Source organism: Pseudomonas sp. AU11447, assembly GCF_001672555.2.
In the GTDB taxonomy this organism is placed as follows: domain Bacteria; phylum Pseudomonadota; class Gammaproteobacteria; order Pseudomonadales; family Pseudomonadaceae; genus Pseudomonas; species Pseudomonas nitroreducens.
Window position 1 is genome coordinate 57,672 of the sequence record NZ_LZDG02000042.1, and the last position, 42,980, is coordinate 100,651.

Below are 42,980 nucleotides of genomic sequence, written 5' to 3' on the forward strand. Positions count from 1 at the left end.
CACGCCGGCTCGGCCTGTGCGACGAACGGATCGAGCTGCACCTGGCTGGCGGGCTGCTGCACATCCGCATCGACGATGACTTCCAGGTGACCATGCGCGGCGCCGTGCAGCGGGTCGCCGGTATCAACCTGGACCCGGAAGCCTTCGCCGACTTCGGCTGAACTGCCGCTTTTCCCGTCGTGACCGGCATGGATCAATGCCGGCCCGCGAGCCCTCGCCCACACTGCGGCATAACGTCCGCCGAACCGCTCAATCGACGGGTAACCGCGCATTTCCCGGATGCAGGCGGCATAATCCGCCCCCTTCCGCATCCGGCCACGGGTGCGTTCCCCTCATTCACGCAGCGAAAGAAGTCATGACTCTTCCAGCTCCCACTCTCCTGCAGCGACTCAAGGGCACCAGCCTGGTCATGCGGATTTTCATCGGCATGCTGCTGGGCATCGCGCTGGCCTTGGTCTGGCCAGAAGCGGCACGGGCGGTCAGCCTGCTCGGCAACCTGTTCATCTCGGCACTCAAGGCCGTTGCCCCGGTACTGGTCCTGGTGCTGGTGATGTCCTCCATCGCCAACCACAAGCAAGGCCAGCGCACCCACATCCGTCCCATCCTGCTGCTGTACCTCCTGGGCACCTTCTCGGCGGCCCTGGTCGCAGTGGCGGCCAGCTTCGCGTTTCCCTCCACCCTGGTCCTCAAGGCCGTCGCCAGTGCCGACGCAGCCCCGCCCGGCGGTATCGGCGAGGTACTCAACACCCTGCTGTTCAGCATTGCCACCAACCCGGTAAAAGCACTGCTGGAGGCCAACTTCATCGGCATCCTCGGCTGGGCCGTCGGCCTGGGCGTTGCCCTGCGCTACGCCCGTCCGGCAACCCGTGAAATGGTCGAGGACCTGGCCAATGGCGTGACCCTGATCGTGCGCGTAGTCATCGCCTTTGCTCCGCTGGGCATCTTCGGCCTGGTCGCCAGCACGCTGGCGGAGTCGGGCTTCGATGCGCTGCTGGGCTACCTGCGCCTGCTGGCCGTGCTGCTGGGTTGCATGCTGTTCGTCGCCCTGGTGGTCAACCCGCTGATCGTCTTCGCCAAGATCCGCCGCAACCCCTACCCGCTCGTCCTGATGTGCCTGCGCGAGAGCGGCATTACCGCCTTCTTCACCCGCAGCTCGGCAGCCAACATCCCGGTCAACCTGCAACTCTGCCAACGCCTGGGCCTGCACGAGGACACCTACTCGGTATCGATCCCGCTGGGCGCCACCATCAACATGGCCGGCGCCGCCATCACCATCAGCGTGTTGAGCCTTGCGGCCGCCAACACCCTCGGCATCGCCATCGACCTGCCCAGCGCCCTGCTGCTCTGCGTCGTCGCTTCCCTGTGCGCCTGCGGCGCCTCCGGCGTGGCCGGCGGCTCGCTGCTGCTGATCCCGCTGGCCTGCGGCCTGTTCGGCATCTCCAGCGAAGTCGCCATGCAGGTGGTGGCGGTCGGCTTCGTCATCAGCATCCTCCAGGATTCGGCCGAGACCGCGCTGAACTCCTCCACCGACGTGCTGTTCACCGCGGCGGCCTGCCTGGCCGAAGGCGATGTGGACGAGCAGCAGGCGACCGAGCGCGCCTGATCCTCCCGGGCGGGGCGGCACCAGCCGTCCCGCCGCATCTCGGCTAAGGTGACTGAACCCGTTCTGCGGATTCATCCATGGCCGACACCCAAAGCTTTCGCCAGCGCCTCTACATCATCATCTTCGAGTCCGACACAGCAGCCGGGCGGCGCTTCGACAGCGCGCTGCTGATCGTCATCCTGGCCAGCCTGCTGGTGGTGATCCTCGACAGCGTCGACGAGATCAACCATGCCTACGGCGGCCTGCTCAGCGACATCGAATGGGTGATCAACGGGCTGTTCCTGATCGAATACCTGGCGCGCCTGTACTGCTCGCCCAAGCCCCTGCGCTATGCCCTGAGCTTCTACGGGCTGGTCGACCTGCTGGCAGTGCTGCCAGGAGCGATCGCCATCTTCTACCCCGACGCCCAGTACCTGCTGGTAATCCGCATCGTGCGGGTCCTGCGCATCTTTCGCATCCTCAAACTGCGCCAGTACCTGCGCCAGGCGGACTTCCTGCTCACCGCGCTGCGCGGCAGCCGGCAGAAAATCACCGTGTTCTTCCTCTCGGTAATGAGCCTGGTGACGGTGTTCGGCTCACTGATGTACGTGGTCGAAGGTCCCGAGCACGGCTTCACCAGCATTCCGCGAGGGATCTACTGGGCCATCGTCACCCTGACCACCGTGGGCTTCGGCGATATCACTCCGAAGACGCCGCTGGGCCAAGCCATCGCCAGCCTGGTAATGCTCACCGGCTACTCGATCATCGCCGTGCCCACCGGCATCTTCAGCGCCGAGCTGCACAACGCCATGCGTCAGGAACGCCCGCCAGGGCAACTGGACAAGCCCTGCCCGGCCTGCGCCAAGGCCCACCACGAGGCCGAGGCAGCGTTCTGCTCGCGCTGCGGCAACGCGCTGTTCCCACGGGCAGATGGCACCGCCAGGGGCTGACCCTGGCAACCGTTCGTCGCCCATCGCGGCATGAATTCACCCAGGCTCAACCCGTTGCCTGCGCCCCCTTCGTCACAAGCGCCATGGACGGACGCCATGGTGGCGTTCCGCAGTGTCGGTCGCCTTCCAGGCCCCGAGGTGAGCACATGCCCCTTCGACTCCACCCACTGATCCTCGCCATGGCCGGTGCACTGGCCAGCACCTCGCTGCTGGCCGCGCCGCAGGTGGCCGACAGCCGCATCAGCGCGGTGACCGTCTACACCGATCGCGCCATCGTCACCCGCACCGCCACCCTGCAACTGCCCGCCGGCCAGCACGAGATCGCCCTGGAGCAGTTGCCCCTGCGCATCGACGACAACAGCCTGCAGGCCTCGCTCAGCGCCAGCGCCGCCGCGACCCTGCTCGACGTCAGCAGCGCGCCACAGGTATCGCCGCCTTCGCAGGACAATCGCCTGCAACAGCTGGACGCGCAGTTGCGCGACATCGAGCGGCAGGAGCGTGAAATCAGCGACCGCGGCAGCGTGCTGGAAAACCAGAAGCAGTTCCTCGCCGACATCCAGGCCAGCAGCACCAAGCCGGGCAAGAACCAGGCACTGCCGAGCATCGACGAACTGAAGAACCTGCTGCAGATGAGCGAAGGCAACCTGGGCCGCATCCTCGACGAGCAGCGCAAGCTCGACCAGCAGGGCGAGGAACTGCAGCAACGCAAGCAGGAACTGGAGAACCAGCGCAGCCACCTGGCAGGCGACGGCACCCACTACAAGCGGGCCATCCTGCGCGTGGCGCTGGAGAAGCCGGCACAAGTCCAGTTGCAGCTCAGCTACACGCTCTACGATGCCTCCTGGCGCCCGGCCTACGACGCCCGCCTGCGCGACGGCGAAGACAAGATCGAGATGACCTACCAGGGCATAGTCCGGCAGAGCAGCGGCGAGGACTGGACGGACGTCGACCTCACCCTGTCCACCGCTCGCCCCAACCTGGGCAGCAGCGTGCCGGCGCTGTCGCCATGGTTCGTCGACACCTTCGATCCACGCACGGTAATGGCCGCGCGCCCCGCTCCAGCACCGGCCGCGCCCATGATGGCGATGGAAGCGAAGAAAGCCCAGCGCTTCGCCGCCGACGAGATGGCCGTGGCCGGCTCGCTGGAAGAGATGCCCGTCGCGGTCGCCGAAGTCAGCGGTGCCACCACCAGCGCTTCCTTCCATATCCCGACCCGCGCCACGCTCAACAGCGATGGCAGCTCGCAGAAGGTTTCCATCGCCCAGTTCAAACTGCCGGCAACCTTCCGCTACCTGGCCACACCGTCGCTGCGCGAAGCCGCGTACCTGCAGGCCGATACCCGCAATGCCAGCGACTACCCGCTGTTGCCCGGGACCCTCAACACCTACCTGGGCAATACCTTCGTCGCCAGCGGCCAGTTGCGCGCGGTGATGCCGGGCGAGACCTTCGAGCTGGCCCTGGGCGGCGACGAGGCGATGTCGATCAAGCGCAAGCTGGTCAACCGCTACACCGACTACACCGGCCTCACCGGCGGCCGCAAGCGCGTCACCTACGAGTTCCGCATCGACGCGCAGAACAACCACAAGACCGAGCAGCGCCTGCAGTTCAAGGACCAGCTGCCGGTCTCGCGCAACGAGCAGATCAAGGTCGCCCTGCTGGAGCCCGAAGGCCAGGAGGCCAGGCGCGAAGACGATGGCAAGCTGCTGTGGGACTGGCAGCTGAAACCGGGCGAGAAACGCAGTACCACCCTCAAGTTCAGCGTCGAGTATCCCAAGGAGCTGGAAGTCAGCGGGCTGGAATGACGACTGCCGGAGCAGCCCTTGCCCGGTCGGCCTGCTAGGCTGCCGGGCAACTTTCCTCTGCGTGGCATGCGCAACAGCGCGGCGCGGGAAACGGCTCGCCGCATAAGCAAATAGCCTTTAAGTATTTAATTGCCATATAACCTGTCGGCATAATCGACGCCCAACAACACTGCCAAAAGGAACTGCTCGTGAAACGTCTGTTCAGCGCCTCGCTGCTGGCCGCCGGCCTTGCCCTGGCCTCCGCCGCCCAGGCCGCCCAGCCCCTGCTCAACGTCTCCTACGACGTGATGCGTGACTTCTACAAGGACTACAACGCCGCCTTCCAGAAACACTGGCAGGCCGAAAAAGGCGAGAAGATCACCATCCAGATGTCCCACGGCGGTTCCAGCAAACAGGCCCGCGCCGTGATCGACGGCCTGCCGGCCGACGTCATCACCATGAACCAGGCCACCGACATCGACGCCCTGGCCGACAATGGCGGCCTGGTGCCGAAGGACTGGGCGACCCGCCTGCCGAACAACAGCGCGCCTTTCACCTCCGCCACTGTGTTCATCGTGCGCAAGGGCAACCCGAAGGGCCTGAAGGACTGGGACGACCTGGTGAAGCCGGGTATCCAGGTCGTGGTGCCGAACCCGAAGACCTCGGGCAACGGCCGCTACACCTACCTCTCCGCCTGGGGCTACGCGCAGAAGCACGGCGCCGATGAAGCCAAGGCCAAGGAATTCGTCGCCCAGCTGTTCAAGAACGTCCCGGTGCTGGACACCGGCGGCCGCGCTGCGACCACCACCTTCATGCAGAACCAGATCGGCGACGTACTGGTGACCTTCGAAAACGAAGCCGAGATGATCGCCCGCGAGTTCGGCCGTGGCGGCTTCGAAGTGGTCTACCCGAGCGTCTCCGCCGAAGCCGAGCCGCCGGTGGTGGTGGTCGACAAGGTGGTCGACAAGAAAGGCACCCGTGCCGAAGCCGAGGCCTACCTGAAGTACCTGTGGTCCGACGAAGGCCAGACCATCGCGGCGAACAACTACCTGCGCCCGCGCAACCCGGAAGTGCTGGCCAAGTTCTCCGACCGCTTCCCGAAGGTGGATTTCTTCTCCGTGGTGAAGACCTTCGGCGACTGGCGCACCGTGCAGAAGACCCACTTCGCCGACGGCGGCGTGTTCGACCAGATCTATACCCCGAACTGATTCGCCGGTACGAGAAAGACAAAAGCCGGAGCTGCCCAGCAGCTCCGGCTTTTTTCATGGCACGGCATCAACTTGTAGGAGCGAGCTTGCTCGCGAAGCCGCCCAACACCAGAGCGGCCGGAAAGCTCGTTCGCGAGCAAGAACCAGGCGTCCCCCTCGCTCCTGCAGGGAGCGCCCAGCCACCGAGCACCGCTGGTTAGCGCTCCCCCTTCCAACCGACCTCGCGCAATGCCGCCAGCAGACGCTCCCCGCTCAAGGCCGGCACCAGTACGCCGTCATCGGTGCGCATGTCCTTGCCGGCCAGCAGCACATTGACGATGGCCTCCTCCACCGCCTCCGCCGCGGCGGCGAACAGTGGCGAGATATGGTCGTTGTTGACCATCTCCAGCGCCGTGGCGAACGGCAGGTTCTTGCGCCCGTAGTCCGCCGGCGGCAGGTCGCGGTTGCCGGTGGCGAAGGCAAGGAAGATGTCGCCGCTGGAATCGTCGGTCCCGCCACCAGTCCGGGCGATCCCCAGCGAGGCGCGTTGCGCCAGGCGCTGGCACTGGTGCGGCAGCAACGGCGAATCGGTGGCCAGGATCACCACGATGGAGCCCATGCCCGGCGTGCCCTGTTCGGCAAAAGGCGACGGCAGGTCGCCCAGGTGGCGGCCGACCGGGTAGCCGTCCACCCGCAGCTCACGGCGCTGGCCATGGTTGGCCTGCACCAGTGCGCCCACGGTCCAGCCACCCTGCTCTGCCGGCAGCTTGCGCGAGGCCGTGCCGATACCACCCTTGAACTCGTGGCAGATCATCCCCGTGCCGCCACCCACCGGACCTTCCCGCACCGGGCCGGACTCGGCCGCGGCCAACGCCTCGCACACCTGCTCGGCGCCCACATGCTGGCCCCAGATGTCGTTGAGCAGCCCATCGTAGGTTTCCATCACCACCGGCATGCACCAGTAGATGGACGGGTCGGCCAACTCGGCATGCTCGGCGGCGATCAGCGCATCGCGCACCACGCCCACGCTGTGGGTATTGGTGATGGCGATGGGCGTGGTCAGCAGGCCCGCCTCGCGAATCCACTCCAGCCCCGTGGCGTCGCCATTGCCGTTGAGCACATGGCAGCCGGCAAAACAGGGTTGCTGGCGTGCCGCCCCCTCGCGCGGCTGGACCACCGTGACCCCGGTGCGTACGGCGCGACCATCGCGCTCGCCGATCAGGGTGCTGTGGCCGACGCGGATGCCGGGAACGTCGGTGATGGCGTTGAACTCGCCGGGCGTGCCCAGGCCGAGGGTGATGCCGAGTTGACGAGCGCGCATGCTGTCTCCTTGGTTGTCGAGCAGGGTTTCAGAGCTTCTGGAAAGCCGGGCTGAGCTTGCCGTAGGTGCTGTAGAGAATCACCGACACGGCCAGTATCCCGACAATGATCATGATGTCCCGCGAGGAAGCGTCCATCAGCAGGTTGAGCAACAGGTAGCCGGCGCCGACCACGGCCAGCATCGCCGGCAACGGCCACAGCGGCATGCGGTACGGGTGCTCGCGGTCGCGGCGCAGCACGCGGCTGAACAGCGCGCAGAGCGCCACCACCAGGTAGACCATCACCAGCAGCAGCACGGTGAAGGAGGTCAGCTCCTCCAGGTTCGAGCTGAAGCTCAGCGCCGCCGAGGGCACGCCAAGGAACAGCGTGGCGATCCACGGCGACTCCCAGCGCGGATGGATGCGGGTGAAGGCGCGGTTCATCAGCGGCGTCCACAGCTCGTCACGGCCGCTGCTGAAGATCACCCGGCCGACCTGGATGACGATGGCGACGATGGCGTTGAACACCGAGAGGAAGATGCCGGCGCTGACCAGCCGCGACAGCGTTTCGTTGCCGTGGGCGGTGAGCAGGTAACCCACCGGGTCGGGACTGGCGATCATGTCCTGCAGCGAAGGCGCGCCCAGCAGCAGCGCGGTCAGCGGGACGATCTCGATCGCCACCACCAGCACCAGCGACCAGATCACCGCGCGGTGCACATTGCGCCCGCCGCACTTCATGTCTTCGGCCAGCAGCACCGCGCCGCCAAAGCCGTTGTAGGAGAACAGCGCGGTACCCACGGCGCCAATCACCAGCGCCCAGGGCGCGGCGGCCAGTATCCCGCCGTCGATGTGCTGCGGCTGCACCAGTACGCTCACCGGCTGGCTGACATGGCCGAAGCCGAGCACCACGATCACCAGCAGCGCCGCTACTTCGCAGAGCAGGAACACGCCGGTGATCCAGGCGTTCACGCGGATATTCAGGATGCCCAGCACGTAGCTGGCGGCGACTATCACCAGGGCCACGGTCTGGGTGTCGAAGTTCGTCCCCAGGGCGTTGTTGAGGTAGGTCGCCGCGCCCGTCGCCAGTACCGGCGGGATGAACAGCAGCGAGACGAGCACGGTAAGGAAGGTGGCGTAGCCGGCGAGCCCGCCGAACACGCGCTTGGCGTAGACATACTCGCCGCCGGCGGAACTGTGGGCCCGGCCCAGCTCGGCATAACACCAGGCGAACATCAGGGCCAGGAACCCGGCGAAGACGAACGCCAGGAAGGCCCCGCTGCCGGCCTGCTGGATGGCGAAGGGAGCGATGACGAAAACGGAGCTGGCGGGGGTGACCGCCGAGACGGTGATGGCGACTACGTCGAGCACGCCCAGGCTGGGCTTGAGCGCGCTCGCTGGCGCAGGGGAAGCGCTCATATCGTTGTTTCCTCGTGTTGTTATTGGTGGCTGAGGCAGGAACGAAGACCTTGATGCGCCCTCTGAGCGGGGCGCTGCGTGGGGTGCAGTCTGGGCATGGCGAGGGGGCCGGCCAATCACCATTTGGGGTTACGCCCCCTTGACGGCGACGGGTTAAAAGGAGGAAACCGTGGGCCGACTCTTCCGCCCCTCTCAGAGAATCCCCTCGGATGCACAACCTGTTCCGCGAAGTCGGCATGCACGCCAACCTCGGCCGCGCCATCGAGCAGATCGGCCAGCCGCGCTTCTGGAAGCAACTGGTCCTGCTGCTGCACCAGTGGTTGCCGTTCGATAACGCCCTGGCGATGTTCTACCCGGCCAGCGGCACTCCGGTGGCGCTGGAGGAATACGATGCCGAGCCCACCGCCGGCCCGGCCGCCATGGCCATCTACCTGGACGGCCTCTACCAGCTCGACCCGTTCTACCAGGCCTGCCGCGAGGGCGTGCCCAACGGGTTGTACCGGCTGGAGGAAATCGCCCCGGACCAGTTCCGCCAGAGCGAGTACTTCCTCAGCTACTTCCACGACAACGTGCTGGAGGACGAGGTGCAGTTCATCCTGCAGCTGCCCGGCCAGGGCGCGCTGTCGCTGTCATTGGGTATGCGCCGGCTGTTCGATGGCGAGCAGACCGGCCTGCTGGCGATGCTCTGCCCCTGGGTGCTGGCCTTGATGCAGCAGCACTGGCAGCAACGCAGCCAGCGCCTGCTGCCGGGCGCCAGTGACGGCGTGGCAGTGCAGGTACGTGACGCCCTGAGCCACTTCGGCGCCGGCGTGCTGTCCGAGCGCGAGCTGGAGATCGCGCGGCTGATCCTCAGGGGTTACTCCTCCAAGGCCATGGCCGAGCGCCTGGCGATCTCCCCGGAGACCATCAAGGTCCACCGCCGCCACCTCTACAACAAGCTCGACATTTCCTCGCAGCCGGAGCTGTTCTCACTGTTCCTGCAGTCGCTGGGGCACGATCCGCAGAACCCCTGAGCGAACCTTGAACACCAGCCGCCATCCGCGCGGCTGATGCCGCACCATTCGCGCGCGCCGGGACACACCGCTGGCGCTGCACGGACACTACCGCGTGCCCGCCAGGCTTCTAGACTGGATCGGTGCCATCCAGACACGCCACGACAATCACAAGAGAGCACAGCCTGATGAACGCACGCGCCAACTTCACCCACATGGAAGACGGCACCGCCGAGGACTGGGCGATCATCGCCAAGGACTTCGGCCAGTACGCCGCGCTTCTGCCCGACCGGATCATGACCCACCTGCGCCTGCTCGACGGCGACTTCGGCGGCTTCCCGGTAGACCGCCTGACCCACTCGCTGCAGACCGCCACCCTGGCCCACCGCGACGGTCGCGACGAGGAGTACGTGGTCTGCGCCCTGCTCCACGACATCGGCGACACCCTCGGCTCGTTCAACCACGCCGACATCGCCGCGGCCATCCTCAAGCCCTTCGTCAGCGAAGAAAACCTGTGGATGATCGAGAAGCACGCGATCTTCCAGGGCTATTACTTCTTCCATCACCTGGGCCTGGACCGGCACCTGCGCGAGCAGTTCAAGGACCACCCGCAGTTCGAGCGGACCATCGAATTCTGCGCGCGGTACGACGCCGCCGCCTTCGATCCGGACGCTGAGGTACTGCCCCTGGAGTACTTCGAACCCATGCTGCGCCGGGTCTTCGCCCAGCCGCGCCGCTCGATCTACCAGAAGCCCGACGGCAGCATGGCCTGAGGGTCCCGAAGCGACCGGCGGTCCGCGACGAGCAGTCGCTAGCCGCCGCTGGCTCCGGGGTAGCGCATGGAATAAGATTCCCAAAATTCAGACGCGTAATTGGCCACAAGCCCACACGCATTAGGGAAGTTTCCTGCGCATGAAGCCTAACGTTCTCGAGCGATCCAGTAGTCCGCTCCCCCCCACCCCTCTGCGCGAATACCATTCCCGCGTGCTGGCCTATATCGCCATCGCCGCGACCATCACCGCCGGCACCTTCGCCAAGTACTTCGGCTACGAGATCCTCTGGATGATCCCGTACGCCCTGCTCTACCCGCACCTGGCCCAGCAGGTCAGCCGCCGCTTCAAGCGCGACAACCCACAGCGTACCCGCCTGGTGCTGCTGTTCATCGACGCCCTGCACGCCGGTATCGCCACCACGCTGCTGGGTTTCTCCGAGGTACCCAGCCTGATGCTGGTGCTGATCCTTTCCTTCTCGGCGCTGATCATCGGCGGCCTGCGCTCGCTGGGGCTGGCGCTGCTGGTGGGGCTGAGTGCCTCGGTGCTGTCTGCCGCGCTGATCACTCCGGGCTACAAGGGCGCGACCCCCGCCATCGTTTCGCTGGTCAGCGTGCTGTTCTCGACCCTGTACATCTGCATCACCGCCTTCTTCGTGCACCAGCAGGGCCTGCGCCTGGCCCAGGCCCGCTCGGACATCACCCTGGAGCAGGAAAAGGCCGCGCGCCTGGCCAGCAACCTGGCCAAATACCTGTCGCCGCAGGTCTGGGAATCGATCTTCAGCGGCAAGCGCACGGTGCGCCTGGAAACCCAGCGCAAGAAGCTCACGGTGTTCTTCTCCGACATCAAGGGCTTCACCGAGCTGTCCGAGGAACTGGAAGCCGAAGCCCTCACCGACATGCTCAACAACTACCTCAACGAGATGTCGAAGATTGCCCTGAAGTACGGCGGCACCATCGACAAGTTCGTCGGCGACTGCGTGATGGTGTTCTTCGGCGACCCGGCCACCCAGGGTGCGAAGAAAGACGCCGTGGCCGCCGTGTCCATGGCGGTGGCCATGCGCAAGCACATGAAGGTCATGCGCCAGCAGTGGCGCGCCCAGGGCATCACCAAGCCGCTGGAAGTGCGCATGGGCCTGAACACTGGCTACTGCACCGTAGGCAACTTCGGCGCCGACACGCGCATGGACTACACCATCATCGGCCGCGAAGTGAACCTCGCCAGCCGCCTGGAAAGCGCGGCCGAAGCCGGCGAGATCCTCATCAGCCACGAGACCTACTCGCTGGTGAAGGACGTGCTGATGTGCCGCGACAAGGGGCAGATCGCCGTGAAGGGCTTCAGCAAGCCGGTGCAGATCTACCAGGTTGTCGACTTCCGCCGCGACCTGGGCTCCAACCCCAGCTTCGTCGAGCATGAGGTGCCAGGCTTCTCCATGTACCTGGACACCAACAACGTGCAGAACTACGACAAGGAACGGGTCATCCAGGCGCTGCAGCAGGCGGCGGAGAAGCTCAAGGACAAGATCATTCTCTGATTCCTTTCCGCTTCTTCAACGCATGCTTCTGCGTGCGCCTTTCTCGTTGATGCACACCCTCCCCGCTGGCGGCCGGCCAATCGCGGGCGGAGTCCGTTCCCATGCGCGCCGGGCGCTCCCTGGAATGTTGCAAGGCTGACGACGCCCCGTCCTGGCTGCACACGCCCGCAGCCACTGTAGGAGCGCCCCCACCAACCACCCGCCCATAAAAAAGCCCGCTCAATCGAGCGGGCTGGAAAGGCTCCGGTGCTTCACGTTCACCGGGCCGAATTGCTCTTTGAAAAGCGCGTCAGGACGGCTGCAGCTCCGCGGAGTTGCCCGGGCCAGCAGCCAGCTCGGCAGACAGGGTCTTCTCATCCAGCTGCTTGCACCACTTGGCAACCACGATGGTGGCCACGCCATTGCCGACCAGGTTGGTCAGCGCGCGGGCTTCGGACATGAAGCGGTCGATACCCAGGATCAGCGCCAGGCCCGCGACCGGCAGGTGGCCGACGGCGGACAGAGTGGCAGCCAGCACGATGAAGCCCGAACCGGTGACACCGGCGGCGCCCTTGGAGGCGATCAGCAGCACGACCAGCAGGGTCAGCTGGTGGGTGATGTCCATCGGGGTATCGGTGGCCTGGGCGATGAACACGGCGGCCATGGTCAGGTAGATCGAGGTGCCGTCGAGGTTGAACGAGTAGCCGGTCGGGATCACCAGGCCGACGACGCTCTTGTCGGCGCCCAGTTTCTCCATCTTGGCGATCATGCGCGGCAGGGCCGATTCGGAGGACGAGGTGCCCAGTACGATCAGCAGTTCTTCGCGGATGTAGGAGATGAAGCGCAGGATGCTGAAACCGTGGGCGCGGGCGATGCCGCCCAGCACGATCAGCACGAACAGCAGGCAGGTGATGTAGAAGCACAGCATCAGCTGGCCCAGTTGCACCAGCGAGCCGAGGCCGTAGGCACCGATGGTGAAGGCCATGGCACCGAAGGCACCGATGGGCGCGACCTTCATGATCACGTTGATGATGTTGAACATCACGTGGGTGATGCGATCGATGAACTCGAACACCGGCTTGCCGTAGTCACCCAGGCGGTGCAGCGCGTAGCCGAACAGCACGGAGAAGAACAGCACCTGGAGGATGTCACCGTTGGCGAAGGCGCCGACCACGGTGCTCGGGATGACGTTCATGAAGAAGTCGATGGTGCTCTGCTTCTCGCCCGAAGCGATGAAGCCGGTCAGCGCCGCGTTCTTGTTCATTTCGGCGGTCAGCGTGGCGACGTCGGCGTGCATGCCGGCGCCCGGCTGGACGACGTTGACCACGACCAGGCCGATGATCAGCGCGATGGTCGAAACGATTTCGAAGTACAGCAGCGCCATGCCACCCGTCTTCCCCACTGCCTTCATGCTCTGCATGCCGGCAATACCGGTAACCACGGTGCAGAAGATGATCGGCGCGATGGCCATCTTGATCAGTTTGACGAAGCCATCGCCCAGCGGCTTCATCAGTTTGGCGGTGTCGGGGTAGAAGTGGCCGAGTGCGATACCGATGGCGATGGCGATCAGTACCTGCACATACAGGCTTTTGTAGAAGGGTTGCTTGGTCATGGCAGCTCTGTCCTCTGGGCCTGCGCTCCAGGGGAGGCGCAAGACCGAACGCGTTATCTCCCTGCAATGGGAGAATTTGTTTTCAGGGCATGCCAGACGGCAGGCCTTGCTCGCCTATCGCAAGTGCTGTGCCAGACCTTTAAAAAATATGTAACCCCTTTAAATTCAACGACTTCCGTAAAACGTCAGGGCACGGAAGGCGCCGAATCTGGCGGAAACCCGCCTCCTCGCTGGCGGGTTTCCCGCCCTCTGGCGGGTATCCGCCACGGCCTTCGTACCGTAGATTGTAGAACTCCGATCAGGTTCGATCGGGTTTGCCGCACTGTTCTTTCGGACATGCGGACAGAACAACAAGGACCGCTCATGCGTGAACGCACCATTGCCAGCCATTTCGTCCGCGCCGCCGTCCAAGGCGCCCAGCGCAAGGGGCTCGACGTCCAGGCGCTGCTGCGCGACGCCGGCATCGTCCCGGCCATCCTCGAGGAACCTCGCGCACGGATCGATCCCGAGCAGTTCAGCCGCCTGATGCAGATCCTCTGGGAAGCGCTGGACGACGAATACATGGGCTTCGGCAGCCTGCCGAGCAAGCGCGGCACCTTCGCCATGATGTGCAACGCGATCATCCACTGCCGCACGCTGGAGAAGGCGCTGGGCCGCGGTTCGCTGTTCTACGGGTTGTTTCCCGAGGCGCCGCGGATCGAGCTGGTGCGCGACGGTGACCGCGCCCGGCTGACCCTGGACGAGACCCACCTGCGCGACCCGGACCACTTCCTCACCGAGAGCCTGCTGCTGATCTGGCACCGCCTGGCCAGTTGGCTGATCGGCCAGCGCATCCGCCTGGAGGAAGCCACCTTCAGCTACCCGCCGCCCGAGCACCAGGCCGAGTACGACCTGCTGTTCCCCTGCCCTCGCCGCTTCGCCGCCGGCAGCACCAGCCTGCTGTTGCAGGCACGCTACCTGGACATGCCGCTGCTGCAGGACGAGCGCACGCTCAAGCACTTCCTCAAGGATTCACCCGCCGACCTGCTGGCCCGCCCTGACGGCGGCGACAGCCTGACCAGCCAGATCCGCCGCCTGCTCGGCCGCGACTGCCGTCGCTGGCCGGACCTGGAGCAGGTCGCCGCACAACTGCACATGAGCCCGCAGACCCTGCGCCGCCATCTGCGGGAAGAAGGGCCGAACTTCCAGGAATTGAAGGACCAGCTGCGCCGCGACCTGGCGATCTACTACCTGGGCCGCGACGAGCACTCCATCCAGGACATCGCCGACCAGCTCGGCTTCTCCGAGCCATCGGCGTTCCACCGGGCATTCAAGAAATGGACGGGGCTGACGCCGGGGGCGTATCGGGCGCAACACTCCGAATGAACAGGTAATGCCATGAGCACGACGCCCGTCGCCACACCTCTTGCCGATGCCGAGGAAAAAGCCATCCAGCTCAGGCAAGCAAACTAGACCGCAGGGCGCATAACCCGGAACGGGTTATGCGCCAATTGCCTCGCGGCGGATAACGCTGGCGCGTTATCCGCCCTACGACCTAAAACGAGGCTCCGGTACGTGGGCGTTCGCGAGCAAGCTCGCTCCTACGAAGAGCGGGCCCTGCATAGCGGTCTTCGGCAGCACAGGTCGACCGGCTTTTCTGTAGGAGCGAGCTTGCTCGCGAACTTGATCCCCGCCGACTCTCGATCAACCCGGCAGGCGAATGCGGAAGCAAGCGCCGCCCAGCGCGGAATCCTCCAGCGCCAGCTCGCCGTCGTAGCTGTCGATGATGTCCTTGACCACTGCCGTGCCGATACCCTGGCCGGGGTGCTGGGTATCCAGGCGCTCGCCGCGCTTGAGGATGCGCTCACGCTGGCTGGCGGGAACACCGGGGCCGTCGTCCTCGATGATCAGTTCGAACATCCGGCCCTCCTTGCGCGCGCTGACCTTCACCGTGGTCAGGCACAGGCGATAGGCGTTCTCCAGCAGGTTGCCGAGCATCTCCAGCAGCGCGCCTTTTTCCAGTGGCAGGGAAAAGCCCGGCGGGATATCCCGCGCAAGTTTCACCCGCTTGTCGCGGTAGACCTTCTCCAGCGCGCCGCCGATGGTGTCCAGCAGCGGATCGAGGGCCGCGCGGTGGCGAATCAGGCCGCTCTTGCGCAGGGTCGCGCGCTGCAACTGGTAGCCGATCTGCTGGCTCATGCGCTCGATCTGGGTCTGCAGCACCTGCATCTGCTCGCGGTTCTGCGGCTGGTCGGCGAGGGTTTCGCTGACGCCCTGCAGCACCGCCAGCGGAGTCTTCAGGCTGTGGGCGAGGTCGCCCAGGGAATTGCGATAGCGCTCGCGCTGGGCGCGCTCGCTTTCCAGCAGGCGGTTGACCGAGTCAGTCAGGCGCAGCATCTCGGCTGGATGGTCATCGCTCAGGCGTTCGCGATCACCGGCCTCGATCTGGTCCAGCTCCGAGCGCAGCCCGCGCATGGAGCGAAAGCCCCAGCCCAGGCCGAGCCAGAGCAGGCCCAGCAGCAACAGAAGCGCGCCGCCGAGCCAAAGGTAGAGCTGGTCGCGGAAGCCACTGACCAGTTCGCGGAATTCGCTCTCCGGCTGCATGGTGACGATGCTGTACGCAGCACGCTTGCCGCCGAGCAGGTCAATCTCCACGTCGTAGACGAAGAACTCCTGGCCAGAGGCATCGCGGATGCGGGTGAACTCGTCGATCATGCCATCGTACTTGGGTGAGTAGTCGACGCTTTCGTCCTGGGCCGAGGTGGAGCGCCACACCAGCTTGCCGGACTGGTCATAGATGAAGCCCAGCAACTTGGATTCGGGAAGGTTGAAGTCCTCCACCGGCAGGTGGTCGGGCATGCTCAGGACTTCGCCTTCGATACGCGCCGAGGACACCAGGGTCGCCACGTCCGCCGCCAGGCGTTGCTGGATGGCATTCTCCAGGGCAATGCTGAATGCCCGCTGGAGTGCCGGCAGCAACGCGGCCATGAACAGCACGGCGAGAATCGCCGCACCGATCATCAGGCGCAGGCGCAGCGAGCGGATCATTTACACAGCTCGTTGAAGATGTAGCCCTGGCCGCGCACGGTATCGATCGGTTTGAAGCCCGCTGCGCTCTCCAGCTTGCGGCGCAGGCGCCCGACCAGTACCTCGATGACGTTCGGGTCGCGCTCGTCGTCGTCCGGGTAGAGCTGCTCGATCAGGCGCTCCTTGGCAACCACCTGCTGATGATGGCGCATGAGGTATTCGAGGATGCGGTACTCGAAGGCAGTCAGCTGCAGCGACTCACCGTTGACCAGCGCCTGCTTGCGGTTGATGTCCAGCAGCAGCGGGCCGGCCTCGATGCTCGACTGGGCGAAGCCGCTGGAGCGGCGCAGCAATGCGTTCAGGCGGGCCTCCAGTTCTTCGAACTGGAAGGGCTTGACCACGTAGTCGTCGGCGCCGGCGGCCAGGCCTTCGACCTTGTCCTGCCAGTTGCCGCGAGCGGTGAGGATGAGAATGGGGAAGGTCTTGCCCTGGCTGCGGAATTCGCGGATCAGGTCCAGGCCGCTCATGCCCGGCAACCCGAGGTCGATCATCGCCAGGTCGTGATGGTATTCGGCGGCGCGGTACAGCGCCTCTTCGGCATTGGCGACGGCATCGACCACGTGGCCTTGCTCGCCAAGCCGGGTGTACAGGTGATGGCGCAACAGCGCCTCGTCTTCCACCACCAGCAGTTTCATGCGCGTGCTCCCTGAGTCAGGCAACCGGGCCACGCGGGGCCCGGTTGCGGTACCGGTCAGAACTTGTAGTTGGCGCCCAGGTAGAACTGGGAGCTGCTGTGCAGGTCAAGGGATCCCACCTTGCTGCCACCGTGCGGGCTCATCTCGGTACTCGCGTTGGTACGCAGGTAACGGTAGCCGCCTTCTACGGATGCGTTCTTGCCGAGTTCCTGGAGGATACCGGCTTGGGCGCCGATGGCGTAACCCACATCGCTGTCGCGGCTGTAGCCCTTGGAGTCCTGCTCCAGCTTGACCAGGCCGGCGGTGCCGCCGCCGAACAGCTTGGTGCCCTGGTCGCCCAGCGGCAGGAAGGCGTCGTAGCTGCCGAGCAGGTTCTGCTGGCGCAGCTTCAGGCCGTTCTCGGTATCGGAGACGTTTTCGTAGGTGACGTAGTAGCGGCCCTGCTCCATCTGCTGGCCGGCGCGCACGCCCCAGGTGCCGCTGTTGTTGATCACGCTGTCGAACTTCGGGTTGCCGAGGTTGCGGTTCAGCGCATCGGATTTCTGGATGTTGTTGCTGGTTTCGCCCCAGGTCATGCCGACGAAGGTGTCGGCGGCGTTGGCGGCAGTAGCGGCGACACTGGCACCGAGGATGGCGCTGGCGAGGGCGATTTTCTTCAGAGTTTTCATGGGGATTCTCCCGTCAGAGGTCAGTAGTGTGTTGACGGGGAGAAGGTTACGAGGAGGGCTCTGAACGAAACCTGTCAGGGCGCTGAACCATCGCTGAACGAAAGCGCTGTATGAAAAAAGAATAACGCTCGTAGGCTTTTGCCCACACACAGCGCAGGGACTAGGCTCATTCCCAGTCGTTGGCGGGAGGCTGACCAAATGACTGAAGAGACCGGACCCGGCACGGATAAAGGCAAGGAAACCCGGCTGTTCCTGTTCCTCGTGATCTGCCTGTTCCCTCTGCTCTCCATCGCCATCGTCGGTGGCTATGGCTTTATCGTGTGGATGTACCAACTAGTGGTGGGGCCCCCCGGCCCGCCGTCCTAGGGGCGCCATGATGCTCGCCCGACGCGCCTTGCTGCGGCGCCTGGGCGGTGCGCCAGAAGTACGTCGCCCGCCATGGACAGCCACAGCCACAGCCACAGCCAGCGAATTTCTCGAAGGCTGCACACGCTGCAATGCCTGCGTCGACGCTTGCCCCGAGCAAGTGTTGCGCATCGGCGACGGCGGCTATCCGCAGCTGGACTTCACCAACGCCGGCTGCAGCCTGTGCGGTGCCTGCGCGCGCGCCTGCGAAGCCGAGGTGTTCGACCTGAACCGCGAGGCGTTTCCCTGGCGCGCGCAGATCGACGACCACTGCCTGGCCCGCGCCGGCATCCACTGCCGCAGCTGCGACGATGCCTGCGAACCACGCGCCATCCGCTTCCGCCCACAACTCGGCGGCCCCTCCCTGCCTACCCTCGACCCGACCCTGTGCATCGGCTGCGGCGCCTGCGTCTCGCCCTGCCCCGGCAACGCCATCCACCTGAACCGTGAGGCCCACCATGCCTGAGACCCAGATGCCCGAGAGCATCCAGATCGCCAGCCTGATCGTGCACACGCGCCCCGAGCTGCTCGAGGCGGTGAAGGCCAACCTGCTGCGCCTGCCGAACCTGGAAGTCCATCAGCAGAGCGCCCAGGGAAAGCTGGTCGTGCTGCTCGAAGCCGAGCATGAGGCGAGCATCCTCGACAACCTCAATGCCATCCAGAACCTGCCCGGCGTTCTCAACGCGGTGCTGATCTACCACGAGGTCGTCGAGTCGCCGGAAGCCCTGCAGAGAGAACCCCAACCCGAGCTGGCCCAGGCCGGAGGTGCAAGATGAACCTGACCCGCCGCCAGTTCGCCAAGGCGAACGCCGCCGCCATTGCCGCGGCCGCTGCCGGCCTACCGATCCTGAGCTCCGCCAGCAACCTGGTCACCGAGGCGGACATGACCCGCCTGGACTGGAACAAGGCGCCGTGCCGCTTCTGCGGCACCGGCTGCAGCGTGATGGTCGCCACCCGCGACAACAAGGTGGTCGCCACCCACGGCGACATCAAGGCCGAGGTCAACCGCGGGATCAACTGCGTGAAGGGCTACTTCCTGTCCAAGATCATGTACGGCAGCGATCGCCTGACCCGGCCGCTGCTGCGCATGAAGGACGGCAAGTTCGACAAGCAGGGCGAGTTCCAGCCGATCAGCTGGGACGCCGCCTTCGACATCATGGCCGAGAAGTTCAAGGCCGCGCTCAAGGCCAAGGGCCCCACCTCGGTGGGCATGTTCGGCTCCGGGCAATGGACGGTCTGGGAAGGCTACGCCGCCAACAAGCTGTTCAAGGCCGGCCTGCGCAGCAACAACATCGACCCCAACGCGCGGCACTGCATGGCCTCGGCGGTAATGGGCTTCATGCGCAGCTTCGGCATGGACGAGCCGATGGGCTGCTACGACGACATCGAGGCCACCGATACCTTCGTGCTCTGGGGCTCGAACATGGCCGAGATGCACCCGGTGCTCTGGTCGCGGGTCACCGACCGCCGCCTGAGCGCAGGGCAGGCCAAGGTGGCCGTGCTGTCGACCTTCGAGCACCGCAGCTTCGACCTGGCCGATATCCCCATGGTGTTCAAGCCGCAGACCGACCTGTACATCCTCAACTACATCGCCAACCACATCATCGAAAGCGGTGCGGTCAACCGCGATTTCGTCGACAAGCACACCCGCTTCGCCCACGGCGCCGAGGACATCGGCTACGGCCTGCGCCCGGACAACCCGCTGGAGAAGAAGGCGAAGAACGCGGACAAGGCCAACACCTGGACCGACATCGGCTTCGACGAATTCGCCGCCTTCGTCAAACCCTACACGCTGGAGCGCACCGCCAAGGAAACCGGCGTGCCGGCCGAGCGCCTGAAGGCCCTCGCCGAGCTGTATGCCGACCCGAAACGCAAGGTGGTGTCGTTCTGGACCATGGGCTTCAACCAGCACACCCGCGGGGTCTGGGCGAACAACCTGATCTACAACATCCATCTGCTCACCGGGAAGATCAGCGAGCCGGGCAACAGCCCCTTCTCGCTCACCGGCCAACCCTCGGCCTGCGGCACCGCACGCGAGGTCGGCACCTTCTCTCACCGCTTGCCGGCGGACCTGGTGGTAACCAATCCGAAGCACCGCGAGACCGCCGAGAAGATCTGGAAAGTGCCCCCCGGCACCATCCAGGAAAAAATCGGCTTCCACGCCGTGCAACAGAGCCGGATGCTCAAGGACGGCGTGCTCAACGTCTACTGGACCCAGGTCTGCAACAACATGCACGCCGGGCCGAACATCATGCAGGAAGTGCTGCCGGGCTGGCGCAACCCGGAAAACTTCGTGATCGTCTCCGACGTCTATCCGACTGTCTCGGCACAGGCGGCGGACCTGATCCTGCCCAGCGCCATGTGGGTGGAGAAGGAAGGCGCCTTCGGCAACGCCGAGCGCCGCACGCAGTTCTGGCACCAGTTGGTGAAGGCGCCGGGCGAAGCGAAATCCGATCTCTGGCAGCTGGTGGAGTTCTCCAAGCGCTTCACCACCGACGAGGTCTGGCCCGCCGAGCTGCTGGCGAAGGCGCCGCAACTCAAGGGCAAGACGCTCTACGAGGTGCTGTACAAGAACGGCCAGGTGGACGCGTACGACAACGACGAGATCACCAAGGGCTTCGAGAACGACGAGGCCAAGGCCTTCGGCTTCTACATCCAGAAGGGGCTGTTCGAGGAGTACGCCAGCTTCGGCCGTGGCCACGGTCACGACCTCGCGCCCTTCGACGCCTATCACGAGGCGCGCGGCCTGCGCTGGCCGGTGGTCGACGGCAAGGAGACCCGCTGGCGCTACCGCGAGGGCTACGACCCCTACGTCACCGCCGGCAGCGGCGTGCAGTTCTACGGCTACCCGGACAAGAAGGCGATCATCTTCGCCCTGCCCTACGAGCCACCGGCCGAGGCCCCGGACAAGGAATATCCCTTCTGGCTCTCCACCGGACGCGTGCTCGAACACTGGCACACCGGTTCGATGACCCAGCGCGTGCCGGAGCTCTACAAGGCCGTGCCCGACGCCGTGGTGTACATGCACCCCGACGATGCGCGCGACCTGAAGATGCGCCGGGGCAGCGAGGTGAAGGTGATCAGCCGGCGCGGTGAGATCCGCGCGCGCATCGAGACCCGCGGGCGCAACAAGCCGCCGCAGGGACTGGTGTTCGTGCCTTTCTTCGATGCCAACAAGCTGATCAACAAGGTCACGCTGGACGCCACCGACCCGATCTCCAAGCAGACCGACTACAAGAAATGCGCGGTGCGCATCGAACTGGTCAGCCTGGCCTGAGGAACGCGCGATGAAACCGATACTGCCCGCCCTGCTCCTGCTGCTCTTCGCCCTTCCGGCGTTGGCTGCCGACGTCAACTACCCGCTGGACGCCCCGGCCCCGGATGGCCGCCGCCCCGGCGGCACCATCGCCGAAGACCGCCCGGCGCCGCCGCTCGCTGCCGACGAGAACAAGGACATCCGTCGCGAACGCGCCTACCCCGAACAGCCGCCGACCATCCCGCACACCATCGCCGGCTACCGCATCGACACCAACGCCAACAAATGCCTGTCATGCCACAGCCGCGCCAACAGCGCGCGGGTGCAGGCACCGATGATCAGCATCACCCACTACATGGATCGCGACGGCCAGGCGCTGGCGGCCGTGGCGCCCCGGAGATACTTCTGCGTGCAGTGCCACGTGCCGCAGAAGGACGTGCAACCGCTGGTGGGCAACACCTTCGAGGACATCGACAAGATCCTCCAGCGCGACGCGGCCGCCGGGAAGTCCGCCAGCAACGACGACGGCACATCCACCGGCAACCCCTGAGGAGGCGCCATGAAAGCACTATTCGCCTGGCTCAAGGGTTACTGGGTCGTCCTGCGCCGGCCCAGCGTGCATTACAGCCTGGGCTTCCTGACACTGGCCGGGTTCATCGCCGGGATCATCTTCTGGGGCGGCTTCAACACCGCGCTGGAGGCCACCAACTCCGAGCAGTTCTGCACCTCATGCCACGAGATGCGCGACAACGTCTTTGCCGAACTCAAGGACACCATCCACTACACCAACCGTTCCGGTGTGCGCGCCACCTGCCCGGACTGCCACGTGCCGCACAAGTGGACCGACAAGATCGCCCGCAAGATGCAGGCGTCCAAGGAGGTCTGGGGCAAGATCTTCGGCACCATCAACACGCGGGAGAAATTCCTCGATCACCGCCGCGAACTGGCCGAGCACGAATGGGCACGCCTGAAGGCCAACGACTCACTGGAATGCCGCAACTGCCACAACTTCCAGTTCATGGACTTCACCCGCCAGAGCCAGCGCGCCCGACAGATGCACTCCACCGCCCTGGCCTCGGGCGAAGCCACCTGCATCGATTGCCACAAGGGCATCGCCCACCACCTGCCGGACATGACGGGGGTGAAGGGGTGGAATTGAGCCTTGCCTGCACCAGGGTCGCGGAGGGAGTCCGCTCCTACAGAACCTGATACCTGTGTAGGAGCGGACTCCGTCAGCCGGCGAACACCGCATCAAGGGGTTCGCGAGCAAGCTCGCTCCTACGAAGAGCAGTTTCGTACGAGGATGAGTGTGAGGCCCCTGTAGGAGCGAGCTTGCTCGCGAACCCATCTCCGCCACAAACGAAAAGCCCCGGCCAGTGCCGGGGCTTCACTTGACTCAGAAGGGATCAATCAACCGCCCTTCAACGCCTTCAGAATCTTCTGCCCTGCACGCCCATCTGCCGGCGTCAGGCCCAGCTTGTTCTGCTCCTGCTGAATCGCCTTGCGCGTCACGTCGCCGATCATTCCATCCGCCTGGCCGATGTCGTAGCCGCGCTGGATCAGCAGCTCCTGCAGCTCCTTGCGCTGCGCCCGGCTCAGCCCCGGATCGTCGGTCGGCCAGGGCGTGCGCAGGCCCTGCTCACCGCGCAGTCGATCAGACAGCAGGGCGATGGCCAGCGCATAGCTTTCCGCCGCATTGTAGGAATAGATCGCGTCATAGTTGCGCAGCACCAGGAAAGCCGGCCCGTTGGCACCGGCCGGCAGCAGGATCGCCGCCTTGGAGTCGACGCTGGGGATCGGCTGGCCGTCGATGCGCTTCACGCCACGACTGGTCCAGTCTGACAGCGCCCGGCGTTTGGTGCGCCCAGCCAAGGAGGCATCGAACCCCGCTGGCAACTTCACCTCGTAGCCCCAGGGCTGGCCCTCGCGCCAACCGGCCTTGCGCAGGTAGTTGGCGGTGGACGCCAGGGCGTCGGCGGTGCTGCCCACCAGATCGCGGTGGCCGTCGCCGTCGAAGTCCTCGGCGATGCGCGCGTAGGTAGACGGCATGAACTGCGTCTGGCCAAAGGCGCCAGCCCAGGAACCGGTGATGCCGCTGTCACGGATATCGCCCTGCTGCAGCAGCTTCAGAGTGGCAATGAACTCGCCCTGGAAGAACGCCTGGCGCCGCCCATAGCAGGACAGCGTCGACAGCGAGACCAGCAGCGGCCGCTTGCCGGTGATGCGGCCGTAGTCGCTCTCCACCCCCCACACGGCGACCACCGTTGCCGGGTCGACCTGGTAGCGCGCGGCAACCTTGCGCAGCAGGTCGGCGTGCTCGGCCATGCGCGCCTTGCCGTCGGCGACGCGCTGGTCGTCCACCAGCCCGGCCAGGTAGTCCCAGATCGGCGTGGTGAACTCTGGTTGCGCATCGAGCAGTGGCAGCACGGTCATGTCCGGCTGCAGGCCCTGGGTGAACTGCGCAAAACTGGCAGCGCTGACGCCCTTGGCCTGGGCAGCGCCCTGCAGGCGGTTCAGGCAGGAACCGAAATCGTCGCCCGTCGCAGCCTGCGCCAGTGCCGCCGGCAGCAGCAGGGACAAGGCCAGGGAAGCGCGACGCGCGATGGAGGAAGTCTTCATTGGTGTCGAATACTCAGATCGGTGAAGGTAGCGCGCCCGCCCTCGCTGGCGGGCCCGCGATTGTCCTGCAGGTAAAGGCCTGCCTTGAAGTACAGGCCCTGATAGGCCCATTTCGTATCCAGTTGCTGACTGACCTGGCCATCCTGGACCTGCACACTCAGCACTCCGCTGCTGGACACGCCCAGCCGGTAGGTAAAGGTATCGCCCAGGGGAATGCCGTCATAGACGGTATAGGTGCGCGTGGTGATGTCATCCGGCCTATCGCGAACCAGCGCCTGTACCCGCGCCTTGTCCAGGCGCTGCTGGTAGACCAGCTTGACCAGCGGCAGGGCCTCGGCGCTGCCGCTGCCATTGCTGTGGATCTGCCCGATCACCATGCGCCGGCTGGAAGGCACGGCCTCCACGCGCAGGGTGGCGACCATCTGGTTCTCCGCCAACGGGTAGCGCCAGGTCACCAGGCGGCCGTCCGGCCTGGTCTCGCGCAATTCGGTGCGGGGATATTCGCTGCCGCTGGTATGGGCGCCGTTCACCGGCACCCAGAACTCCACGCCATCGGCGCTGCGGCGAAAATACGGGCTCTCGTAGTCACGGCCGAGTTTCGCCGTGGAAATGGTCGCGGCCGGGCCGCGTTGGGGAATGGTCAGATTCCAGGTGCTCAGGTCCAACATCGGCCTATCGCTTCGCGGGTCAGGACATGGGCGCAAGGGTAGACGACGCTGTCTGACTTTTCACTCGTCCGGCGTTCTATCTTTCGACCAACAACCGCGCCCTTGAGCGGCTGCGTGCATTCTGCACGAGCGTTTTCCGCCTCAACGGCTATCTTCAAGGTTCCCCGCTCAGGAGAGTCACCATGCGCCTGCTCACCGCCCTGCTGCTGTTCGCCTTCGCGGCCAGCGCTTCCGCCGCGATCAAGACCCAGGAAATCCCCTACGAATCCACTGACGGCACGAAGATGATCGGCTACTTCGCCTACGACGATGCCAAATCCGGCATCCGCCCCGGCGTTATCGTCGTCCATGAGTTCTGGGGCCTGAACGACTACGCGAAAAGCCGCGCCCGGCAGCTCGCCGAACTGGGCTACAGCGCGCTGGCCATCGACATGTACGGCAACGGCAAGCACACCGACCACCCCAATGACGCCAAGGCCTTCATGGCCGAGGCGCTGAAGAACGCCGACGCCGCCAAGGCACGCTTCCAGGCCGGGCTGGAACTGCTGAAGAAGCAGCCGCAGACCGACCCGAGCAAGATCGCCGCAATCGGCTATTGCTTCGGCGGCAAGGTGGTGCTGGACATGGCCCGCGCCGGCCTGCCGCTGGCCGGCGTGGCCAGCTTCCACGGCGTGCTGGCGACCCAGACGCCGGCGCAGCCGGGGGCGATCAAGGCGAAAATCCTGGTCGAGCATGGCGGCGCCGATACGCTGGTGCCCGCCGAGAGCGTCGCAGCCTTCAAGACCGAGATGGACAACGCCAAGGCCGACTACAAGCTGGTGGTCCAGCCCGGCGCCAAGCACAGCTTCACCAGCCCGGACGCCGACAAGCACAAGGGCCATGGCCTGGACGTGGGCTACGACAAGACTGCCGACCAGAAGTCCTGGGCGGACCTGCAGGCCTTCTTCAAGGAAATCTTCGACGTGAAGCCCGAGGGCGCGTAAAAACGTCGGGCAATAAAAAACGGGAGCCCATTCGGGCTCCCGCACTCAATCAAGTGTAAAGGTCGGAGCCCACCGTGGCGGCACTCCAACAACAACCTCACCTGCGTCCCCTTGGGAACGCGGGGCGCAGTGTGTCAAAGCTTGTCGGATGAATCCGTACGCCTTTGGTGAAGGTTTGCAAACGAATGTAAGTGCCGCGTGACTGGTGGGCCACGTTCTGGCGCGGCAGAATGTTCCCATGACCGCCCTTCCCGACTTCTGCACCCCTCTCGACGCCGACTGGCCGCTGCCCACGCCCCTGGCCGGCTGCCAGTTGCGCAGCACCCGCTTCGACCGCCAGCGCCTGCAACACGGCGACTTCGCGCTGAGCCGCGTCGAGGCGCCGGCCAATATCCAGCGTTCCGTTGCCAAGCGTCAGGCCGAGTACCTGGCCGGCCGCCTCTGCGCCCGTGAAGCGTTGCTGGCCGCAGGCAGCGAGGCCTGGGTACCCGGTACGGATGAAGAGCGAGCGCCGGTCTGGCCGGCAGGCTTCTGTGGCTCGATCACCCATGGTGACGGCTGGGCCGCGGCAATAGTCGCCCGTGACAGCCACTGGCGCGGGCTCGGACTGGACGTGGAAAACCGCCTGGAAACCACGCGAGCGGAGCGACTGGCCGCGGAAATCCTGACGCCGGACGAACTGGCGCGCCTCGACCCGCAGCAGGCGGCACTGCAGGTCACCCTCACCTTTTCCCTCAAGGAAAGCCTGTTCAAGGCGCTCTTCCCGCTGGTGCGCAAGCGTTTCTACTTCGAGCACGCCGAGCTGCTGAGCTGGTCCGCCGGTGGCCACGCACGCCTGCGGCTGCTCACCGATCTCTCGGCGGAATGGCACCACGGCAAGGAGATCGACGGACAGTTCAGCCTGTTCGATGAGCGCCTGCTGAGCCTGGTGGCTATTCCTTCGATCGAGGGCAGCGTGTGATCGCTGCGACTGACAGACACACCTGAAAGTCTTGACTTAAAAGTCAGAATTTGGCGTCATGCACGCCGTCCAGGCGTTCCCGTACCTCCTTTGCTCCTCAGATTTTGCCTTCAGAGGAATCGTCAGCAGGTCAAGCGGTATATAGAATCGTATACAGCCAAACGGCAACGTCTGGTTCTTGGGGTCCCCACAAAAAGAAATGACCATCGGAGCAAACGTAATGACCAGAAACACCCTGGCGCTCGCCATTGCGGCCAGCTCGCTCGGCCTCATCGCGCAATCGGCACACGCCGGCGGCTTCATCGAAGACAGCAAGGCCAGCCTGACCCTGCGCAACTTCTACATCAACACCGACAACCGCAACGGCCCCGCCTCGCCCAGCAAGCAGGAAGAATGGGGCCAGGGCTTCATGCTCAACTATTCCTCGGGCTTCACCCAGGGCACCGTGGGCTTCGGCGTCGACGCCCTGGGCCTGCTCGGCGTGCGCCTGGACGGTGGCGGCAAATCCGGCAAGGCCGGCATCGACCGCCAGCCCGGCACCATCTTCCCGCTGGAAAGCGATGGCAGCGCCGTCGACGAATTCAGCAGCTTAGGGCTTACCGCCAAGGCGAAGATCTCCAAGACCGAATTCCGCTACGGCACCCTGCAGCCCAAGCTGCCGGTGGTGGTCTACAACGACGCCCGCCTGCTGCCGATGACCTACGAAGGTGGCCAGGTCACCTCCACGGACATCGACAACCTGACCCTGACCGGCGGCCAGCTGACCCACACTAAGGGCCGCAACTCCACCGACTGGCGCAGCATGTCCATCGCCGGCGCCAACGGCAGCTCTGCCAGCTCCCGCGACAGCAACAAGTTCTACTTCGCCGGCGGCGACTACAAGGCGACCAAGAACCTGACGCTGTCGTACTACTACGGCGAGCTGGACAACTTCTACAAGCAGAACTATCTCGGCCTCGTCCACAGCTTGGCTGTAGGACCGGGCACCCTGAAATCGGATATCCGCGTGTTCATCAGCGACTCCGATGGCAAGAACGGCAGCGCCTCCGGCCGCGCCGACGGCTACGTCAGCAGTGGCTACTACGGTGGCAACAGCCTCAAGGGCGAAGTGGACAACAACGTCTACAGCGGCATGTTCACCTATGCCCTCGGCGGCCACAGCATCGGCGCCGGCTACCAAGTGCTGACCGGTGACAGCGACTTCCCCTACCTGAACCGCGGCGATGGCGAAGGCACCAGCACCTACCTGATCTCCGACGCCCAGCTGCTGAAGTTCAACCGCGCCGGCGAGCGCACCTGGATCGGTCGCTATGCCTACGACTTCGCCGACCTCGGCGTGCCGGGCCTGACCTTCAGCGTGCTCTACCTGAACGCCGACAACATCGACACCAAGCAAGGTGACAAGGGCGAGTGGGAACGCGATATCGCCCTGGGCTACGTGGTTCCGGAAGGCACCTTCAAGGGCCTGGGCCTGGCCTGGAAAAACGCCGCCATGCGCAGCGGCCTGCCGGCGGCCTCCACCCCGGGCGTGCCCAGCCAGCGTGACCAGGACGAGAACCGCCTGATCGTCAGCTACACCATCCCGCTGCTGTAAGACGCGGAATGAAACAAGAAGGGCGGCCATGAGCCGCCCTTCTTGTTTCTGTAGGAGCGAGCTTGCTCGCGAACCTTCGTCGCACCAGAGCCCTCCTCTGCCACAGCTGTTCGCGAGCAAGCTCGCTCCTACAAAGAGTTGCGTCAGGCCAGCAACGCCACCGACTTGATCTGCGCCCAAACCGCCTGCCCGGCATGCAGGCCAAGCTGATCGTGGGAGAAGCGGGTGATCCGCGCCAGCAGCGGCGTTCCGGCCACGTCGAGCTTCACCAGTCGATGCGCCGGATTGTCCGTCGGCACGATCTCGACCACGGTCGCCGGCAACACGTTGAGGATGCTGCTGTGGGCCGCCGGCTCCAGGCTCAGGCTGACGTCCCGCGCCTGCACCTTGATGCGCAACGCCCGGCCCTTTTCCATCGGTGAATGGGCCAGCCGAATGCGTTGTTCGCATCGCGGCAGGGATACCGAGAGCAAGCCGTAATCAGCATCGTGGGAAACCACGTGGCCATCGATCACCACCCCGGCATCTTCCAGATGGGAAATCGGCAGATCAGTACGCGCCAGGGTTTCCATCACCGGGCCGCTGGCAATCGCCTTGCCCTGGTCCAGCAACACCAGGTGATCGGCCAGCCGCGCCACTTCGTCTGGCGAGTGGCTGACGTAGAGAATCGGGATATCCAGTTCGTCGTGCAGGCGTTCCAGGTACGGCAGGATTTCCGCCTTGCGCTTGAGGTCCAGCGCTGCCAGTGGCTCATCCATCAGCAGCAGGCGCGGGCTGGTCAGCAGCGCGCGCGCCATGCCGACGCGCTGGCGTTCGCCACCGGACAAGTGTCCCGGCATGCGCTCCAGCAGATGGCCAATCCCCAGCAGCTCGGTGGCCTGTTTCAGCTCCACGCGATGCTGGTCGCGCGGCACGCGCTTCATCCCGTAGGTGAGGTTGCGCTTCACCGACAGGTGCTCGAACAGGTTGGCATCCTGGAACACGTAACCCAGCGCGCGCTTGTGCGGCGGCAGGAACACGCCCGTTGCGCTGTCCTGCCAGACCTCGCCATTCACCACCAGCCGGCCGAGCGGCGCACGCTCCAGGCCCGCCACGCAGCGCAGGCAGGTGGTCTTGCCGGAACCGGAATGGCCGAACAGTGCAGTCACGCCCTTGCCCGGCAACTGCAGGTCGACGTCCAGGCTGAAGCCCGAATAGGCAATCTGGAAGCGGGCTTCGATGGCGCGCACGGGGATATCCTGCTGCATGCCCACCTCAGGCCCAGGCCGACCGGCCGCGGCGGCTCGCGTAGAGCGCCAGCAGGACGAAGAAGGAGAAGATCACCATGCCGCCGGCCAGCCAATGCGCCTGGGCGTACTCCATGGCCTCGACGTGATCGAATATCTGTACCGACACCACGCGGGTCTTGCCCGGAATGTTGCCGCCGATCATCAACACCACGCCGAACTCACCCACCGTGTGGGCGAAGCCGAGGATGCTGGCGGTGATGAAGCCCGGCCGCGCCAGCGGCAGGACCACCGAGAAGAAGGTATCCAGGGGGCTCGCACGCAGTGTGGCGGCGGCCTCCAGCGGTTTGTCGCCGATCGCCTCGAAGGCGTTCTGCAACGGCTGCACCACGAAGGGCAGCGAATAGAATACCGAGCCCACCACGAGCCCGGCGAAGGTGAACGGCAGCCGCCCCAGGCCCAGGCTCTCGGTCGCCTGACCGATGAAGCCATTGGGGCCCATGGTGATCAGCAGGTAGAAACCGATCACCGTCGGCGGCAGCACCAGCGGCAGCGCCACCACCGCTCCCAGCGGACCTTTGAGCCAGGAGCGGGTGCGCGACAGCCACCAGGCGATCGGCGTGCCGATCAGCAGGAGGATCAGGGTGCTCAGGGCGGCCAGCTCGATGGTGAGCCGGATGGCCAGGAAATCCTCCTGCGTGAGGGGCATCGCGCTTCCTTACTTCTACCTAGTTGAAGAGCATCAGAGCTCGTAACCGTAGGACTTGATCACCGCAGCGGCTTTCGGGCCCTTGAGGTACTCGACCAGGGCCTTGGCGGCGGCGCTGTCCTTGCCCTTGTTGAGGATCACGGCGTCCTGGCGGATCGGGTCGTGCAGGTCAGCCGGGACGATCCAGGCGGAACCGCTGGTCACCTTGCCATCCTTGTAGATCTGCGACAACGCCACGAAGCCCAGCTCCGCGTTGCCGGTGGAGACGAACTGGAAGGCCTGGGTGATGTTCTGGCCTTCGACGATCTTGCCGGCGACCTTGTCCTTCAGGCCGAGCTTGTCGATCACCTGGGTAGCGGCCAGGCCGTAAGGCGCGGCTTTCGGGTTGGCAATGGACAGGTGCTTGTACTCGTTCTTCTTCAGCACCTCGCCCTTGGCATCGACGTAGCCGTCTTTTGCCGACCACAGCGCGAGGGTGCCGATGGCATAAGTGAAGCGCGAACCGGGGACGATTTCCTTCTCGGCTTCGAGTTTCTTCGGCGTGCTGTCGTCGGCGGCGAGGAAGACTTCGAACGGCGCGCCGTTCTTGATCTGGGTGTAGAACTGGCCGGTGGCGCCGTAGGCGGCGACCAGCTTGTGGCCGGTGTCCTTCTCGAAGTCCTTGGCGATCGCCTGGATCGGCGCGGTGAAGTTGGCGGCCACGGCGACCTGCACTTCATCGGCCAGCGCCGAGTGCAGGGTGAAGCAGGAAGCGACCAGCAGGGACAGGCTTGCGAAGCGGTGTTTCATCGTGATGCTCCAGTGGGTTGTTGTTTTCAAGCGTGGAATCGTCAGGACTGGTCTATAAACTCGGTTCAGCCCCGCGTTACGTCCGGCGACAAGCCGGCCATTCAAAACGGTCAAGGAGAGTCATTTCATGAAGGTCAGTGCACGCAACGTCTTCAAGGGCAGCGTCAAGCAACTGCGCAACGGTGCGGTGAACGCGGAAGTCGTGGTCGCCCTGCCCGGCGGCAGCGAACTGGTGGCGATCGTTACCGAGGAAAGCGTCAGGAGCCTGGGCCTGGCCCAAGGCAAGGACGTCATCGCGCTGGTCAAGGCGCCCTGGGTCATGCTGATGACCGAAGCCGAGGACATCCGCCTGTCCGCACGCAACTGCCTGAGCGGCACGGTGAAATCGGTCACCGACGGCGCCGTGAATGCCGAGGTGGTGCTGGGCCTGCCCGGCGGCGCCGAAGTGGTCGCCGTGGTCACCCGCGATGCGGTCAGCGAGCTCGGCCTGGCGGCTGGCGTGAAGGCGACTGCAGTGATCAAAGCGTCCCATGTGATCCTCGGTGTTCCTGCCTGAAACCCTGCGCGGGCCTGTCGCTGACCGGCCCGCTTGCCCTGCCGCAAGCGCTCGTTATAGCAAAAATTACATAACGATACCGGTGACTCTGCAATACCTCTTAAGAGGGCTGTTTCACTGAAGGGAATTGCAGAGCGACACGGCAGGGGCCATCAGCCCGTGATGGCACCGCAGCATTCTGCATTTTTTGACTTCAAGGTCAAATACTGTCTTCGACCTTCGGTGCCTGGCGGCGCGGCCACAGCAGCGTGAAGCATGCCCCGCCGAGCACTTCGCTTTTGGCGATCTGCGCACGGCCGCCGTGCCAGTGGATGATCCGCCGCACGATGGAAAGCCCCAGCCCATGCCCGCCAGTGACACGCGCGCGACTGTCGTCGGCACGGAAGAACGGCTGGAACAAACGGTGCCACTGCGCTTCTGGAACCCCAGGGCCGTCGTCTTCCACGTCGACCTGGCAGCGATCCACACTCACCCGGTAACTCACCCGCACCCGCCCTTCGGCGTATCGCAGCGCATTGGTCATCAGGTTCTGCAGGGCGCGATGCAGGTAGCGCGGCTCGGCCTCGATCCAACTGCCCTGGTCGAACGGCACCAACGCACCCGGCTCGCAGGTGACGGTGATTTCCCGGCGCAGCGGGGCGATCTCCGCCACTACCTGCTCCACCAGCGCGCCCAGCTCGATGCGCTGGTAGCTCAGCGCCGGCGAGCCCTGCTCCAGCCGCGCGTAGGTGAGCATCTCGTCCACCAACTGGTCGAGGTCCTGAATGTCGCCATCCATGCCGTCCATGTACTTGCGCCGTGCTGTGTCGGTCTCGGCGGACTCGATCATCTCCAGCCCGAAGCGCAGCCGCGCCACCGGCGTGCGCAGTTCGTGGGACACCGCGCGCACCAGCTCGCGCTGCACCGTCAGCAACAGGTGCAACTGCTCGGCCATGTGATTGAAGGCCCCGGCGAGGCGCCCCACCGAGTCCGCGCCGCGCACTTCCACGCGGGTATCCAGGCTGCCGCGGGCGATACGCGTGGCGGCGGATTCGAGGCCGCGCAGGCGCTGCTCCAGCCCGCTGATCAACAGGTACAAGGTCAGGCCGATGAGCGTCAGCGCGACGACCACGATGATCGTCAGCAACTGCGGCGGGTACGGGTTCATCTGGTAGATCGGCCCCAGCTCCAGCACCCAGGGCGTGTCGAGGATGCCCGAGAGCACGCGGATCGAATCGCCGCCCTTGCCCAGCGCCATCACCGTATCGCCTTCTTCCACCCGGCGACTCTGGTCGTCGTCGAGGTCGACCTCCTTCAGGCGCAGCAGGTGCACCTCGAAGCCGAAGCGCTTGTCGCGGACGATGCGCGCCAGGTGATAAGGCTGCTCGCTGGCCGGGTAGCGCTTGAGCTCGTCCATCAGCAGGTAGATGGTCGCACGCGCCAGTTGCTCGCTGACCTGCTCCACCTCGCCAGTGAGGATCAGCCCTTCGGCCGCGCTCACCTGGGTCATCACCTTCACTTCATGGGGCGCGCCGGCCTGCACCAGCACCTGGTCGTTCATCAGCCGCGCCCGGCTGCGCCCTTCCATGCCCAGCGCATCCAGGCTGGTGAGTTTCAGCGGAATACCCAGCAGGCGGCTCCACTGGCTCAGTGCGCGCTTGCGGTCCACCTCGCTCATGGGCAGCAGCTCGTCCGCCATCAGGCGGAAGGTGCCGCGCGCCAGGTCCTCGCGGTAGCGCTCGCCGCGCACGTCGTTGACCAGGTGCAGGGTCAGCACGGCCAGCGCGGCGACCGCCACCAGGGTCAGCAGCATGCCGCCGTAGATGCGCAGGAAGATGGATTTCATGGGTGGTTGTTCCGGACAGACGCGGTGCAGGCTGGGAATACCCTCACCCTCTCCCTCTCCCAAAGGGAGAGGGGACTGTTCGGCGTGCGCATGAAGATGGGAGCTCTGCCCGGATGGCTCCGCGGGCGTCGTTCATGACAGGATAACGCCGAATCGGCAGCCAGCACGGACAGCCCCCTCTCCCCTTGGGAGAGGGTTGGGGTGAGGGCCAGCGCCCGCCTCACTCAGCTGCCTCCGAGTTGAGCAACCCGTAATTGTCCAGGCTGAGGAACGCGCCGTCCTTCACCTCGCACTCACGCCGCCGACCTTCCAGCGTGAAGCCCTGGCGCAGCAGCAAGCGGCCGCTGGCAAGGTTCTCCGACTCCACCTCGGCCTCGATGCGGTGCACATTCATATCGCGGAAGGCGTGGCGGCAGATCAGCGGCAGGCATTCGCTCATCACACCCTGCCCCCAATGCTCGGGCAGCAGCCAGTAGCCCAGTTCCAGGCGACGATGCTCCTGCTGCCAGTTATTGAAGCCGCAGCCGCCGAGGATCTCCTCGGGCGCCTCCGGCCGGCAGATCGCCCACCAGATACCACTGCCTTCCTTATGCAGGCGTTCGAACCACTCCATCTGCTCGCGGGTGGCCTCCAGCGTCGCATAGGAGACGCCGTAGTAACGGATCACCTCGGGGTGCGACAGCGCGCGGAATACCGCCGACTGGTCGGCATCGGTGAAGGCGCGCAGGCGGAAGCGCTCGCCGTGCAGCTCGGGGAACGGTGGCACGGCGCTCACGGCTCAGAGCTCCCCGACGAACAGGTAGCCCTTGCTGCGCACCGTCTTGATCAGGCGCGGGTGCATCGGGTCGTCGCCGATCTTCGGGCGGATGCGCGAGATGCGCACGTCGATGGAGCGGTCCTGGCCGTCGTACTCGATGCCGCGCAGGGAGTTGAAGATTTCCTCGCGGGAGAGGATGCGCCCGGCGTTGGCCGCCAGCAGCCAGAGCAGGTCGAACTCGGCGCTGGTCAGCTCGATGGTCTGCTCATCCAGCCAGGCCTCGCGCATGGCATTGTCGATCACCAGCTTGCCAAAGGTCAGGCGCTTGCCGGCAACGGCCGGTACGGCCTCAGCCGGCTCACTGCGCCGCAGCAGGGCGCGGATGCGCGCCAGCAGCACGCGCGGGCGCACCGGCTTGCACACGTAGTCGTCGGCGCCCATCTCCAGGCCCTGCACCTGGTCCATGTCGTCGGTGCGAGCGGTGAGCATCAGGATCGGCCCGTCATAGTCCGGGCGCAGGCGCTTGCAGATGGACAGCCCATCCTCACCCGGCAGCATTAGGTCGAGTACCACCAGGTCCGGCCGCTCGGCCAGCACCCGCTCCACCGCCTTGCCGCCGTGGGACTCGATGGACACCGCCAGGCCGTTGCTCTCCAGGTAGTCCTGGGTCAACTCGGCCAGTCGCTGGTCGTCCTCGACGATGAGAATGCGCGCTTCTTGTTCCACCTTGCCTCCTGATGCGCCATGAGCGAGCGCGGGCATTCTTACTAACAGAGAGTAACTATAGAGAGCCCGCAAAAGCGGCCGGCATTGTAGCCAGATTGCCAGCGCTGCGGCACGCCACCGGCGTAAGCAGGCATTGCGTGAAAAGGTCAAGGGCTGCGCGGTGAGAAACACTACATATTGTGGTAGTGTTCCTTCCCGCACAGCCCCTCCGATGCGTGTGAAAAATCTCTCACCAACCACGACGAACGGTGAAAGGCAGACAGCATCAGGGATAGCGCGAGTTACCCCGCTTCACCCACATTCCATGCACATTTTATCCACAGCTTTTCCCCGTCGCCCCGCCTTGCAAACACCCCCATAGCGCATTATCTTGTATCCCCGTTGCGGTATACCCCTACATCTTGGGGTTGCCACCACGAACCGGACACAAGAAGAAAGTCGAAATCCCGAGCCTGTTCCACGGCTCCTCCGGTTCCACCACAACGTATTCCAGACGTACTGAGGTGCCAGGCGGCCCAGCCCGCAAGGAGCGATTCATGTCGATGGAAATGCGGTACGGGTGTTGCAACGTAACGTTCAACACCACTAGGTATTGTGGTCCCGGCCCGTAAAGCCGGCACCCGAGTTGGGCCAGGGAGGCGCTTCGGGTCATTCCCCCTGTTCCAGAAGAATTCCAGCTCGCGGCTGCAACCGCGGGCGACTGCTCTTTTTGCTCTTTATTTTCGGGACGGCGCCCCTGGCGTCAGCAACACACCAAATTACGAGAACGTGGAGACAACCACCCATGCAAATCGACACCACTCGCGAGAACCCGCAGGCCAACGCGCCGCAGGCCGCCGAATCCGCACAGGATCTGGCCGCCACTGCGCCCGGCCAGCTGCGCGTGATCAAGCGCAACGGCACCGTAGTTCCCTACACCGATGACAAGATCACCGTAGCCATCACCAAGGCGTTCCTCGCCGTGGAAGGCGGCACCGCCGCCGCCTCGTCGCGCATCCATGAGACCGTGCGCCGCCTGACCGAACAGGTCACCGCGACCTTCAAGCGCCGCATGCCCTCCGGTGGCACCATCCACATCGAAGAGATCCAGGACCAGGTCGAACTGTCCCTGATGCGCGCCGGCGAGCAGAAAGTCGCCCGCGACTACGTGATCTACCGCGAAGCCCGTGCCAACGAGCGCAAGACTGCCGGCAACGCCAGCGACATCGCCCAGCCGCACCCGAGCATCCGCATCACCAAGGCCGACGGCAGCACCCAGCCGCTGGACATGGGCCGCCTGCAGACCATCATCCGCGAAGCCTGCGAAGGCCTGGCCGAAGTCGATGGCAGCCTGATCGAACGCGAAACCCTGAAGAACCTGTACGACGGCGTCGCCGAGAAGGACGTCAACACCGCCCTGGTGATGACCGCCCGTACCCTGGTCGAGCGCGAGCCGAACTACTCCTACGTCACCGCCCGCCTGCTGATGGACACCCTGCGCGCCGAAGCCCTCGGCTTCCTGGGCGTCGCCGAGAGCGCCACTCACCACGAGATGGCCGACCTCTACGCCAAGGCCCTGGCCGCCTACGTCGAGAAGGGCTCCGAGTTCGAGCTGATCGACAGCAAGCTCAAAGGCTACGACCTGGCCAAACTGGGCGCCGCGATCAACCACGAGCGCGACCAGCAGTTCACCTACCTCGGCCTGCAGACCCTGTACGACCGCTACTTCATCCACAAGGACGGCATCCGTTTCGAACTGCCGCAGGTCTTCTTCATGCGCGTGGCCATGGGCCTGGCCATCGAAGAGAAGGACCGTGAAGCTCGCGCCATCGAGTTCTACAACCTGCTCTCCTCGTTCGACTACATGTCGTCGACCCCGACCCTGTTCAACGCCGGCACCCTGCGTCCGCAGCTGTCCTCCTGCTACCTGACCACCGTGCCGGACGACCTGTCGGGCATCTACAACGCGATCCACGACAACGCCATGCTGTCGAAATTCGCCGGTGGCCTGGGCAACGACTGGACTCCCGTGCGCGCACTGGGCTCCTACATCAAGGGCACCAACGGCAAATCCCAGGGCGTCGTCCCCTTCCTGAAAGTGGTGAACGACACCGCCGTCGCCGTGAACCAGGGCGGCAAGCGCAAGGGCGCCGTCTGCGCGTACCTGGAAACCTGGCACCTGGACATCGAGGAATTCCTCGAGCTGCGCAAGAACACCGGTGACGACCGTCGCCGTACCCACGACATGAACACCGCGAACTGGATTCCGGACCTGTTCATGAAGCGCGTCTTCGACGACGGCAAGTGGACCCTGTTCTCCCCGTCCGAAGTACCGGACCTGCACGATCTGACCGGCAAGGCCTTCGAAGAGCGCTACGAGTATTACGAAGCCCTGACCGAGTACAACAAGATCAAGGTGTTCAAGGTCGTCCAGGCCAAAGACCTGTGGCGCAAGATGCTCTCCATGCTCTTCGAGACCGGCCACCCGTGGCTGACCTTCAAGGACCCGTGCAACCTGCGCAGCCCGCAGCAGCACGTGGGCGTGGTCCACAGCTCGAACCTGTGCACCGAGATCACCCTGAACACCAACAAGGACGAGATCGCGGTCTGCAACCTGGGCTCGATCAACCTGGTCAACCACATCGTCGACGGCAAGCTGGACACCGCCAAGCTCGAGAAGACCGTGAAGACCGCCGTGCGCATGCTCGATAACGTTATCGACATCAACTACTACTCGGTCCCGCAGGCTCGCAACTCGAACCTCAAGCACCGCCCGGTAGGCCTCGGCATCATGGGCTTCCAGGACGCGCTGTACCTGCAGCACATCGCCTACGGCTCGGACGCTGCCATCGAGTTCGCCGACAAGTCCATGGAAGCGGTGAGCTACTTCGCCATCCAGGCTTCCTGTGACCTGGCCGACGAGCGTGGCGCCTACGAGACCTTCGACGGCTCCCTGTGGTCCAAGGGCATCCTGCCGCTGGACTCCCAGCAGATCCTCATCGAAGCCCGTGGCCAGAAGTACATCGACGTCGACCTGACCGAATCCCTCGACTGGGCTCCGGTACGTGCTCGCGTACAGAAAGGCATCCGTAACTCGAACATCATGGCCATCGCGCCGACCGCGACCATCGCCAACATCACCGGCGTATCGCAGTCCATCGAGCCGACCTACCAGAACCTGTACGTGAAATCGAACCTCTCCGGCGAGTTCACCGTGATCAACCCCTACCTGGTTCGCGACCTCAAGGCGCGCGGCCTGTGGGACCCGGTCATGGTCAACGACCTGAAGTACTACGACGGCTCCGTGCAGCAGATCGAGCGCATCCCGCAAGACCTGAAAGACCTGTACGCCACCGCCTTCGAAGTCGAGACCAAGTGGATCGTCGACGCCGCCAGCCGCCGCCAGAAGTGGATCGATCAGGCCCAGTCCCTGAACCTCTACATCGCCGGCGCCTCGGGCAAGAAACTGGACGTGACCTACCGCATGGCGTGGTTCCGTGGCCTGAAAACCACCTACTACCTCCGTGCCCTGGCCGCCACCAGCACCGAGAAGTCCACCATCAACACCGGCAAGCTCAACGCCGTGTCGGCCGGTGGCAACGATGGCCTGCAAGCCGCCGCTGCCGAGCCGCAACCGGCTCCAGTGCCGCAGGCCTGCAGCATCGACAATCCGGACTGCGAAGCCTGCCAGTAATGGAGTAAGCGGTGCCTCGAAGCGAGGCACCGCCGAAACTGCGGAGTTTCAAAGTCCCCTCTCCCCCCTGGGAGAGGGCTAGGGTGAGGGGCTCTTCCAGGCCCCTCCTCCCTACAGAACAACAGCCTCCTCCGCCGCGCGCCGCGCATGACGGAAGAAGCACAAGCTCTTGGCGTGCACCCCACGCAACCAGACACCAGGCCGCCACAGAACGGCCCACCAGGAGAGGACCCCCATGCTGAGCTGGGACGAATTCGACAAAGAAGACGCCACCGAAGCCAAGGCCGCCCCGGCCGTCGCCCAGGCCGCCGCGCAGAACGCTGACAAACTCGACGCCGACGCCGCAGGCTCCGTCGAAGAAGCGCGCGCCGTATCCGCCAACGACTCCGACGCCGTCGCCCGTGCCAAGCAGGCCCTCGACGCCCTGGACATCCAGGAAGGCCTGGACGATCTCGAAGGCTCCGCCGCCCGCGTACAAGTCGGCGACAAGCAGATGATCAACGCCCGCGCCGACCTCAACCAGCTCGTACCCTTCAAGTACGACTGGGCCTGGCAGAAGTATCTGGATGGTTGCGCCAACCACTGGATGCCCCAGGAAGTGAACATGAACGCCGACATTGCCCTGTGGAAGAGCAAGGACGGCCTCAGCGAAGACGAGCGCCGCATCGTCATGCGCAACCTCGGCTTCTTCTCCACCGCCGACTCCCTGGTTGCCAACAACCTGGTGCTGGCCGTGTACCGCCTGATCACCAACCCCGAGTGCCGCCAGTACATCCTGCGCCAGGCCTTCGAGGAAGCGATCCACACCCACGCCTACCAGTACTGCATCGAATCCCTCGGCATGGATGAAGGCGAAATCTTCAACATGTACCACGAGATTCCTTCGGTCGCGAAGAAAGCCTCCTGGGGCCTGAAGTACACCCGCTCGATCTCCGATCCGAAGTTCGAAACCGGCACCCCGGAAACCGACCGCCAGTTCCTGCGCAACCTGATCGCCTACTACTGCGTCCTGGAAGGCATCTTCTTCTACTGCGGCTTCACCCAGATCCTCTCCATGGGCCGCCGCAACAAGATGACCGGCACCGCCGAGCAGTTCCAGTACATCCTGCGCGACGAATCCATGCACCTGAACTTCGGCATCGACGTGATCAACCAGATCAAGATCGAAAACCCGCACCTGTGGGATGCCCAGATGAAGGACGAGGCCACCCAGATGATCCTCCAGGGCACCCAGCTGGAGATCGAATACGCACGCGACACCATGCCGCGCGGCGTACTGGGTATGAACGCGGCGATGATGGAGGACTACCTCAAGTTCATCGCCAACCGCCGCCTGACCCAGATCGGCCTCAAAGAGGAATACCCGGGCACCAGCAACCCGTTCCCGTGGATGAGCGAAATCATGGACCTGAAGAAGGAAAAGAACTTCTTCGAGACCCGCGTGATCGAGTACCAGACCGGCGGCGCGCTGAGCTGGGACTGACGGAAGTAGTAGCAACACCGCAAGTCAAGACCATTAGAAACGCTGTAACCCGAAATGGAATGTTGGGGCAGTGATTAGAAAGCGAAAAGCCCCGCCTTGTGCGGGGCTTTTTGTTTACCTGGGAGGAACACCATGATTCGTTCGCTGTTGCTTGCATTGCTTTCGATACTCCTTCTGACAGCATGCTCAAGCGACCCCAAATCGCTTTTCAATGAACAAGTATTGAATAGCCATACACCACTGGCACAAACACCGCAGGAGGCTATTCAAAATGCACATGTGGAGTCACTGCCGACCAATCCAGGCTGGAGACCTCCGCAGTGGGAAATTACGCCACAAGAACCGCGGATAATGCTCGATGGCACTCCTTCAAACTATCGAGTTTTCTCTATACACCTCGAACAGAACGAGCCCTTTCAGATCAATGTCGACTCCTGGTGTGTAAACGCCTGTTTAGGTTTCAGCAAGTACGCACTCACTCCCTACCTTATGCTTTTGGATAACCAAGGAACCGTCGTAGCAAGCGGATTTGGCGTAGTGAAGGGGGCTGTGGGCTCCATCAATCAGGAGATCGCCGGTAAAGTGGCAAGTTCGGGGCTCTATTATCTGATTGTCGCAGCAGACAATCGCAATCCGGGGAGAACTGTTGTTGTCGATAACGTGATCATCATCGGAGCTGCCAACAGATCAATCACTCCGTTAAGGATTGGTATGGGCAGTTATCCATTTGGCAGTATTTCCCCATACTTGAGCACTGCAGCAGAGTAAACAGTACGAGAGCGAGCCAGTCGAGCAGGCACCGACTCACTCTTACGCAACGGCTGATATGCATGCAAGGCGAATAACACCCTGCATTATCCGCCGAATACATATCTGGGGAGCTCTCTATAGGCCTCAACATTGGTTCGACGGGAGGGATGTCGGCGGATAACTGGTTCGCAGTTATCCGCACTACGATTGACCGACTCTCCTGGTACCAATAGCTTGGCGGCCAGCGAGCAGCCCGAATTATCTGGCCACAATTCCTACGCCGTAGCTGAAATTTGTGTAGGGCGAATAACGCCCCGCGTTATCCGCCGAACTCCCAAGGTACCCTCCAAACTCCAACCGAGCTCGGAGGGAACCATGCCAAACTACCGACGCGCCTGGGTGCAGGGCGGCACCTACTTCTTCACCGTCACACTGTGCGACAGCCGCTCCAATCTCTTGGTCCGCGAGATCAACTTGCTGCGCCGCGTCATCGCCCAAACTAAACGCAACCATGAATTCCGCATCGACGCTTGGGTCGTGCTGCCCGAGCACATGCATTGCCTATGGACACTGCCACCGGGCGACGCCGATTTCGCCACACGCTGGAAGGTCATCAAATCCGGCTTCGCCCGGCGCATTCCCCATGGTGAGCCACGGAGCATCGAGCAACAGATGCGTGGCCAGCGCCGCATATGGCAGCCGCGCTACTGGGAACATCTGATCCGCGACGAAACGGACTACCAACGGCACTTCGACTACATCCACATCAATCCGGTGAAACACGGCTGGGTAGCGGCTGTTAAGGACTGGCCATATTCCACTTTTCACAGGGCGGTGGCGGAAGGCATCTACACCAACGATTGGGCAGGCGATTTGTCGTTGGATGTGCGGGCGGCGGAGCAGCGGTGAGTACCGGGGCCCGTGCTCTTGTAGGGCGAATAACGCGAAGCGTTATCCGCCGTGTGCGGGTTGGTAACTCGTCACATGTCTCATGCTGGAGCACGTCGTTGAGAAAATCGGCGGATAACTGCTTCGCAGTTATCCGCCCTACGATTGACCGGGTGCCCTGCCGCCAATAGCTTTGCGGCCAGCGCCTAAGAAACGCTTCACGTAGCGGCAATACTGCTCCCGAAAGCAGCGGTGTACCCATTGAGGAAATGGATATGCCCGTCCCTCTTTGTCTTCGCCCCGAAGGCGCTTCGCTGTACCCGCTCTCTTCGCCCTCCTTCTCGGAGGTGCGCCATGTCTGAAGAGTTCCTGATCCCCACCGAATTCACCCGCCACAAGCGCCTGCTGCGCGCCGTGTTGCTGGAAGACCAGTGCTGGTTCTGCGCCCACGATCTGGGTCGGCTGATCGGTTCGCCCTATCTGGCCGAGCGCGTGGAGCGCAACCTGGACGACGACCAGTTCCGCCGCGCCTGGGTGCGCGATGGCAATGGCGAATACGTCGATGAGTTGCTGATCAGCGAGTCGGCGGTGTATGCGGCGCTGATTCACTTCTTCCATCCGGAGAATCGCAGCGTGCGGCAGTGGTTGTCGCAACAGGTGATTCCGACGTTGCGCGACCAGCACCGCACCGACCTGGGCGAACCGCGCCGGGAAATGCTGCGCGGGCCGACGGAGTCGTTGTCGGTGTTGAAGTGGCAAGGCGTGTTGTGGGTGCCGTATCGGCAGTGGCCGGAGCTGAGCGCCCGGCTGGAGGGTGGTGCGTAGGATGGTGTGGAGCGGAGCGATACCCATCGCTCTGCTCGCCCCTTCGCTGCGGTGGTCTCACGTGGGAGCGGACTTTGTCCGCGGTGTTCTTGCCTGTGGTCAGGTGTTCAGCGCCGCTTCGGCGTGCGCGCGGACTTCTCGTTTCGCCCCCTCGGGCGAGTTACTTTCTCAAACGCCAGAAAGTAACCAAAGGTCTTGCCCCTCCATCCGGCTTTTCGCTTCGCGAAAAGTACCCTCGGTTCTTCGGAGTTTCAGGGGCCCGCGGCGAAGGGCCGTCCCTGGCCCATCGCCGCTCTCGCGACATCCATGTCGCTCAACCCCTGAAACTCCGATCACCTTCGGCCTCCTGAAAGGGGCACTCGGAGTGCGCGGGTGTTTCTCTGGAAGACTCACAAAAGGCCAAAGCGAGAGCCGGAGCCGGCAACTTTGTAGAAGCGAGCTTGCTCGCGAACCGCACTCTGCCGCCGCCCGGCAATGGCCGTTTTAGGATGGGGCGGGCGGCGCTCCGCGAGATTGCGATGCCCATGCTGTCCGTGCGTGGGCATTGATGGGTATCGCTGCGCTCCACGCCATCCTACGTTCTTGTTACGCCGTGACTTCGAGGTGGATGGAAACTCTGGAGACAAAGGAAATCCGCTTCTACGGAGAACGTATCCGCACAGCTTTGGCTTTGGCTTTGGCTTTGGCTTTGGCTTGATAAGTCTTCCAGAGAAACACCCGCGCACTCCGAACGCCCCGTTCAGGAGGCCTCGTTGAATTGGAGTTTCAGGGGTTGAGCGACATGGATGTCGCGAGAGCGGCGATGGGCCAGGGATGG

General features: G+C 64.3%; 38 protein-coding genes (1 of these 38 only partly in view). 24 read left to right on the forward strand and 14 right to left on the reverse strand.

From position 1 onward, the window contains the following. The 5 genes from dapF to A6723_RS13180 form a co-directional block, all read left to right on the forward strand. Positions 1–161 carry the end of a diaminopimelate epimerase gene (gene dapF, locus A6723_RS13160; RefSeq protein ID WP_064979702.1) on the forward strand. Its footprint begins 676 nt before the window's first position, so only the last 161 of its 837 coding nucleotides appear in the window; its start codon lies beyond the left edge, outside the window; it ends in the stop codon at positions 159–161. A 194-nt stretch (positions 162–355) separates the two neighbouring features. Beyond that, on the forward strand, positions 356–1,603 hold the full coding sequence (sstT, locus tag A6723_RS13165; RefSeq protein WP_054910865.1) for a serine/threonine transporter SstT: 1,248 nt from the start codon (positions 356–358) through the stop codon (positions 1,601–1,603). A 77-nt stretch (positions 1,604–1,680) separates the two neighbouring features. Then, positions 1,681–2,532, forward strand: coding sequence for an ion transporter (locus A6723_RS13170; RefSeq protein WP_054910866.1), 852 nt, complete (start codon positions 1,681–1,683; stop codon positions 2,530–2,532). 146 nt (positions 2,533–2,678) lie between these two features. Next, on the forward strand, positions 2,679–4,334 hold the full coding sequence (locus A6723_RS13175) for a mucoidy inhibitor MuiA family protein (protein WP_256235731.1): 1,656 nt from the start codon (positions 2,679–2,681) through the stop codon (positions 4,332–4,334). A 188-nt stretch (positions 4,335–4,522) separates the two neighbouring features. Next, positions 4,523–5,521: a sulfate ABC transporter substrate-binding protein gene (locus A6723_RS13180; protein WP_054910868.1), complete on the forward strand. Its 999-nt coding sequence runs from the start codon at positions 4,523–4,525 to the stop codon at positions 5,519–5,521. A 196-nt stretch (positions 5,522–5,717) separates the two neighbouring features. On the opposite strand, the gene A6723_RS13185 is transcribed toward A6723_RS13180, so the two are convergent. After that, entirely contained in the window at positions 5,718–6,821 is a 1,104-nt protein-coding gene (locus A6723_RS13185) for a P1 family peptidase (protein WP_054910869.1), read from the reverse strand. Between the two features lie 28 nt (positions 6,822–6,849). Next, positions 6,850–8,214, reverse strand: coding sequence for an APC family permease (locus A6723_RS13190; RefSeq protein WP_054910870.1), 1,365 nt, complete (start codon positions 8,212–8,214; stop codon positions 6,850–6,852). 209 nt (positions 8,215–8,423) lie between these two features. On the opposite strand from A6723_RS13190, the gene A6723_RS13195 reads away from it, so the two are divergent. From A6723_RS13195 to A6723_RS13205, 3 genes are all read left to right on the forward strand, one after another. Beyond that, complete coding sequence (locus tag A6723_RS13195; protein ID WP_054910871.1) at positions 8,424–9,227, forward strand: helix-turn-helix transcriptional regulator; 804 nt, start codon at positions 8,424–8,426, stop codon at positions 9,225–9,227. 167 nt (positions 9,228–9,394) lie between these two features. After that, positions 9,395–9,979: an HD domain-containing protein gene (locus A6723_RS13200; protein WP_054910872.1), complete on the forward strand. Its 585-nt coding sequence runs from the start codon at positions 9,395–9,397 to the stop codon at positions 9,977–9,979. Between the two features lie 139 nt (positions 9,980–10,118). Then, positions 10,119–11,510 carry an adenylate/guanylate cyclase domain-containing protein gene (locus A6723_RS13205; protein ID WP_054910873.1) on the forward strand — a complete coding sequence of 464 codons (1,392 nt, stop codon included), beginning with the start codon at positions 10,119–10,121 and terminating at the stop codon, positions 11,508–11,510. A 289-nt stretch (positions 11,511–11,799) separates the two neighbouring features. Here the strand turns inward: A6723_RS13205 and A6723_RS13210 are convergent, their stop codons facing one another. After that, a complete protein-coding gene (locus A6723_RS13210) occupies positions 11,800–13,101 on the reverse strand; it encodes a dicarboxylate/amino acid:cation symporter (protein ID WP_017516453.1) in 1,302 nt (433 codons plus the stop codon). A 363-nt stretch (positions 13,102–13,464) separates the two neighbouring features. On the opposite strand from A6723_RS13210, the gene A6723_RS13215 reads away from it, so the two are divergent. Beyond that, on the forward strand, positions 13,465–14,466 hold the full coding sequence (locus A6723_RS13215) for an AraC family transcriptional regulator (RefSeq protein WP_054910874.1): 1,002 nt from the start codon (positions 13,465–13,467) through the stop codon (positions 14,464–14,466). Positions 14,467–14,784: 318 nt separating this feature from the next. Here the strand turns inward: A6723_RS13215 and A6723_RS13220 are convergent, their stop codons facing one another. Genes A6723_RS13220 through A6723_RS13230 form a run of 3 tightly spaced genes read right to left on the reverse strand, consistent with a single transcriptional unit; the run spans position 14,785 to position 17,470 of the window. Beyond that, positions 14,785–16,128 (reverse strand): ATP-binding protein, encoded by a 1,344-nt coding sequence (locus A6723_RS13220; RefSeq protein WP_054910875.1) that lies wholly within the window; start codon positions 16,126–16,128, stop codon positions 14,785–14,787. Continuing rightward, complete coding sequence (locus A6723_RS13225; protein WP_054910876.1) at positions 16,125–16,802, reverse strand: response regulator; 678 nt, start codon at positions 16,800–16,802, stop codon at positions 16,125–16,127. The genes A6723_RS13220 and A6723_RS13225 overlap by 4 nt, the downstream gene beginning before the upstream one ends. 56 nt (positions 16,803–16,858) lie before the next feature. Next, positions 16,859–17,470 carry an outer membrane beta-barrel protein gene (locus tag A6723_RS13230; RefSeq protein ID WP_054910877.1) on the reverse strand — a complete coding sequence of 204 codons (612 nt, stop codon included), beginning with the start codon at positions 17,468–17,470 and terminating at the stop codon, positions 16,859–16,861. Positions 17,471–17,668: 198 nt separating this feature from the next. Between A6723_RS13230 and napE the strand changes: the two genes are divergently transcribed. Genes napE through A6723_RS13260 form a run of 6 tightly spaced genes read left to right on the forward strand, consistent with a single transcriptional unit; the run spans position 17,669 to position 22,290 of the window. Beyond that, positions 17,669–17,836 carry a periplasmic nitrate reductase, NapE protein gene (napE, locus tag A6723_RS13235; protein WP_054910878.1) on the forward strand — a complete coding sequence of 56 codons (168 nt, stop codon included), beginning with the start codon at positions 17,669–17,671 and terminating at the stop codon, positions 17,834–17,836. Between the two features lie 10 nt (positions 17,837–17,846). Further along, complete coding sequence (napF, locus tag A6723_RS13240; RefSeq protein ID WP_054910885.1) at positions 17,847–18,341, forward strand: ferredoxin-type protein NapF; 495 nt, start codon at positions 17,847–17,849, stop codon at positions 18,339–18,341. A 7-nt stretch (positions 18,342–18,348) separates the two neighbouring features. Continuing rightward, positions 18,349–18,651 carry a chaperone NapD gene (locus tag A6723_RS13245; RefSeq protein ID WP_054910886.1) on the forward strand — a complete coding sequence of 101 codons (303 nt, stop codon included), beginning with the start codon at positions 18,349–18,351 and terminating at the stop codon, positions 18,649–18,651. Further along, positions 18,648–21,152 carry a nitrate reductase catalytic subunit NapA gene (gene napA / locus A6723_RS13250; protein ID WP_054910879.1) on the forward strand — a complete coding sequence of 835 codons (2,505 nt, stop codon included), beginning with the start codon at positions 18,648–18,650 and terminating at the stop codon, positions 21,150–21,152. The genes A6723_RS13245 and napA overlap by 4 nt, the downstream gene beginning before the upstream one ends. A gap of 10 nt (positions 21,153–21,162) precedes the next feature. Then, positions 21,163–21,681 (forward strand): nitrate reductase cytochrome c-type subunit, encoded by a 519-nt coding sequence (locus tag A6723_RS13255; RefSeq protein ID WP_054910880.1) that lies wholly within the window; start codon positions 21,163–21,165, stop codon positions 21,679–21,681. A 9-nt stretch (positions 21,682–21,690) separates the two neighbouring features. Further along, entirely contained in the window at positions 21,691–22,290 is a 600-nt protein-coding gene (locus A6723_RS13260; RefSeq protein ID WP_054910881.1) for a cytochrome c3 family protein, read from the forward strand. A 251-nt stretch (positions 22,291–22,541) separates the two neighbouring features. On the opposite strand, the gene A6723_RS13265 is transcribed toward A6723_RS13260, so the two are convergent. Both A6723_RS13265 and A6723_RS13270 read right to left on the reverse strand, forming a co-directional pair. Then, complete coding sequence (locus tag A6723_RS13265; protein ID WP_139092973.1) at positions 22,542–23,750, reverse strand: lytic murein transglycosylase; 1,209 nt, start codon at positions 23,748–23,750, stop codon at positions 22,542–22,544. Next, complete coding sequence (locus A6723_RS13270; protein ID WP_024763127.1) at positions 23,747–24,418, reverse strand: polysaccharide lyase family 7 protein; 672 nt, start codon at positions 24,416–24,418, stop codon at positions 23,747–23,749. Before A6723_RS13270 ends, A6723_RS13265 begins: the two co-directional genes overlap by 4 nt. A 182-nt stretch (positions 24,419–24,600) precedes the next feature. Here A6723_RS13270 and A6723_RS13275 point away from each other — a divergent pair, with 182 nt between their 5' ends. From A6723_RS13275 to A6723_RS13285, 3 genes are all read left to right on the forward strand, one after another. Beyond that, positions 24,601–25,401: a dienelactone hydrolase family protein gene (locus tag A6723_RS13275; protein ID WP_054910882.1), complete on the forward strand. Its 801-nt coding sequence runs from the start codon at positions 24,601–24,603 to the stop codon at positions 25,399–25,401. A gap of 238 nt (positions 25,402–25,639) precedes the next feature. Next, entirely contained in the window at positions 25,640–26,362 is a 723-nt protein-coding gene (locus tag A6723_RS13280) for a 4'-phosphopantetheinyl transferase (RefSeq protein ID WP_054910883.1), read from the forward strand. Positions 26,363–26,582: 220 nt separating this feature from the next. Next, complete coding sequence (locus A6723_RS13285; protein WP_139092974.1) at positions 26,583–27,956, forward strand: OprD family porin; 1,374 nt, start codon at positions 26,583–26,585, stop codon at positions 27,954–27,956. 143 nt (positions 27,957–28,099) lie between these two features. On the opposite strand, the gene modC is transcribed toward A6723_RS13285, so the two are convergent. From modC to modA, 3 genes are read right to left on the reverse strand one after another with little or no spacing between them, the layout of a single operon-like run. Next, a complete protein-coding gene (modC, locus tag A6723_RS13290; protein WP_054910884.1) occupies positions 28,100–29,203 on the reverse strand; it encodes a molybdenum ABC transporter ATP-binding protein in 1,104 nt (367 codons plus the stop codon). A gap of 7 nt (positions 29,204–29,210) precedes the next feature. Next, positions 29,211–29,891, reverse strand: coding sequence for a molybdate ABC transporter permease subunit (gene modB / locus A6723_RS13295; protein WP_037017928.1), 681 nt, complete (start codon positions 29,889–29,891; stop codon positions 29,211–29,213). 33 nt (positions 29,892–29,924) lie between these two features. Then, complete coding sequence (modA, locus tag A6723_RS13300; protein ID WP_064979703.1) at positions 29,925–30,680, reverse strand: molybdate ABC transporter substrate-binding protein; 756 nt, start codon at positions 30,678–30,680, stop codon at positions 29,925–29,927. Between the two features lie 127 nt (positions 30,681–30,807). Between modA and A6723_RS13305 the strand changes: the two genes are divergently transcribed. Continuing rightward, complete coding sequence (locus tag A6723_RS13305) at positions 30,808–31,236, forward strand: molybdopterin-binding protein (RefSeq protein WP_054909342.1); 429 nt, start codon at positions 30,808–30,810, stop codon at positions 31,234–31,236. Positions 31,237–31,435: 199 nt separating this feature from the next. Here the strand turns inward: A6723_RS13305 and A6723_RS13310 are convergent, their stop codons facing one another. The 3 genes from A6723_RS13310 to A6723_RS13320 all read right to left on the reverse strand — a co-directional run bounded on the left by A6723_RS13310 (position 31,436) and on the right by A6723_RS13320 (position 34,544). Beyond that, positions 31,436–33,061, reverse strand: coding sequence for an ATP-binding protein (locus tag A6723_RS13310; protein ID WP_054909343.1), 1,626 nt, complete (start codon positions 33,059–33,061; stop codon positions 31,436–31,438). 220 nt (positions 33,062–33,281) lie between these two features. After that, positions 33,282–33,836: a GNAT family N-acetyltransferase gene (locus A6723_RS13315; RefSeq protein ID WP_139092975.1), complete on the reverse strand. Its 555-nt coding sequence runs from the start codon at positions 33,834–33,836 to the stop codon at positions 33,282–33,284. Between the two features lie 3 nt (positions 33,837–33,839). Then, on the reverse strand, positions 33,840–34,544 hold the full coding sequence (locus A6723_RS13320; protein WP_054909344.1) for a response regulator: 705 nt from the start codon (positions 34,542–34,544) through the stop codon (positions 33,840–33,842). Between the two features lie 784 nt (positions 34,545–35,328). Between A6723_RS13320 and A6723_RS13325 the strand changes: the two genes are divergently transcribed. From A6723_RS13325 to A6723_RS13340, 5 genes are all read left to right on the forward strand, one after another. After that, positions 35,329–38,217 carry a ribonucleoside-diphosphate reductase subunit alpha gene (locus A6723_RS13325; protein WP_054909345.1) on the forward strand — a complete coding sequence of 963 codons (2,889 nt, stop codon included), beginning with the start codon at positions 35,329–35,331 and terminating at the stop codon, positions 38,215–38,217. 235 nt (positions 38,218–38,452) lie between these two features. Then, entirely contained in the window at positions 38,453–39,700 is a 1,248-nt protein-coding gene (locus tag A6723_RS13330; protein ID WP_045217833.1) for a ribonucleotide-diphosphate reductase subunit beta, read from the forward strand. Positions 39,701–39,832: 132 nt separating this feature from the next. After that, the gene (locus A6723_RS31260; RefSeq protein ID WP_082450734.1) at positions 39,833–40,468 is read left to right on the forward strand and encodes a hypothetical protein; all 636 of its coding nucleotides are present in this window, start codon (positions 39,833–39,835) and stop codon (positions 40,466–40,468) included. A 357-nt stretch (positions 40,469–40,825) separates the two neighbouring features. Next, the gene (locus tag A6723_RS13335; protein ID WP_054909346.1) at positions 40,826–41,359 is read left to right on the forward strand and encodes a transposase; all 534 of its coding nucleotides are present in this window, start codon (positions 40,826–40,828) and stop codon (positions 41,357–41,359) included. A gap of 333 nt (positions 41,360–41,692) precedes the next feature. Then, the gene (locus A6723_RS13340; protein ID WP_054909347.1) at positions 41,693–42,163 is read left to right on the forward strand and encodes a Bro-N domain-containing protein; all 471 of its coding nucleotides are present in this window, start codon (positions 41,693–41,695) and stop codon (positions 42,161–42,163) included. Positions 42,164–42,980: the final 817 nt, after the last annotated feature.

Excerpts from the sequence above, each read along its gene's own strand:
- A6723_RS13175 (WP_256235731.1), top strand. The coding sequence starts at position 2,679 with ATGCCCCTTCGACTCCACCCACTGATCCTCGCCATGGCCGGTGCACTG.
- A6723_RS13330 (WP_045217833.1), top strand. The coding sequence starts at position 38,453 with ATGCTGAGCTGGGACGAATTCGACAAAGAAGACGCCACCGAAGCCAAG.
- A6723_RS13280 (WP_054910883.1), top strand. The coding sequence starts at position 25,640 with ATGACCGCCCTTCCCGACTTCTGCACCCCTCTCGACGCCGACTGGCCG.
- napA (WP_054910879.1), top strand. The coding sequence starts at position 18,648 with ATGAACCTGACCCGCCGCCAGTTCGCCAAGGCGAACGCCGCCGCCATT.
- napE (WP_054910878.1), top strand. The coding sequence starts at position 17,669 with ATGACTGAAGAGACCGGACCCGGCACGGATAAAGGCAAGGAAACCCGG.
- A6723_RS13210 (WP_017516453.1), bottom strand. The coding sequence starts at position 13,101 with ATGACCAAGCAACCCTTCTACAAAAGCCTGTATGTGCAGGTACTGATC.
- A6723_RS13335 (WP_054909346.1), top strand. The coding sequence starts at position 40,826 with ATGCCAAACTACCGACGCGCCTGGGTGCAGGGCGGCACCTACTTCTTC.
- A6723_RS13205 (WP_054910873.1), top strand. The coding sequence starts at position 10,119 with ATGAAGCCTAACGTTCTCGAGCGATCCAGTAGTCCGCTCCCCCCCACC.
- A6723_RS13190 (WP_054910870.1), bottom strand. The coding sequence starts at position 8,214 with ATGAGCGCTTCCCCTGCGCCAGCGAGCGCGCTCAAGCCCAGCCTGGGC.
- A6723_RS13220 (WP_054910875.1), bottom strand. The coding sequence starts at position 16,128 with ATGATCCGCTCGCTGCGCCTGCGCCTGATGATCGGTGCGGCGATTCTC.
- A6723_RS13170 (WP_054910866.1), top strand. The coding sequence starts at position 1,681 with ATGGCCGACACCCAAAGCTTTCGCCAGCGCCTCTACATCATCATCTTC.
- A6723_RS13255 (WP_054910880.1), top strand. The coding sequence starts at position 21,163 with ATGAAACCGATACTGCCCGCCCTGCTCCTGCTGCTCTTCGCCCTTCCG.
- A6723_RS31260 (WP_082450734.1), top strand. The coding sequence starts at position 39,833 with ATGATTCGTTCGCTGTTGCTTGCATTGCTTTCGATACTCCTTCTGACA.
- A6723_RS13310 (WP_054909343.1), bottom strand. The coding sequence starts at position 33,061 with ATGAAATCCATCTTCCTGCGCATCTACGGCGGCATGCTGCTGACCCTG.
- A6723_RS13260 (WP_054910881.1), top strand. The coding sequence starts at position 21,691 with ATGAAAGCACTATTCGCCTGGCTCAAGGGTTACTGGGTCGTCCTGCGC.
- modB (WP_037017928.1), bottom strand. The coding sequence starts at position 29,891 with ATGCCCCTCACGCAGGAGGATTTCCTGGCCATCCGGCTCACCATCGAG.
- A6723_RS13185 (WP_054910869.1), bottom strand. The coding sequence starts at position 6,821 with ATGCGCGCTCGTCAACTCGGCATCACCCTCGGCCTGGGCACGCCCGGC.
- A6723_RS13200 (WP_054910872.1), top strand. The coding sequence starts at position 9,395 with ATGAACGCACGCGCCAACTTCACCCACATGGAAGACGGCACCGCCGAG.
- A6723_RS13215 (WP_054910874.1), top strand. The coding sequence starts at position 13,465 with ATGCGTGAACGCACCATTGCCAGCCATTTCGTCCGCGCCGCCGTCCAA.
- A6723_RS13340 (WP_054909347.1), top strand. The coding sequence starts at position 41,693 with ATGTCTGAAGAGTTCCTGATCCCCACCGAATTCACCCGCCACAAGCGC.
- A6723_RS13285 (WP_139092974.1), top strand. The coding sequence starts at position 26,583 with ATGACCAGAAACACCCTGGCGCTCGCCATTGCGGCCAGCTCGCTCGGC.
- A6723_RS13225 (WP_054910876.1), bottom strand. The coding sequence starts at position 16,802 with ATGAAACTGCTGGTGGTGGAAGACGAGGCGCTGTTGCGCCATCACCTG.
- sstT (WP_054910865.1), top strand. The coding sequence starts at position 356 with ATGACTCTTCCAGCTCCCACTCTCCTGCAGCGACTCAAGGGCACCAGC.
- A6723_RS13305 (WP_054909342.1), top strand. The coding sequence starts at position 30,808 with ATGAAGGTCAGTGCACGCAACGTCTTCAAGGGCAGCGTCAAGCAACTG.
- A6723_RS13275 (WP_054910882.1), top strand. The coding sequence starts at position 24,601 with ATGCGCCTGCTCACCGCCCTGCTGCTGTTCGCCTTCGCGGCCAGCGCT.
- A6723_RS13195 (WP_054910871.1), top strand. The coding sequence starts at position 8,424 with ATGCACAACCTGTTCCGCGAAGTCGGCATGCACGCCAACCTCGGCCGC.
- modA (WP_064979703.1), bottom strand. The coding sequence starts at position 30,680 with ATGAAACACCGCTTCGCAAGCCTGTCCCTGCTGGTCGCTTCCTGCTTC.
- modC (WP_054910884.1), bottom strand. The coding sequence starts at position 29,203 with ATGCAGCAGGATATCCCCGTGCGCGCCATCGAAGCCCGCTTCCAGATT.
- A6723_RS13245 (WP_054910886.1), top strand. The coding sequence starts at position 18,349 with ATGCCCGAGAGCATCCAGATCGCCAGCCTGATCGTGCACACGCGCCCC.
- A6723_RS13230 (WP_054910877.1), bottom strand. The coding sequence starts at position 17,470 with ATGAAAACTCTGAAGAAAATCGCCCTCGCCAGCGCCATCCTCGGTGCC.
- A6723_RS13270 (WP_024763127.1), bottom strand. The coding sequence starts at position 24,418 with ATGTTGGACCTGAGCACCTGGAATCTGACCATTCCCCAACGCGGCCCG.
- A6723_RS13325 (WP_054909345.1), top strand. The coding sequence starts at position 35,329 with ATGCAAATCGACACCACTCGCGAGAACCCGCAGGCCAACGCGCCGCAG.
- napF (WP_054910885.1), top strand. The coding sequence starts at position 17,847 with ATGCTCGCCCGACGCGCCTTGCTGCGGCGCCTGGGCGGTGCGCCAGAA.
- A6723_RS13265 (WP_139092973.1), bottom strand. The coding sequence starts at position 23,750 with ATGAAGACTTCCTCCATCGCGCGTCGCGCTTCCCTGGCCTTGTCCCTG.